The 43,981-nt window shown below is 70.2% G+C and carries 41 protein-coding genes and 7 pseudogenes (1 of these 48 running past the window's edge); 26 read left to right on the forward strand and 22 right to left on the reverse strand.

Features of this window, described 5'->3' with window-relative positions:
• From ACP4J3_RS28575 to ACP4J3_RS28585, 3 genes are all read left to right on the forward strand, one after another.
• Positions 1–498 carry the 3' end of an alkaline phosphatase family protein gene (locus ACP4J3_RS28575; protein WP_426538932.1) on the forward strand. Its footprint begins 891 nt before the window's first position, so the window shows 498 of its 1,389 coding nt (coding positions 892–1,389); the start codon falls outside the window, past its left edge; the stop codon is at positions 496–498.
• 85 nt (positions 499–583) lie between these two features.
• Positions 584–1,771 carry a cytochrome P450 gene (locus tag ACP4J3_RS28580; protein WP_426538933.1) on the forward strand — a complete coding sequence of 396 codons (1,188 nt, stop codon included), beginning with the start codon at positions 584–586 and terminating at the stop codon, positions 1,769–1,771.
• 38 nt (positions 1,772–1,809) lie between these two features.
• Complete coding sequence (locus ACP4J3_RS28585; protein ID WP_426538934.1) at positions 1,810–2,319, forward strand: O-acetyl-ADP-ribose deacetylase; 510 nt, start codon at positions 1,810–1,812, stop codon at positions 2,317–2,319.
• A 24-nt stretch (positions 2,320–2,343) separates the two neighbouring features.
• Here ACP4J3_RS28585 and ACP4J3_RS28590 read toward each other — a convergent pair.
• Positions 2,344–4,232 (reverse strand): annotated as a pseudogene (locus ACP4J3_RS28590) (protein-arginine deiminase domain-containing protein).
• A gap of 273 nt (positions 4,233–4,505) precedes the next feature.
• On the opposite strand from ACP4J3_RS28590, the gene glyA reads away from it, so the two are divergent.
• Positions 4,506–5,813 carry a serine hydroxymethyltransferase gene (gene glyA, locus ACP4J3_RS28595; RefSeq protein WP_426538935.1) on the forward strand — a complete coding sequence of 436 codons (1,308 nt, stop codon included), beginning with the start codon at positions 4,506–4,508 and terminating at the stop codon, positions 5,811–5,813.
• Here glyA and ACP4J3_RS28600 read toward each other — a convergent pair.
• Positions 5,783–6,316, reverse strand: a complete 534-nt coding sequence (locus ACP4J3_RS28600; RefSeq protein ID WP_426538936.1) for an aminotransferase class V-fold PLP-dependent enzyme — start codon at positions 6,314–6,316, stop codon at positions 5,783–5,785. The two genes, glyA and ACP4J3_RS28600, sit on opposite strands and share 31 nt — an antisense overlap.
• A gap of 69 nt (positions 6,317–6,385) precedes the next feature.
• Between ACP4J3_RS28600 and ACP4J3_RS28605 the strand changes: the two genes are divergently transcribed.
• Positions 6,386–7,915, forward strand: coding sequence for an FAD-dependent monooxygenase (locus ACP4J3_RS28605; RefSeq protein WP_426538937.1), 1,530 nt, complete (start codon positions 6,386–6,388; stop codon positions 7,913–7,915).
• Between the two features lie 44 nt (positions 7,916–7,959).
• Entirely contained in the window at positions 7,960–8,454 is a 495-nt protein-coding gene (locus tag ACP4J3_RS28610) for a hypothetical protein (RefSeq protein ID WP_426538938.1), read from the forward strand.
• Between the two features lie 27 nt (positions 8,455–8,481).
• Here ACP4J3_RS28610 and ACP4J3_RS28615 read toward each other — a convergent pair whose 3' ends face one another.
• Positions 8,482–8,844: an ArsR/SmtB family transcription factor gene (locus ACP4J3_RS28615; protein ID WP_426538939.1), complete on the reverse strand. Its 363-nt coding sequence runs from the start codon at positions 8,842–8,844 to the stop codon at positions 8,482–8,484.
• Positions 8,845–8,999: 155 nt separating this feature from the next.
• Here ACP4J3_RS28615 and ACP4J3_RS28620 point away from each other — a divergent pair, with 155 nt between their 5' ends.
• Together ACP4J3_RS28620 and ACP4J3_RS28625 are read left to right on the forward strand one after the other, a co-directional pair.
• Positions 9,000–10,490 carry an AlkA N-terminal domain-containing protein gene (locus ACP4J3_RS28620; protein ID WP_426538940.1) on the forward strand — a complete coding sequence of 497 codons (1,491 nt, stop codon included), beginning with the start codon at positions 9,000–9,002 and terminating at the stop codon, positions 10,488–10,490.
• Between the two features lie 20 nt (positions 10,491–10,510).
• Positions 10,511–10,993, forward strand: a complete 483-nt coding sequence (locus tag ACP4J3_RS28625; RefSeq protein ID WP_426538941.1) for a methylated-DNA--[protein]-cysteine S-methyltransferase — start codon at positions 10,511–10,513, stop codon at positions 10,991–10,993.
• Between the two features lie 23 nt (positions 10,994–11,016).
• Here the strand turns inward: ACP4J3_RS28625 and ACP4J3_RS28630 are convergent.
• Positions 11,017–11,388, reverse strand: a pseudogene (locus ACP4J3_RS28630) (VOC family protein).
• On the reverse strand, positions 11,385–12,131 hold the full coding sequence (locus ACP4J3_RS28635; protein ID WP_426538942.1) for an SIR2 family NAD-dependent protein deacylase: 747 nt from the start codon (positions 12,129–12,131) through the stop codon (positions 11,385–11,387). Before ACP4J3_RS28635 ends, ACP4J3_RS28630 begins: the two are co-directional and overlap by 4 nt.
• A 78-nt stretch (positions 12,132–12,209) precedes the next feature.
• Between ACP4J3_RS28635 and ACP4J3_RS28640 the strand changes: the two genes are divergently transcribed.
• Positions 12,210–12,410, forward strand: a complete 201-nt coding sequence (locus tag ACP4J3_RS28640; protein ID WP_426538943.1) for a type II toxin-antitoxin system VapB family antitoxin — start codon at positions 12,210–12,212, stop codon at positions 12,408–12,410.
• A 22-nt stretch (positions 12,411–12,432) separates the two neighbouring features.
• On the opposite strand, the gene ACP4J3_RS28645 is transcribed toward ACP4J3_RS28640, so the two are convergent.
• From ACP4J3_RS28645 to ACP4J3_RS28670, 6 genes and pseudogenes are all read right to left on the reverse strand, one after another.
• The gene (locus ACP4J3_RS28645; RefSeq protein WP_426538944.1) at positions 12,433–12,927 is read right to left on the reverse strand and encodes an NUDIX domain-containing protein; all 495 of its coding nucleotides are present in this window, start codon (positions 12,925–12,927) and stop codon (positions 12,433–12,435) included.
• A gap of 317 nt (positions 12,928–13,244) precedes the next feature.
• Positions 13,245–13,754 (reverse strand): annotated as a pseudogene (locus ACP4J3_RS28650) (ADP-ribosylglycohydrolase family protein); the annotation flags it as partial.
• Positions 13,755–13,824: 70 nt separating this feature from the next.
• A complete protein-coding gene (locus ACP4J3_RS28655) occupies positions 13,825–14,193 on the reverse strand; it encodes a transposase (protein ID WP_426538945.1) in 369 nt (122 codons plus the stop codon).
• A gap of 358 nt (positions 14,194–14,551) precedes the next feature.
• Entirely contained in the window at positions 14,552–14,701 is a 150-nt protein-coding gene (locus ACP4J3_RS28660) for a hypothetical protein (RefSeq protein WP_426538946.1), read from the reverse strand.
• A gap of 60 nt (positions 14,702–14,761) precedes the next feature.
• Positions 14,762–15,490 carry a hypothetical protein gene (locus ACP4J3_RS28665; RefSeq protein WP_426538947.1) on the reverse strand — a complete coding sequence of 243 codons (729 nt, stop codon included), beginning with the start codon at positions 15,488–15,490 and terminating at the stop codon, positions 14,762–14,764.
• Between the two features lie 7 nt (positions 15,491–15,497).
• Complete coding sequence (locus ACP4J3_RS28670; protein ID WP_426538948.1) at positions 15,498–15,926, reverse strand: hypothetical protein; 429 nt, start codon at positions 15,924–15,926, stop codon at positions 15,498–15,500.
• Positions 15,927–16,214: 288 nt separating this feature from the next.
• On the opposite strand from ACP4J3_RS28670, the gene ACP4J3_RS28675 reads away from it, so the two are divergent.
• Positions 16,215–18,212: an ATP-binding protein gene (locus ACP4J3_RS28675; RefSeq protein ID WP_426538949.1), complete on the forward strand. Its 1,998-nt coding sequence runs from the start codon at positions 16,215–16,217 to the stop codon at positions 18,210–18,212.
• A gap of 37 nt (positions 18,213–18,249) precedes the next feature.
• Here ACP4J3_RS28675 and ACP4J3_RS28680 read toward each other — a convergent pair whose 3' ends face one another.
• Positions 18,250–19,344 (reverse strand): integrase core domain-containing protein, encoded by a 1,095-nt coding sequence (locus ACP4J3_RS28680; protein WP_426538950.1) that lies wholly within the window; start codon positions 19,342–19,344, stop codon positions 18,250–18,252.
• A gap of 315 nt (positions 19,345–19,659) precedes the next feature.
• On the opposite strand from ACP4J3_RS28680, the pseudogene ACP4J3_RS28685 reads away from it, so the two are divergent.
• Together ACP4J3_RS28685 and ACP4J3_RS28690 are read left to right on the forward strand one after the other, a co-directional pair.
• Positions 19,660–20,163 (forward strand): annotated as a pseudogene (locus ACP4J3_RS28685) (3'-5' exonuclease); the annotation flags it as partial.
• 306 nt (positions 20,164–20,469) lie between these two features.
• Positions 20,470–20,754 (forward strand): annotated as a pseudogene (locus tag ACP4J3_RS28690) (helix-turn-helix domain-containing protein); the annotation flags it as partial.
• A gap of 146 nt (positions 20,755–20,900) precedes the next feature.
• Here the strand turns inward: ACP4J3_RS28690 and ACP4J3_RS28695 are convergent.
• Both ACP4J3_RS28695 and ACP4J3_RS28700 read right to left on the reverse strand, forming a co-directional pair.
• The gene (locus ACP4J3_RS28695) at positions 20,901–21,881 is read right to left on the reverse strand and encodes a zinc-binding dehydrogenase (protein ID WP_426538951.1); all 981 of its coding nucleotides are present in this window, start codon (positions 21,879–21,881) and stop codon (positions 20,901–20,903) included.
• Between the two features lie 233 nt (positions 21,882–22,114).
• Positions 22,115–22,762: a TetR/AcrR family transcriptional regulator gene (locus ACP4J3_RS28700; protein ID WP_426538952.1), complete on the reverse strand. Its 648-nt coding sequence runs from the start codon at positions 22,760–22,762 to the stop codon at positions 22,115–22,117.
• Positions 22,763–23,361: 599 nt separating this feature from the next.
• On the opposite strand from ACP4J3_RS28700, the gene ACP4J3_RS28705 reads away from it, so the two are divergent.
• The 6 genes from ACP4J3_RS28705 to ACP4J3_RS28730 all read left to right on the forward strand — a co-directional run bounded on the left by ACP4J3_RS28705 (position 23,362) and on the right by ACP4J3_RS28730 (position 27,941).
• Positions 23,362–24,075: a hypothetical protein gene (locus ACP4J3_RS28705; protein WP_426538953.1), complete on the forward strand. Its 714-nt coding sequence runs from the start codon at positions 23,362–23,364 to the stop codon at positions 24,073–24,075.
• Positions 24,076–24,192: 117 nt separating this feature from the next.
• Complete coding sequence (locus ACP4J3_RS28710) at positions 24,193–25,119, forward strand: alpha/beta hydrolase (protein WP_426538954.1); 927 nt, start codon at positions 24,193–24,195, stop codon at positions 25,117–25,119.
• A 12-nt stretch (positions 25,120–25,131) separates the two neighbouring features.
• Complete coding sequence (locus ACP4J3_RS28715) at positions 25,132–26,016, forward strand: short-chain dehydrogenase/reductase (protein WP_426538955.1); 885 nt, start codon at positions 25,132–25,134, stop codon at positions 26,014–26,016.
• A gap of 6 nt (positions 26,017–26,022) precedes the next feature.
• Positions 26,023–26,904 (forward strand): SDR family NAD(P)-dependent oxidoreductase, encoded by an 882-nt coding sequence (locus ACP4J3_RS28720; RefSeq protein ID WP_426538956.1) that lies wholly within the window; start codon positions 26,023–26,025, stop codon positions 26,902–26,904.
• 88 nt (positions 26,905–26,992) lie between these two features.
• Positions 26,993–27,586: a TetR/AcrR family transcriptional regulator gene (locus ACP4J3_RS28725; protein ID WP_426538957.1), complete on the forward strand. Its 594-nt coding sequence runs from the start codon at positions 26,993–26,995 to the stop codon at positions 27,584–27,586.
• Positions 27,587–27,614: 28 nt separating this feature from the next.
• Positions 27,615–27,941, forward strand: a complete 327-nt coding sequence (locus tag ACP4J3_RS28730; RefSeq protein ID WP_426538958.1) for an alpha-L-rhamnosidase C-terminal domain-containing protein — start codon at positions 27,615–27,617, stop codon at positions 27,939–27,941.
• On the opposite strand, the gene ACP4J3_RS28735 is transcribed toward ACP4J3_RS28730, so the two are convergent.
• Positions 27,911–29,122, reverse strand: a complete 1,212-nt coding sequence (locus ACP4J3_RS28735; protein ID WP_426538959.1) for an IS110 family transposase — start codon at positions 29,120–29,122, stop codon at positions 27,911–27,913. The genes ACP4J3_RS28730 and ACP4J3_RS28735 overlap by 31 nt on opposite strands.
• Before the next feature lie 810 nt (positions 29,123–29,932).
• Here ACP4J3_RS28735 and ACP4J3_RS28740 point away from each other — a divergent pair.
• Both ACP4J3_RS28740 and ACP4J3_RS28745 read left to right on the forward strand, forming a co-directional pair.
• Positions 29,933–31,531, forward strand: a complete 1,599-nt coding sequence (locus ACP4J3_RS28740; protein WP_426538960.1) for an MFS transporter — start codon at positions 29,933–29,935, stop codon at positions 31,529–31,531.
• Positions 31,532–31,719: 188 nt separating this feature from the next.
• Entirely contained in the window at positions 31,720–32,355 is a 636-nt protein-coding gene (locus ACP4J3_RS28745) for a TetR/AcrR family transcriptional regulator (protein WP_426538961.1), read from the forward strand.
• A 198-nt stretch (positions 32,356–32,553) separates the two neighbouring features.
• Here the strand turns inward: ACP4J3_RS28745 and ACP4J3_RS28750 are convergent.
• The 5 genes and pseudogenes from ACP4J3_RS28750 to ACP4J3_RS28770 form a co-directional block, all read right to left on the reverse strand.
• A pseudogene (locus ACP4J3_RS28750) lies at positions 32,554–32,641 on the reverse strand (histidinol phosphatase); the annotation flags it as partial.
• 133 nt (positions 32,642–32,774) lie between these two features.
• Positions 32,775–32,948, reverse strand: a pseudogene (locus ACP4J3_RS28755) (TetR/AcrR family transcriptional regulator); the annotation flags it as partial.
• 445 nt (positions 32,949–33,393) lie between these two features.
• Positions 33,394–33,960: a VOC family protein gene (locus ACP4J3_RS28760; protein ID WP_426538962.1), complete on the reverse strand. Its 567-nt coding sequence runs from the start codon at positions 33,958–33,960 to the stop codon at positions 33,394–33,396.
• Between the two features lie 223 nt (positions 33,961–34,183).
• Positions 34,184–34,876, reverse strand: a complete 693-nt coding sequence (locus tag ACP4J3_RS28765; protein ID WP_426538963.1) for an alpha/beta fold hydrolase — start codon at positions 34,874–34,876, stop codon at positions 34,184–34,186.
• Between the two features lie 21 nt (positions 34,877–34,897).
• The gene (locus ACP4J3_RS28770; protein ID WP_426538964.1) at positions 34,898–35,923 is read right to left on the reverse strand and encodes an AraC family transcriptional regulator; all 1,026 of its coding nucleotides are present in this window, start codon (positions 35,921–35,923) and stop codon (positions 34,898–34,900) included.
• A gap of 188 nt (positions 35,924–36,111) precedes the next feature.
• On the opposite strand from ACP4J3_RS28770, the gene ACP4J3_RS28775 reads away from it, so the two are divergent.
• Both ACP4J3_RS28775 and ACP4J3_RS28780 read left to right on the forward strand, forming a co-directional pair.
• The gene (locus ACP4J3_RS28775) at positions 36,112–36,954 is read left to right on the forward strand and encodes an alpha/beta fold hydrolase (protein ID WP_426538965.1); all 843 of its coding nucleotides are present in this window, start codon (positions 36,112–36,114) and stop codon (positions 36,952–36,954) included.
• Complete coding sequence (locus ACP4J3_RS28780) at positions 36,951–38,114, forward strand: LLM class flavin-dependent oxidoreductase (RefSeq protein WP_426538966.1); 1,164 nt, start codon at positions 36,951–36,953, stop codon at positions 38,112–38,114. The genes ACP4J3_RS28775 and ACP4J3_RS28780 overlap by 4 nt, the downstream gene beginning before the upstream one ends.
• 32 nt (positions 38,115–38,146) lie before the next feature.
• On the opposite strand, the gene ACP4J3_RS28785 is transcribed toward ACP4J3_RS28780, so the two are convergent.
• Together ACP4J3_RS28785 and ACP4J3_RS28790 are read right to left on the reverse strand one after the other, a co-directional pair.
• Positions 38,147–38,956, reverse strand: a complete 810-nt coding sequence (locus ACP4J3_RS28785) for an IclR family transcriptional regulator domain-containing protein (RefSeq protein ID WP_426538967.1) — start codon at positions 38,954–38,956, stop codon at positions 38,147–38,149.
• Between the two features lie 173 nt (positions 38,957–39,129).
• The gene (locus ACP4J3_RS28790) at positions 39,130–39,729 is read right to left on the reverse strand and encodes an NADPH-dependent FMN reductase (RefSeq protein ID WP_426538968.1); all 600 of its coding nucleotides are present in this window, start codon (positions 39,727–39,729) and stop codon (positions 39,130–39,132) included.
• Between the two features lie 308 nt (positions 39,730–40,037).
• Here ACP4J3_RS28790 and ACP4J3_RS28795 point away from each other — a divergent pair, with 308 nt between their 5' ends.
• The 4 genes from ACP4J3_RS28795 to ACP4J3_RS28810 all read left to right on the forward strand — a co-directional run bounded on the left by ACP4J3_RS28795 (position 40,038) and on the right by ACP4J3_RS28810 (position 43,921).
• Entirely contained in the window at positions 40,038–41,201 is a 1,164-nt protein-coding gene (locus ACP4J3_RS28795; RefSeq protein ID WP_426538969.1) for a CaiB/BaiF CoA transferase family protein, read from the forward strand.
• The gene (locus tag ACP4J3_RS28800; RefSeq protein WP_426538970.1) at positions 41,198–42,001 is read left to right on the forward strand and encodes a citryl-CoA lyase; all 804 of its coding nucleotides are present in this window, start codon (positions 41,198–41,200) and stop codon (positions 41,999–42,001) included. Before ACP4J3_RS28795 ends, ACP4J3_RS28800 begins: the two co-directional genes overlap by 4 nt.
• 366 nt (positions 42,002–42,367) lie before the next feature.
• Positions 42,368–42,685, forward strand: a complete 318-nt coding sequence (locus ACP4J3_RS28805; protein ID WP_426538971.1) for a Tn3 family transposase — start codon at positions 42,368–42,370, stop codon at positions 42,683–42,685.
• Positions 42,686–43,396: 711 nt separating this feature from the next.
• Positions 43,397–43,921, forward strand: a complete 525-nt coding sequence (locus ACP4J3_RS28810; RefSeq protein ID WP_426538972.1) for an AAA family ATPase — start codon at positions 43,397–43,399, stop codon at positions 43,919–43,921.
• Positions 43,922–43,981: the final 60 nt, after the last annotated feature.

Here is a 43,981-nt window from a genome sequence, read left to right on the forward strand (position 1 = left end):
GAGGCGGTCGCGAAGACCGTCGCCGAACTCGACGGCGTGGAGCGCGTGCTGGACGCCGACGGCAAGGCGGCCCACAGCCTGGACCACGAGCGCTCCGGCGAACTCGTCGCATTCGCCGACCCCGACGCCTGGTTCACGTACTACTACTGGCTCGACGACGACCGCGCCCCCGACTTCGCCCGCCAGGTCGAGATCCACCGCAAGCCCGGCTACGACCCCGCCGAGCTGCTCTACGACCAGACGGTCCCCGCGGTGAAGCTGCGCGCCGTCGGCCAGGTCGCCCGCAAGAAGCTCGGCTTCCGCTACCGCCTCAAGACGGTGCCCCTGGACCCGTCCGGCGTCCGCGGCAGCCACGGCCGCCTGCCCGCCGACCCCGCCGACGGCCCCGTACTCCTGTGCTCGGAGCCGGAGAGGGCCAGGCCGGCGTATGCCGCCACCGAGGTCAAGTCCCTGCTCCTGGGCCTCGCGGGCCTGCGCACCGAAGGAACGCAGAAATAAGGGAGCAGAAACAAGGAACGCAGAAACAAGGAACGCAGAAATAGGGAACGCAGAAATAGGGAACGCAGAAACAAGGACCGTGGAAATGACGACACACCCGCCCCTCCCCACCATCCGCCCCCTGCTCGACCCGGCCCCCGAATACGCCAAGTGGCGGTCCGAGGAGCCCGTGCGCCGGGTGACGATCTGGGGCGACAACAGCCCCTGGCTGATCACCGGCTACGAAGACGCCCGCACGGTCCTCGCCGACCCCCGCTTCAGCGCCGACGCCAACCACCCGGCCTTCCCGCACACCCGCCCCGGCGCGCCCCCGCAGGCCCCCGGCCTCTTCCACCAGATGGACCCGCCGGACCACACCCGGCTGCGCCGCATGCTGATCCCCGACTTCACCTTCCGGCGCATCGAGCAGATGGAGGGGGCGATCCAGCGGATCTGCGACGACCTGCTGGACACGATGACGGCGGACGGCACCTCGGAAGCGGACCTGGTGGTGTCCTACGCCCTGCCGCTGCCCACCCTGGCCATCTGCGAACTGCTCGGCGTCCCCTACGAGGACCACGGCTTCTTCCGCGAGAAGTCCAACGCCCTCACCAGCGTGGCAGGCGACCCGGCGGAGGCCATGTCCGCCCGCATGGCGCTGTACGGCTATCTGCGCGCCCTCATCGAGCGGCGCGCACAGGACCCCGCCGACGACCTGATCTCCCGGCTGGCCACGGAACGCGTGGCGACCGGCGAGGCCACCCTCGACGAGGCCACGGGCATGGTGTCCCTGCTCCTGCTGGCCGGCCACGAGACGACGGCGAACATGTTCCCGCTCGCCGTGATCGCCCTGCTGCACAACCTGTCCCAACTGGACGCCCTGCGGGCCGACGACTCCCTGTGGCCCGGGGCGGTGGAGGAACTCCTGCGCCACCTGACCGTCATCCACTCCGGGATACGGCGCGTCGCCACCGAGGACGTCGAGGTGGCCGGCGTGCGCATCCGCGCCGGCGGGGGCGTGGTCGTGGCGCTCCAGGCCGCCAACCGGGACCCGTCGACGTACTCCGACCCCGACGCGCTCGACGTCCACCGCGACGCCTCCGGCCACCTGGCCTTCGGCCACGGCCTGCACCAGTGCCTCGGCCAGTCGCTGGCCCGCGCCGAACTCCGCCTGGGCCTGTCCACCCTGTTCCGCAGGCTCCCGACCTTGCGCATGACGGCCCCGCCCGACTCACTCGCCCTGTCGACCAGCACGGTCCACGGGGTGCGCTCGCTGCCGGTCGCCTGGAATTGAACCTGCGGTGGTGGCACCGCCCTGCTATAGAGGCAGTCATGACCACCATCAGGCTCGTCCAGGGCGACATCACACGGGAGTCCGCCGACGCGATCGTCAACGCCGCGAACTCCTCCCTCCTCGGTGGGGGAGGAGTCGACGGCGCCATCCACCGCCGCGGCGGCCCCGCGATCCTCGCCGCATGCCGCGACCTGCGCGCCTCCCGGTACGGCGAAGGACTGCCGACGGGACAGGCGGTCGCCACTACGGCCGGGGAACTGGACGCGCGATGGGTGATCCACACGGTGGGCCCCGTCTGGTCCACCTCCGAGGACCGCTCGGACCTGCTGGCCTCGTGCTACCGGGAGTCCCTCCGCGTAGCCGACGAGCTGGGCGCCCGCACGGTCGCGTTCCCCGCGATCTCCACCGGCGTCTACCAGTGGCCGATGGACGACGCGGCACGCATCGCGGTGGAGACGGTGCGGAACACGCCGACCTCTGTCGAGGAGGTGCGGTTCGTGCTGTTCGACGACCGGGCGTACGAGGCGTTCGCCCGGGAGGCCGGCTGAGAACCAAGGCGGCGTCCCGGGGCTCTACGGCTGGCGCCTCCACCAGGCGGCGGAAGTGTCGCGCAGGGTGTTGGTGCCGCAGTGGATCTCGCCCATGCCGACGTGGTACGTGTACCAGTCGTCGACGTACGACACCTTCATGCCGGCGCGCCTGTACGCGGCGGTGACGGCCTCGGTGAAGATGTCCTTGCCGCCGATGACGGGACCCCACTGGCGCGGGGCGAGGTAGCGGTCGCGGGAGAGCAGGACGCCGTTGACCGCGCCCGGGACGTATGCGCTGGTCATGACCGTTTCGGGAGCGGGCGCTGCGGCGCGGTCGAGGAACCTCTGTTGGCCGTGTTTCTCGGCGGCCTCCGTGGCGGCGCTGCCGCCGAGACGGCTCAGCAGCGGCATACGGGTCCGCTCGTCGCCGGTCTCCGTGCCCCGGGTGTACAGGGCGGGCACCCGACGATCTCCCCGTCGGTGATGCCCGTCTCCCGCTTCAGGATCTCCAGGTTGGCCGCGATCTTCCTGGCCGCCATCTCGTTGTCGGCCACCAGATGGCGGGAGGCGAGGGCCTGGTCGATGGTCTCCTTGGGAGCCGGCGCCTCGTCGATGCCCGGCACGGAGAACATCTTGGCCGCGCCGTGGCCGCCCTGCCGCGCGTCGCGCAGGAGCCGCAGTCCGGCCTCGGGGTCGGCGAGGCCGATCCGCCAGCCGCGCGGGGTGTCGGCCGGCAGGAACTGCACGAACTCGTCGACGTGCCCCACGTGCAGCCACGAGGTGTCCAGCAGCAGCGGGTCCTGCAGGCCCTGGGACTTCAGCAGCGTGCGTATCTCCTTCGAGGGGCGTACTCCGCTGCCGTCCTTGCGTTCGCCCATGATGATCCGGCCGGCCGGGAACGACTTGCCGCCCTGTGCGTGCGGAGGGATGGTCTCCAGGTTGCCGAAGGAGTTGAGGGTCTCCCAGCCCTGCATGTCGCGGCCCTTGGCCTGGACGACGCCGATGTCCGGCCCGCGCAGCTTCTCATACAGCGCGCGGCCCGCCTCCCGGTCCTGGGCGGAGCGCAGCATGACGCGCATCGTCCGCTGCCTGCCGTCCGGGCCGGTCATGTTGAGGTAGGCGGGCTCGACGAAGTCCTGGGCCCAGATGTCGCCGTACTTCTCGAAGGTCACCAGCGGCTTGGTGATGCCGGCCTGCCGGGCCTCCTTCTCCAGGTCCTTGACGAACTTCCGCTGGCGCCTGGACCAGGGGTCGTCGCCGTCGTGCTTGGTGACCATCAACTGCTGGGTGTTCTGCAGGGCGTGGTGGGTGAGCAGCGGGGCCGCGCGCAGGGTGACGGTGTCGGAGGCGGTGCCGGCGGACGAGGTCACCTTCAGCCGGATCGCCACGCGGCCGTCCCACTTCGCGCTGTCCCGGATCACGTCCTTGCCCTCGACGCCGAACTCGACTCCGGCGCGCAGCTCGGCCCGCGTAAGGCGGGTCTGCGAAGTGACCCGTTTCCAGAGGCCGTTCCGCTTGACGAAGACCCTGCTCTGCGCGGCGCCCTTGGTGACCTTGACACTGCCCTCGGCATCGGACGGCAGGCTCCTCATCGGCACCGAGCGCACCCGGGCCAGGTCGGCTGCGTCGGCCCTGCCGTTGACCTTCTCGTCGGAGGCGTCGTTGCAGGCGGCCAGTTCGGCGTCGGAGAGCGGGCGGCCGCCCGGGCCGGTGGTCGGGCACCGCTTGCTGTCGTCGTCGATGTTGGGCAGGAAGACCGCCCCTCGTGCCACGGACCAGGTGTCCTCCCCGGCCGTGTCGGTGCCACCGGCGAGGTCGACCCGCCCGTCACGGTCGACGTCCGCCCTCAGATCGACACGCGGCGGCTGAGCCGCGTACACGGGGGCCGGGAGCGCCAGTGCCGCTCCCGTCGTGGTGAGGGCGAGTAACACCCGTCCAGCGTTTCTCGTACGCACATCGCTTCCCTTCGTTCCGTACGGTTGCCCCCGCTGAGGAGGATGAGGGGAAAAGGGCGCTGTGCGTTGGCTGTGAGAGGCGAAGTCGTCCTTGCTGATGCGGGGTTGATGAGCAGACCGTCTCCTCGCGCACCGGGTGCGTCCGTCGCCGAGGGATGCCCCCTTGACCTCTCCCGCGAGCTCCCCTAATCTCCTGGGAGGATCTAATATATTAGTTGCGCATTAGTTGGCCCCCAGGATGGTGCACAGATGGCAACCAGCCCGTCGACCAGCACACTCGCCTCGTCTCTCCTCTCCCACCCGCTGGGCGAGCTCGACCCGGAGGTCGCCGCCGCCGTAGCGGCCGAGCTGCATCGCCAGCAGTCCACCCTCGAGATGATCGCCTCCGAGAACTTCGCCCCGGCCGCCGTCATGGAGGCCCAGGGCTCGGTCCTCACCAACAAGTACGCCGAGGGCTACCCGGGCCGCCGCTACTACGGCGGCTGCGAACACGTCGACGTCGTCGAGCAGTTGGCGATCGCCCGGGTGAAGGAACTCTTCGGCGCCGAGGCCGCGAACGTGCAGCCCCACTCGGGCGCGCAGGCCAACGCGGCGGCGATGTTCGCACTGCTCGACCCCGGCGACACGATCCTCGGCCTCGACCTCGCGCACGGCGGTCATCTGACCCACGGCATGCGGATCAACTACTCCGGCAAGCTGTACAACGTCGTGCCGTACCACGTGCGCGAGTCCGACATGCGCATCGACATGGACGAGGTCGAGCAGCTCGCCCTCGCGTACCGGCCGAAGATGATCGTCGCCGGCTGGTCGGCCTACCCCCGGCGGCTGGACTTCGCCGCGTTCCGCCGGATCGCCGACGCGGTGGGCGCGTATCTGCTGGTGGACATGGCGCACTTCGCCGGGCTGGTGGCCGCGGGCCTGCACCCGAGCCCGGTGCCGTACGCCGATGTCGTCACGACCACCACTCACAAGACTCTCGGCGGCCCGCGCGGCGGCGTGATCCTCAGCCGCGCCGAACTCGCCAAGAAGATCAATTCCGCCGTCTTCCCAGGTCAGCAGGGCGGCCCGTTGGAGCATGTCATCGCGGCGAAGGCGGTGGCCTTCAAGGTGGCGGCGGGGGAGGAGTTCAAGGAGCGCCAGCGGCGCACGCTGTACGGCGCCCGCATCCTCGCCGGGCGGCTGCTGGCCGACGACGTCGCCGAGGCGGGCATCACCGTCCTGACCGGCGGCACCGAGGTCCACCTGGTCCTGGTCGACCTGCGCAACTCCGCGCTCGACGGACAGCAGGCCGAGGACCGGCTGCACCGCATCGGCATCACCGTCAACCGCAACGCGGTGCCCTTCGACCCGCGTCCGCCGATGGTGTCCTCCGGCCTGCGGATCGGCACCCCGGCACTGGCCACCCGCGGCTTCGGCGACCCGGAGTTCCGGGAGGTCGCCGACATCATCGCCGAGGCCCTCAAGGGCGAGCGGCCCGACGACGAACTGCGCGCCCGGGTCGCGAAGCTGGCCTCCGCCCTCCCTCTCTATCCCCACCTGAACGGAGACGCGGCGTAACCGCCACACCGCAGCCGGAGCACCGAGCAGGTCGACGACGTACCGACGTACTGCCTGTTCCCGCGCGGTCCGGAGGCGCCCCGATGGATCCTCCGGCCGGGCGTGTGCTCACCGTCGACTGCCCCGAGGGGCCCGGCGTCGTCCACGCCTGGAACCTGTCGACTCCTTCGACGGCTCACGGCAGCGGCGCCTCCGGCATCGCCCGATGCCTCCGTCGTCAGTCCCTCCGCCGTGTTGCAGATCGCGAGGGAGGCCCGGGCCGCCGACTCCAACCCGTAGTGGGACGGGGCCGGTTGGGCGCAGTGGTGGCCGGCGCGGACCGCGATTTTCCGTCGCGGTCCAGCCAGTCGGCGACGGTGGCCGGGTGGTGTCCGGCGAGGGTGAAGGTGAGCACGGCGGACAGGGCCCGGCGCCGCATACGCCGTCAGCCCGTCCTCGTAAGCTGCGACGGCCTCGCGGTCGAGGGACGTCAGGCCGATCACGGCGGCCGGCAGTCCGACCATCACCCCTGGAACCGACTTGGTTCGGACCGCTCAATCAGTCCCGGGTGGACCCCTGTCTACCGTGGGCTCATGACGTCACCGCTGGATGTGCTGGTCGTGGGCGCCGGGCCCACGGGGCTCGCGCTCGCCGCCCGACTGAGCGCCCACGGAACCCCGTTCCGTATCGTCGACCGTTCCCTCGACCGGGTACGCGAGTCCCGGGCGCTCGGCATCCAACCCCGCACCCTGGAGGCGCTCGCGGGGTTCGGTGTGACCGAGGAGCTGGTGGCCCGGGGCAATCCCGCGATGGGGCTGCGCCTGCACCTGAGCGGGCGTACCGTCTCGGTGCCGCTGTTCGACATCGGGGCGACCGACACGCCGTACCCCTTCCTGCTGTTCCTGTCGCAGGCCGAGACGGAGGGCGTGCTCGGGGAGCATCTGGTGGAGCGGGGCGTGACGGTCGAGCGCGGTGTCGAGGTCGTCCGGCTGGAGCGGCGGGGATCGCACGCCGTGTGCCGGCTGCGCGGCCGGGACGGCGGGGAGGAGACCGTGACGGCCCGATACGTCGTCGGGTGCGACGGCGCCCACAGCACCGTGCGCGCGCAGGCGGGCATCGGCTTCGAGGGCTACGCCTATCCGCAGACGTACCTGCTCGCCGACCTGGAGGTCGACGGACTGGAGCCGGGTGCCGTGCACTCGTACATGTCGGGGCGCGGGATGCTGTTCTTCTTCCCGCTCGGCTCGCCCGCCCCCTGGCGCATGCTCGCCATGCGGCCGTCCGACGCCCCCGACGGCAAGGTGACGTTGCCGCTGCTGCAGCGGATCGCCAAGCGGTACGGCGCGGAAGGGGTGGTCCTGCGCGATCCCGTCTGGATGACCGACTTCCGCCTCCACAACCGCGGCGCGACCCGCTACCGCTCCGGGCCCTTCTTCCTCGCCGGCGACGCGGCCCACATCCACAGCCCGGCCGGGGCGCAGGGCATGAACACCGGCATCCAGGACGCCCTCAACCTGGGCTGGAAGCTGGCCCTCGTGTGCCGGGGCGCCGCGCCGGAGGAACTGCTCGAGACGTACGGAGCCGAGCGCGCCCCGGTCGGCCGTGACGTACGGCGCTTCACCGACCGCGCGTTCGTCATCGGCACCAGCCCTCACCCCGTCCTGCGGTTCGCCCGCTCCCGGCTCGTCCCGCATCTCGCCCCACTGGCACGACACGCGACCGCGCCCCGCCGCAGGGTCTTCCGCACCGTCTCCGAACTGGGCATCCACTACCGCCGCAGCCCCGCCTCGACGTCCGGCACCCGGCCGCCCCGCCGCGGCCCACGGGCCGGCGACCGGCTGCCCGACCTGCCCCGCGGACTCCAGGCACGGACCGCCGGACCCGGTTGGCAGCTGCTCCTTACCGGGCCGCCGCACCTCTGGCCGGACGAGCGACTCGCCCCGGTCCTCACCGGCCGCACCGACCTGATCACCGTGCACCGGCTCGGCGACCGGGGCCCCTGGCCGGGCGTCGCCCAGGGACTCGTACGGCCCGACGGTCACCTCGGCTACGTCGCACGCGGCGTGGACCTGGAGGGCCTGCGGGCCTACGTCGCCCACTGGCTGCCGACCGGGCCGGCCTGACGCGCACGGTGAACGCCTGCCGCCCTTGATTCGTACCCCCCTTCGTGCAGCTACACAGAGGAAGCAGCAGCAGAGGAAGGACCGGCCGCCGCCTCAGGACGGCCGGCAGCCTGGTTCTCCTGCTCACCGTCACCGCGTGCGGCGGCGGTGACGACAGCGGTGATGACAAGAGAACCTCCGCGAAGGACAGTCCGACGAACGTCTCCGCCACCGTGGCCGGCGTCGTGGCACCGGCGAAGGTCGAGGTGATCGCCGGTCTGACCGGCTGCGAGGTCCAGATCCGGACCGAGGCGGACCAACTGCGCGAGGGCCTGTGCCACACGGCGAAGGGCGACTACCGCATCACCACGTTCCCCGCGGAGAAGTACAAGCTGACCTGGTTGGACGCGGCCGCCGTCTACGGCGGCAAGTACCTCGTCGGCACCCGTTGGGTGGTCAGCGGAAAACCGGCGGTACTGGAGCGCCTCCGGCCCCGACTGGGCGGAACCATCCAGCAGTTGAGGGGCGTGGGGCCGGCTCCGGGCCCGAGCGCGTCGTGACGCCGTCGGACCGGGGAGCGGGAGGGCTCACTCGGCCGCGTCGCTGATGCCCAGCCGTAGATGCTCCACGTGGTACACGGCCTGGTCGAGCAGCTCGGCGACATGGTGGTCGTGCAGCGCGTACACCACCGACCGCCCGCGCCGCTCGCCCACGACCAGGCCGAGGTTGCGCAGCAGCCGCAGTTGGTGCGAGCAGGCGGACTGCTCCATGCCCACCTCGGCCGCCAGCTCCGTGGCCGGCAGCGGCCCCTCGCGCAGCCGCGCCAGGATCAGCAGGCGGGAGGGCGTGGACAGGGCCTGGAGGGTGGTGGCCACCTTGGCCACGTTGGCCGCGTCGAGGCGTACGCGCTCGGGGGCGTCCTGTGCGGCGGTGACGGCTCCATGACCCATGAGGGCCATCTTACCCATTGCACATACATGCATGAATGAGTATTCATGCATTGCTCTTCTGGTCCTCGCCAGGCGATCCGGCGGCTTCCAGGACACGCGAGGTTGATGTCGGATTCTCGCCAGCCCCGGCCCTGTCCCGTCGTCATGCTGGACGCATGCAGAAGGGGATGCACACCGACACGGAGCGCTGCGTGCGCGCCGTCCAGTCCAAGGACGCCCGCTTCGACGGCTGGTTCTTCACGGCGGTCGTCACGACCGGGATCTACTGCCGGCCGAGTTGCCCGGTGGTCGCGCCCAAGCCGGAGAACATGCGGTTCCACCCGAGCGCCGCCGCCTGCCAGCAGGCCGGCTTCCGCGCCTGCAAGCGCTGCCGCCCGGACACCAGCCCCGGCTCTCCGGAGTGGAACCAGCGCGCCGACCTCGTGGCCCGCGCGATGCGCCTGATCGCCGACGGCGTCGTCGACCGCGAGGGCGTACCCGGCCTCGCCACCCGGCTCGGCTACAGCACCCGGCAGATCGAACGCCAGCTCCTCGCCGAACTCGGCGCCGGCCCGCTCGCCCTGGCCCGCGCCCAGCGCGCCCAGGCGGCCCGCCTCCTCATCGAGACGACGCAACTGCCCATGGCGGACATCGCCTTCGCGGCCGGTTTCGCGTCCATCCGCACCTTCAACGACACCGTCCGCGAGGTCTTCGCCCTCTCCCCGACGGACCTGCGCGGCCGCGCCCCCCGCAGCAATCCGGGGACCTCGGCGAACACCGGGGGCGCCCTCACGCTCCGCCTGCCGTTCCGCGCCCCGCTCAACCCCGACAACCTCTTCGGCCACCTCGCGGCGACCGCCGTACCCGGCGTCGAGGAGTGGCGGGACGGCGCCTACCGGCGCACGCTCAGGCTGCCGCACGCCCACGGCATCGTGTCCCTGACCCCCCGGCCCGACCACATCGCCTGCCGCCTCACCCTCGGCGACCTGCGCGATCTGACCGTCGCGATCAGCCGGTGCCGCCGGATGCTCGACCTGGACGCCGATCCGGTCGCCATCGACGACCAGTTGCGCGCGGATCCCCTGCTGGCGCCCCTGGTCGACAAGGCGCCCGGACGCCGGGTCCCGCGCACGGTCGACGAGGCGGAGTTCGCCGTACGGGCCGTGCTCGGCCAGCAGGTCTCCACGGCCGCCGCCCGCACCCACGCGGCCCGCCTGGTCACCGCCCACGGCGAGCGGATCGACGACCCCGAGGGCGGTCTCACGCACCTCTTCCCGTCCCCCGAGGCGTTGGCGACCGCGGACCCGGAGTCCCTGGCGATGCCGCGCTCCCGCCGGACGACCTTCACCACCTTGGTCCGCCGACTCGCCGACGGCGAGGTGCGCCTGGGTCCCGACAGCGACTGGCCCGAGACCCGAGCCCGTCTCCTGTCCCTCCCCGGCTTCGGCCCCTGGACGGTCGATGTCATCGCCATGCGCGCCCTCGGCGACCCCGACGCCTTCCTCCCCACCGACCTCGGCATCCGCCGCGCCGCCCAGGAACTGGGCCTGCCGTCCACCCCGGCAGCCCTCACGGCCCGCGCTGCGGCCTGGCGCCCCTGGCGGGCGTACGCCGTCCAGTACCTGTGGGCGACGGACAGCCACCCGATCAACTTCCTCCCCGTGTAATCCCCGTGTAAGGAAAACCAGTGAAGCAGCACACCGTCATCGACAGCCCGTACGGCCCGCTCACGCTCGTCGCCGAGGACGGCGTCCTGTGCGGCCTCTACATGACCGGCCAACGCCACCGCCCACCCGAGGAGACCTTCGGAGAGCGGGACGAGACGCCCTTCGGTGAGACGATCGACCAACTGGAGGCCTATTTCAGGGGCGAGTTGAAGGAGTTCACCCTGGAACTGCGCCTGAACGGCACCGACTTCCAGCGCCGGGTCTGGAACCAGCTCTGCACGATCCCCTACGGCGAGACCCGCTCCTACGGCCAACTCGCCGACGCCCTCGGCAACTCCGGCGCCTCCCGCGCGGTCGGCCTCGCCAACGGCAAGAACCCGATCGGCATCATCGTCCCCTGCCACCGCGTCGTCGGGACCAACGGCAGCCTCACCGGCTACGGCGGCGGCCTGGACCGCAAGAAGCGCCTGCTGGACTTCGAGAGCGGATCGGCGCTGTTCTGAACCCGGCCCGCCCCGGTCCCGGTTCAGCCGCCCACCCGCTCCCCGGCACCGCGCTCCACACAGAACTCGTTGCCCTCCGGATCGGCGAGGACCGCCCAGCCCGTGCCGTCCGGATTGCGGCGGTCGTCGACCAGGGCGGCACCGAGCCCGAGAACCCGCTCGACCTCCTCGTCCCGGGTCCGATCCTGCGGCTCCAGGTCCAGATGCACCCGGTTCTTGACGGACTTGGGCTCGGGGACGGTGACGAACAGCAGCCCGGCCCCTTCGATCAGCGCTTACTCGTCCCCCGGCGGGCCGCCCTCGTGCACGGGCAGGCCCAGCACCCGGGACCAGAACCCGGCGAGGCGGTGGGCGTCGGTGGAGTCGATCGTCACATGGCGGATCCGAGGGGTCATGATCGCATCCTCGGCCACTCGCCGAGCCCGCGCAGCAGCTCCGGCAGCGCCGTGCCGATCGGCTCCCGGATCACCTCGTCGGCGAGTTCGTCGTACGGCGTCGGCTCGGCGTTGACGATGACGAGCCGGGCGCCGTGGTCGGACGCCACGCCCGCGAGCCCGGCGGCGGGCTGCACCTGAAGGCTGGTGCCGACGGCGATGAACACCTGGCACGCCTTGGTGATCGCGACCGCCTCACCGAGCACCGCCGGATCGAGCCGCTCGCCGAACATCACCGTCGCCGACTTCAGGATCCCGCCGCAGTCCAGACACGGCGGATCGGCCTCGCCGGCCTCGACCCGGGCCAGCGCGTCCTCCATCGGCCCGCGCGCATCGCACTTGGTGCACAGCACGCTCCGAACGCTGCCGTGCAGTTCGAGTACCTTGCGGGCGGGCATCCCGGCGAGCTGGTGCAGCCCGTCCACGTTCTGCGTGATCACCCGCACCGGCACGCCCGACATCGCCAGCTCGGCCACCGCCCGGTGCGCGGCGTTGGGCTCGGCCCCGAGCGTCCGGTTCCGGCGCCGCAGCTGCCACGAGCGGCGCCGGATCTCCGGGTCGCCCATGTAGTACTCGTACGTCACGAGCTTCTCGGCCTCCGGATCCCGGCGCCACAGCCCGTTCGGGCCGCGGTAGTCGGGGATCCCGGAGTCCGTGCTGATACCGGCACCGCTGAGGATCGCGACGAGGGGCGGCTTGGTCATGCTGCCGAGGGTAGGACGGGCGAGGTGAGAGCGGCGAATGGATATTCGACCGAGCGGGTGTGGTGCTAACGTCCCGGCATGGCCAAGGTCACCGTGTCACTGGATGCCGAACTCGTCGTGGAAGCCATGGTCCTCGCGGGCGTGGGCAACCCCCAGGACGCCGTCGAACTCGTCGTCCGCGACTACATCGAGCGCGGCCACCGCACAGAGGCCCGGGTCGCCGAACGCGACGAGGCGCTGCGCGCGGTGGACGTGAAGCCGAGGGACGTCGAGGGCTGAGCGCGCCCCGCCCGCCTCCTGGTCAGCCCACCCGGTGACCGTTCTCCAATTCTGCCGTCGCGCCGCCGTCGGCGAGCACGTCCAGCGCGGCCAGGCAGCGGCGGCCCAGCGCGCCCGGCAGATGCGCGGTGAGCTCCTCGCGCGCCACCAGCCGCCAGGACAGCAGCTCCTCCTCCTGCAACCGGATCGCCTTGAGGTCGTCCTCGCCGAGGACCCCGCCGTCGTACAGATACGCCACCAGCGGCGGCCGCCCCGCCCCGTGCACCCAGTCCACCGCGAGCAGCCGGCCGAGCGCCCGGTCCAGGCCGATCTCCTCGGACGTCTCCCGGCGCGCGCCCTGGCGGGGCGTCTCGCCGTCGTCGGACTCGATCGTGCCGCCCGGAAGCGCCCAGCCCTCACGGTAGTTGGGCTCCACGAGCAGCACCCGGCCCTCGGCGTCCCGGAAGAGAGCGGCGGCACCGGCGAGGACGCGGGGGAGACCCGCGATGTACGTGGCGAAGTCTTGCGTCGTGGTCATTGGGGAAGGGTAACCAGCCCACGCGACCACACCCCGGCCGCCCGCCCCGCCCACGGAAGCACCGGCCCGGCTCCAGAAGCCCACGCCCCGCGCGGAGAAGCGCCCCGGGCGCCCGCCCGCGGAAGCGCCTCCGGCGCCCCCTCACGTACCGCCACTGCCGCGCGCACCGCCGCCTGAACCTTCCGCCTCCGCCCACGCGCGCACCGTCTGGACCTCCGCTTTCGCCTCCGCGCGCACCGTCTGGACGTCCGCCTCCTCCTCCGCCCGCCGTGCGCACCGCTTAGGCCTCCTCCTCCGCCCCCGTCACGATCCGCCGCCTAGCCATCCCCCTCCACCCCCGCGAGCCGCACCGTCCGCTCCGCCAGCTCGCTGATCCGCACCCCGTCGAACCCGAACACCGCACTGCGGACCGTGTCCTCCAGCGGCGCGGTCCACTGGTCCGGGATCGCCTCCGCGCCGGTCAGCACCCCCGCCACCGACCCGGCCGTCGCCCCGTTGGAGTCGGTGTCCAGGCCGCCGCGCACGGTGAGGGTGATGGTCCGGGTGAAGTCGCCGTCGCCGTACAGCAGCCCGGCGGTGAGCACGGCCGCGTTCGGAATGGTGTGGATCCAGCCGAGCCCGGCGGTCTCCTCGGCGACCGTGGTGAGCGTGTCCTCCCAGGTCATCCGGGTGTCGTGGAGCGAGACGACCCGGCGCACGGTACGGGCGAGGCGGCTGCTCGCCGGAATCACCGCGAGCGCCCGGTCGACCGCCTCCCGGATCGTGGCCGCCGTGAACGCCGCCGCGATCAGCGCCGCCGCCCACATCGCGCCGTACACGCTAAAACCCCGTTCTTGTGGCTACTCCGGGGGGTTAAGAAGTGACCCAAGGGGACCGATGACACCCCCTGTGTCAACCTCACACTGCTTGAGCCAGGTTGGGTTGGGCCGAGAAGCCTCTCGCCGCATCGTGCCGTGCGGGGTCGTAGGGCTCGTGGTTGAGCCAGCAGCGGTAGATCACGCGGATCCATGCGCGGGCCAGGACCCGGGTGGCGTGCGGGTGGTCCATGCCGCGGGCTCGGGCTCGCTGGGAGACGTCTGCTGCCCAGGGGCTCTCGTGGCGGCTGTTGTCCGCGAAGTTCGTGACGGCCTGGCGGAGGCGCTTGTTGCAGGCCCAACTGTAGGAGGCTACGCGCATGCGGCCGGACGCCTTGGTGACCTGGGCGACGCCCGTGAACGCGGCAACGGCGTCCGGCGTGTCGTAGGCGTCGCGGAGTTCCCCCCCCACTCGGCCGGCATCTGGGCGGCGTTGACACGTCCGGCTCGGGGCAGCGAGGCGAAGATCCGGCCGTCGGGGTGCTGTCCCAGGTTTGTCGACCGAGCGGTCGAGGTCCTTCTTGACGCTGCCCAGGGTCGCAGCACGGTCACCAGGGCCATGACGGCGTCCCGTCCGGCCTCGGTGTGGTGTTCGGCCGTGACGCCGGGCGGTGCCGCGCGCAGGCGCCTGACCAGCTCTTCGGCGGTGCGTCGGCCCGAGTAGCCGGGGTCCGGTCGCTGGCGAGCGAGAAGCCGGGCCTTCGGCATGTGCTGGATGGACTGGCCCCTGTCGGTCTGGTGCTGGAACACCGGCCTGGTGGGGGCCGCTTCTAGGCGGCGATCGGCTTCGGCTGGGTCTGCTTGCGCGGGAGCAGGGCTTGTAGGCGGTCCCGCTGCTTGGGGGTGAGTGGGGGAGCCTGGTCGGCCAGTTTCTGGGCGTAGCGCCGAATGTCGGCGATCTCCGCAGCGGTCAACGCCATCAGTGATCTCCTCATCAAGGTATACATCCTCGAGGACGGCCATAGTGCTGGATCGCGGTGTCACTGGGCCGGGCAGTTCGCGGCATACATTCCGGTTGGATCGGCCGGCAGGGGAGTGAGGCGGCTCCAGGGGCTCCGGCGGCGCCGGCCCGTCGTCCGGTTCCCCCGGGGACCGAAGCGCTCTGGGGTCAGGGCGTCGGCATCCGTGCGCTGTGCGGCTGCGGTCTGGGGTGTCGGTTCGCGGCCGCTGTGGGGTGAGCGCGGTGCCTGCTCGGCACCGGCTGCCGCCTTGCGAGCCCGGCCTGCCGGGGCTGTCGGTCCTGCGTGGTGTGCGGTTATCGAAGCGGCGACGGCGCCCCCGGTTTGGATGGCGAGTGCGGGGATCGGACGGAGGGCGACAGCGGCCGCGGCTGCAGTCTGTGAGTTGCTGGGGCGCTCGGCGGGTGTCGCAGGGTCGAGACGGGAAACGGTCCTTGATGAACGCTGTGTGTCGTCCCTGGGCGGAGGGCCGGAGGTCTCCTCGGCCATCCACACCTGCTCGCCCCGGCCCAGGTCGTGGCTGTCGGCGAAGACGGCGACCTGCCACAAGGCGGCGGCCAGGGTGCGGGCCATGGGCGCAACTAGCGGGTCGGCGCGCGCGACGGTCTTGCGCAGCGTGGTGGCAATCCGCTCCCACAGCAGTGCCTGGCCGGCTTCCGCGGCGGTGGGGGTGTAGGCGTCGATGCGGTCGCGGACACCAGTGCGCCAGGCGGACACACCTGGTTCCGGGACGAACTGCCGTTCCAGCACGGGTGGTTCACCCCCGCCCGGCCGGCGGGGCGGCGCGGTGGGCGCCGTGGTCCACCCGGACCAGACGGCCGCGCTTTTCCGGCCGGGACATGCTGGAGTACGCGCCGGCCAGCGGCGCATCATGGGCCTGGTGGACCTGCTCCGGGCTCCAGGTGCGGGCCGGGTCCTGGGCCAGCAGCAGCGCGATCCGCTCGGTCATCGCCGGCCGCGTCCGGCCCGGGTCCACGGCCGGACCGTCGCCAGCGGCTGCCTCCGCGACCGGGCCGGCGGACAGGGAGCGCCGGCGCTCGACCGGGGCCGGGACGGCCTGTCCGGCCGGCAGCCGCTCGCGCACCGCGGCGAGGCGTTCTTGAAGGTCTTTTTCCTGGTGGCGCAAGTCGTCGAGGACCTGGCCGGCGCCGGTGAGCAGGTGGTGGACATCATCGGGTGTGGTCACGAGCGGGAACCTGGCCTCTCAGCGAGGTGGTCATGCCCGGGCGGCCGGCAAACCCCCGGATCGGGCGAAGTCCGTCCACGGATCCGGAAGATGATCACTCATAGCGTGGAATCCTCCGCCGCGCGGCCCCTCAGCGTCCCTGGTCACCGCAATACATCGGAACCCCACCGTGGGTCGCCTTCATCCACGTATGCCGGTGCGCGCCGATAGGCTGGCGAGCGACCATCATCGAGAGGGGGAGTCATGGCGCTGACAACGTCCTTGGCGGGTCGCGTTCGGAATACCAGCTTGCCCAAGAGCCACGCACTCCTGCCCCTCCTCGAGGCGATCGTGAACGGCATTCAGGCGATCGATGCACGGAGCGAGGGGACGGACGCGCCCGGCCGGATCGACGTGAGGGTTCACCGCGACTCCCAGGCGGAGCTCGACTTCGGCCCCGCGGGACCAGGCCGCACGCCCATGAAGCCGATCGTCGGCTTTACCGTCGCCGACGACGGCGTGGGGTTCACGGAGCAGAACATGTCTTCGTTCGAGACCTTGGACAGTGACTTCAAGTCCGATCTCGGATGCCGGGGCATCGGCCGGCTCCTGTGGCTCAAAGCCTTCGACCGGGTGTCGGTCCGCAGCGCATACGAGGACGACGACGGGCAGCTCCGAGGACGCCAGTTCAGGTTCTCGGTCGAGCGTGAGGTCGAGCAGGACGGAGAGGCCGACGGGTTCGCCCGCCCGGGAGCGGTCGTCAGCCTCGACGGCTTCAAGAAGTCGTTCCAGCAGCACGCACCGAAGGGCGTCGACGCTATCGCGCGCGAGGTGTTCGAGCACTGCATCTGGTACTTTCTCCGGCCCGGCGGTGCACCCGTAGTGACGATTGCGGACGACGACGAGACGGTGTCGCTGGCCGACCTGATGAACGAGTTCGTCGACTCGGCGATGACGTCGTCGACGATCGAGGTCAAGGGCCAGAAATTCGACATGCTGAACCTCCGCCTGAAGGCCACCGCGCGGAACTCCGTCCCCCGCCTCCACTGGTGCGCGGCGAGCCGCGTTGTCATTGAGGAGAACCTGAGCGGGAAGGTGCCCGGGCTCCACGGCAAGCTCGTGGACGAGGCCTCCGGCGAGTTCGTCTACGCGTGCTACCTGGCCTCGGACTTCCTCGACGAGCGCGTCCGCGCCGACCGGACGGCCTTCGAAATCAGCGACCGCATCGCCGGGCAGCCGCTCGTCGACGACCTCTCGCTCGATGACATCCGCGACGCCGTCCTCGAAGAGGTTGCGAAGATCCTGAAGGACCCGCTCGAGTCGGCCCGCGAGCAGGGGAAGCAGCGCGTGCACGACTTCGTGACCAAGCGCGCGCCGCGGTACCGGCCCGTGCTCGCCAAGATCGAGGAGCGCGGCATCACGGTCGACCCGTCGGTCAAGGACCAGGACCTCGAGCTCCAACTCCACCGGCACCTGCAGAAGATCGAGTCCGACGCGTTCGTGCAGGGGCAGGAGATCTTCGCGGAGGCCGAGGCGGAGCCGGCCGAGGACTACGCGGAGCGGCTCGCCGCCTACCTCGCCACTGTCAGCGAGATCAACCAGTCGGATCTGGCCGCGTACGTCTCGCGCCGCCGCACGGTGCTGGATCTGCTCGGGCGTCTGATCCGCGCCGACAAGGACGGGAAGTACAGCCGGGAGGACGCGATCCACTCGCTGATCGTCCCGATGCGGACGGAGTCCAACGAGCTCGCCTCCGACGGGTCGAACCTGTGGATCATCGACGAGAGGCTCGCCTTCCACGACTACCTCGCTTCCGACAAGACGCTGAAGAGCATGCCGGTCACGGGGTCCGAGTCAACGAAGGAGCCCGACATCCTCGCGACCCGGCTCATCGACTCTCCGGTGCTCGCCGCGGAGGGGCAGAAGCTGCCCCTGCCGTCGATCGTCGTGGTCGAGATCAAGCGCCCGATGCGCAAGGACGCCACCGAGGACAAGAACCCCATCCAGCAGTGTCTGGACTACGTCAAGAGGATCCGAGCCGGGGGAGTGCTGACCGCGACCGGGAGGCCGATCCCGCCGACCCACGAGCCACCGGCGTTCTGCTATATCATTGCCGATCTCACGGACAGGATGATCGAGCGGTGCGAGATCTCGAACCTGCGGCCGACCCACGACGGCCTCGGGTACTTCGGCTTCAATGACTCCGCGAAGGCGTACATCGAGGTCATGAGCTTCGACGGGCTGGTCAACTCGGCCACGGAGCGGAACAGGGCGTTCTTCGACAAGCTGGGTTTGCCGTCCGGCTAGATGGACCTGCCCTTGCCGGAAACTTCGTCCGTGCAGGTCAGGACGCATGCTGGTACTCGTGGAGGGTGCCGCCGAGGCGGTCGCGTCGTCGTATGTCGAGGTGGGCGATGGCGTCCGGGTCGCTGATCGGCGGAGGCAGGGGGTGCAGTGGTCGGGTGTTGGCGATGCCTTGGTGGGGCCGGTGCTCGTTATAGAACGTCTCGAACTCGCGCAGGGCGTGGAGCAGATGGTGCTGGTTCCAGACCAGGGTGCGGTCCAGGAGCTCGCGTCGGCAGGTCTGCACCCACCGTTCCATGAACGCGTTCATCCCCGGCATCCGCACCCCGCTGAGTACGACCTCGATCCCCGCATCCTTGGGGACGGTGTCGAACAGGGCGGGGTACTTCCCGTCGCGGTCGCGGATCATGAACCGGGCCCTGCAGCCGGCACCCTCGAGATCCATGACGAGGTTCCTGGCGGCCTGTGCCACCCAGGAGGCGGTTGGCTGCGCCGTCGCGCCCAGGACGCGGATGCGCCGGCCGGCGTGCCCGATCACCGCGAACACGTACAGCCGCGCCTCGGACAGGGTGACTGCTTCGAAGAAGTCACACGCCAGCAGGGTATCGGCCTGGGAGCGCAGAAAGTCCGTCCAGGTGCTGGAACCCCGCTCGGGTACCGGGTCGATCCCCGCCTCCTTCAGGATCTCCCACACCGTGGAGGCGGCCACCTGCACGCCCACAACCAGCAGCTCGCCGTGGATGCGCTGGTAGCCCCAGCCGGGATTCTCCCGCGCCAGACGCAGCACGAGAACGCGGATCGAGCGCACGGTACGCGGCTGACCCGCACGTTTGGGCCGGGAACGGGCCGCATGGCGGCGCGAGACCAGGTAACGGTGCCAGTGCAGCACAGTGTCCGGGCGCACCAGCAGCCGTGCCCGGCGCAGCACACCGCGCGGGAGCCGGTGCAGCAGCGCGGCCAGGAACACCCGGTCACTCGGGGCGAACCGCACCCGATCCCGGCCGAGTTGGCGTTCCAGCATCGTGATCTGACGGCGCAGAGCGAGGATCTCCGCGTCCTTGTCCTGGTTGCTCACCGGCAGCCGCAGCAGGGGGAACACGTTCGCCACATCCAGATAGGCAAGTCCAGGCAGCACGACAGATCATCCTGCCGGGGCACTCACCAGGTGCCCGGAGCACCCGCCCGAGCGTCCGCGCTCGACACCACCCGTACACCAGCCCCCACCAGGACGGATGAGTTTTTCGGCAGGCACAGCGTCGCACTACAGCCACGGCCGGTGGGCCCATGAGTCCGACATGTTCATGCCAAACTGCCGCATCTCGCCGCCGCCGAGGAACACCTCCACCTCGCCCTCGACAGCCTGGCCGCCACCGAGCTCGGCGAGCGCATCGCCGCCCGCGCGTGAGGCGCCCGTGACCACCGCCGAGGAGACCGAGGACCCCGCCCACGCGGAGGGCTTTCGACACTCATCGCACTGGCGCTCGCCGCTGGGGACCTCAAAGACGGCCGTCGCACCTCCCACCCCGAACTGGTTCTCTTCGCTTCCTGGGGTGAGTTGCAGGACTACGCGGAGCACGATCCCGCCGGCCGAGACCTCCAGCCGTTCGTTGAACTCGTCGACACTCATGGTCCCGAAGCTGTCATCGCCGCCGTCGACGCGCTGACCGACGAGAACAAGGCCGAGGTGACGGTCTCCACAGCGCACAAGGCAAAGGGCCGGGAGTGGCCCGAAGTCAGAATCGCCGACGACTTTCCCCCGCCGCCCGACAGCGACCAGCAGGACGCAAGCGGCCGCCCGATCCCAGGAGCGGTGAGCGATTCGGACGCACGCCTCGCCTACGTCGCCGTCACTCGTGCCCAGCATCAACTGGACCTCGGGGGGCTCGCATGGATCAAGAGTCGTCCATCTGCTGTCGACGGCCCGGAGGAGCCGAACCACACAGCTGCTCCGTAACTCGGCCGCGGCACACGCCTACGCGGACCTGGCCAACGCCGACCTCCCGGAGGACGACGGCTCGGTGATCTGGAAGTGATCCAGTAACCGGGGGCCGGACGCACCACCAGGGCTCGGCCCTGTGCCGCCGTCAGCGACCGTGGGGGTCACGGTCGATTCCGCCTCCGTGGGCTCATGCCGGGCAGTGGTTGGTGTTGTAATGCGCCGGCCGGCGTCCGTCTGTGCACAGAACCCGGCGTTTACTGAGCTTGAACTCGGGTTGTCGTAGGTGCTGACAGGGCTTGATCCTCGCGGTACGTCGTTGTCATGAGGTATGCGCAGGGCGGGGGTCTGTCGGATGAACGGCGGCAGTTCCGTGAGGGCATCCGGATGATGGCCGCCGAGCGGTTCGTCCGGGGCGAGCCGAGCTCGGTGATCGCCAAGGAGTTACGGGTCAGTGTCCGGTCGGTCCAGCGGTGGCGGCGCGCTTGGGACAGGGGCGGGCCACAGGCTTTGCAGTCGGTGGGTTCGGCCTCGCCGCCGCGGCTGAGCGAGGCCCAGTTCGCGGTGTTGGAAAGTGAGTTGGCCAAGGGGCCGGTTGCGCACGGCTGGCAGTCGTACCAGGGAGCAGATGGTGGCGCGGTCCGGGTGAACGGCGTTGTGCGGCCCTGCCGTAGGGACGAAGTCCCGCCTCAGGTGTGTGCCTGAGGCGGGATTTCGTCGGCTGTGCGGCTCCTGCGGCGCTCGCTGCGGTGGGTTCAGAGGCGGGCGACGAGGCGCCCGGCGACCTTGCCGGCGCGCAGATCCTCGATGCCCGCTGGGATGTCGTCGAAGGAGATCTCGTTGGTCTGGGGGGCCAGGTCCCCATTCCTCATGAGTTCGTAGAGGGCGGCGATGTCGTCCTTGGTGCCGCCGATCGAGCCGAGGTAGTTGACGTGGCTGGTGACCATCGCCAGGGTGTCGATGCTGGCTTGGGTCCGGGCGAGTCCGACCTGGACGACGGTGCCGTCGAAGCGGACGGCCTTGAGCGCCGCTTCCGTGGTGGTGCCGAAGCCGGCGTAGTCGACGATGAGATCGAAGCCCGCGCCGGCCCACTCGGCGGCATCAGCGACGACGTCCGTGGCACCGAGGGAGCGGGCCCTGTCCCAGGCGCTCTGCTTGGGTTCGGCGACGTGCACCTCGGCCCCGAGCAGGACGCCGACGCGGGCGGCTATCTGGCCCAGGCCGCCGATGCCGATGATGCCGACCTTCATGCCGGCCTTGACGCCGCCGCGGACGACGAGGGCGTGGTAGGAGGTCATGCCCGCGTCGGTGGCCATGGCGCCGTAGACGATGTCGACCTCGTCCGGGATGTGCACCAGGTCGTTCGCGGAGCCCAGGTAGTAGTCGGCGAAGCCGCCGTCGTGCCCGTAGCCCGGGGCGACCTCTTGTGCGGCGGGGCCGTCGGAGCCCGGGGCGGCGGCGCTCGCCGTGGGACAGACACCGACGCGGTCACCGGTCTTCCATCCGGTGACGCCGTCGCCGACGGTTTCGACGGTGCCGGCGATCTCGTGGCCCAGGGTGATCGGCGTCTTGGCCAGGGCGGCGCCGATGAGAGGGTCGTCCAAGCTGCTGACGTCGGAGTGGCACAGACCCGCCGCGCCGACTTTCAGGAGCACCTGACCGGGGTCGGGGCGCGGGATCTCCAGTTCGGCCAACTGCAGGGGTTTGCCGGTCCCGGTGAACTGCCATGCCTTCATGTCGTTCTTCTTTCTGGTTCCATCCTTCGTTGCGCCCGCCGCGGGGGCTTCCCGCATCGGGCAGGTCTTGAGGGGCGCCCTCGTGCGGTTGCCGCGCGGAATGCGCCTCACCGGTCGGCGGTCGCAGAAGGCGGTTCAGTGGCCACAGAAGACGGTTCAGTGGATCATCGAGGCCGACAGGGCTCAGCCGACGGTACGAAGGCGGTGTCTGCCGGCCGGTGCCTGACGGCACATCACGTGGGGCTGTGATCAGTGCCGCCCATCCACACGGGCAGCTGTGCGAGCACGCGGTCGGTGAAGGCTTCCAGGGAGTCGGAGCTCTCCTCGCGCAGCCAAGCGATGATCATATGCAGGACGCCTCCTGCCAGAAAGCGGGCAGTGTCCGCGTGCGCCGACACCTGCGGCACCCCCGAACCTGCCCCGCCCGGCGTGGCGGCCAGCTCTTCGAGATACCTCCGGATGGCGGAGGCCATCTGGGCGGCTGCGGCTTCCTGCATGCGCGAGGACACCTTCCAGTCCAGGGCGGACAGGAAGAAGGCCCGGTAGGTGGCGATGTGCCGGACAAGGTCCCGCACGGTGTCACGGGCGGCTTCGCGCAGCTCGACTCCCCGGTCCCGAGCGTCGGCACCCGCCCGGCTGATCGTGGTGAGCTGCCGGGTCACGACGGCGACCGCGAGATCGTCCAACCCGGAGAACTGGGCGTAGAAGGCGGCCCGGCTGACACCGGCCTCGCGAACCACCGAGTTCACGGTCACATCCTGACCGCTCTGGGCCAGCCGCTGCAGTGCCGCCTCCACTGCGGCCCGGGTCCTCGCCGGCCTCGGGTCTGCCGCCCACTGCCGGGCTCGTGCAGCTGTGCTGACACCTTCGTCGCCGCTCATACCAGCAACGCTACCACATTCCGTACACCTGTCTGGAAAGTTGCCACCTTGAGGTTCCCCGGTCCTCTGCCCAGCGGTGGGAAGGTTTCAGTCCGGCCGTGCTCCGTACCGGTCGGCTGTCCGAATAGCGATCAGCCCACCCTGGTGCTCGTCGGCTGGCGGACCCGGTCATGCGGTGCCGGTTTCGTCCTCGTCCACTTCGGCCGCATGCGGGCCGCAGTGGCCTCGGTCCCCGCTCAGCGGACCGGAAACGGTCGGATCCCGGCGCTGACTCCATGGCCCACCGAGCAGCAGCGCAGACGGTGCCGGCAGGCACTTGACGCAGTGTGTCCATCCGGCATGGCCAGATCGGACTGATGGCCTCGCCGTTGGCGGCGGCGAGGCCATCAGTTCCTACGGCTTGTCCCCGCTACGCAGCCTCGGCGTCGCGCGGAACGGCAGCGGGCGCACCGGGCGGGTGGGGGAGGGGGCTTACGCGGCCGCCCGCATCAGAGGGCTGGCCGAACACGCGGAGGACACCACCCGTCTCTCGCCCGCACCGGACTCCCCGGGCCAGTACTTCGACACCGAGGGCAAACCTCCTCGACCACAACGGAAACGTGGTCCAGCACGCGTCCGAGGCCCGGAAAGAACCGAGTGGTGACGACCTGACCGACCCCGCGGGCGCAGATGTCCAGCGCGCCGACTCCCCGGTCCGGGAACCGGCCCTGGTCGGCGCGGCCACCCACACCGCCGAGGCGGGTCAGCACATCCGCCTGGGCAACAGCCTCGACGACGCGGGCCGCGTCGGCGACGACATCCCGACCAACCAGGCGGGCCGCGACCTCCCCGGCGACCACGCGGGCGCCCACCTCCCTGGGGGGAGCGCGGAGAATGTGCCCGGCGGAGCCGACGCGCACGAACACGGTGTCGGTCCCTCGGCAAGCCACGAAACTCCGCTGAGCCATCATGGCGATGGCCAGGGCAGCGGAGGGTATGGGGACCCTCTCCAAGAAGTGCGCCATGAGGGTCCTGGTGCCGTGCCTCATGACGGTCCAGGAGGCGGCTCCGGCCACGTGCCGACCGGCGGGCCGGGCGACGGAGTCACGGGAGGCGGACACGGCGGGTCCGGCCACAACCACGAGCCGCAGCGGGTGGACTTCAGCGAGGGTGACGAGAGAGCCTCCGTGCCGACCGGTCGCATGCAGCCGAACCAGGAGGCGGCGGTCGCCGAGCAGCTCGCGCGCGCCAAGATGGCGCCTCAGGACATAGAAGTCCCTCGCGGGACTTCGGAAGAGCGAGTACGGCGCCGGAATCGCCAAGTATCGCTGTGACGGGTTCGTTGCCGTCGATTTGCTTTACAGCCCCGCAATGTTGGATTAGCTTCCAACATTGGAAGCAGTTCCAAGTCTCCGCGAGCCCAACGATGCGAGCCGTGTTACGGAGGTCCGATGACCGACCGATTGAATGTGACGTTTCCTTCGGGGCCGGACGAGTGTCACGCCTGGCTGTACCTGCCCGAGGGCGGGGGGCGGCGTCCCGTGGTGGTCATGGCACACGGTCTTGGTGGGGTCCGCGAGATGCGGCTGGACGCCTACGCCGAGCGTTTCGCCGCCGCAGGCTACGCGTGCCTGGTGTTCGACTACCAACACTTCGGGGCCAGCGGCGGTCAGCCGCGACAACTCCTGAGCATCAGACGACAGCTCCAGGACTGGCGGGCCGCCGTGGCGTACGCGCGCTCCCGGCCGGAGACCGATCCCCGGCGCGTGGTCCTGTGGGGCACCTCTTTCGGCGGCGGCCATGTCCTGGCGACAGCCGCCCAGGACCCGGCCGTCGCCGCCGTCATCGCCCAGGGCCTGTTCACCGACGGTGTCGCCTCTGCCCTGGCGATGCGCCCGGACACCTCGGTGAAGGTGATGGCCCGCGCGGTCCGTGACGTGGTCGGCGCCCGCCTTGGGCGCCCTCCCGTCATGGTCGCGACGGCGGGGCGGCCCGGATCCGCCGCGTTGATGACCGCTGCGGACGCCGAGCCCGGCTACCTGGCCCTCGTGCCCAACGACGCGCCCTTCTCTAACCAGGTTGCGGCGCGGTTCGCCCTGGACATCCTCCGCTACCGGCCGGGCCGCCGGACCGCGAAGATCGCATGCCCGGTGCTGTTCTGCGTATGCGAGCACGACAGCGTAGCCCCCGCGCGGCCCACCCTGCGCCATGCCCGCAGGGCCCCGCGCGGCGAGATCCGCCTCTACCCCGACGGCCACTTCGACATCTACCTCGGCGAGCCCTTCGAACGCGTTGTCACGGACCAGCTCGCCTTCCTGGCGCGGCACGTCCCCATCGGCTCCGCACCCGGTGAAGCCCCGGGACCCACGACACCCTGAAAGAGGTACGAGATGCTCACCTACCCGATTGCGGGGAAGACCGTCTTCATCACCGGCGCAGCCGGAGGCATCGGTGCGGCCACTGCCCGCACGCTGCACTCGCGCGGAGCCAACGTGGTCCTCTCCGACCGGGGCATCGACGCCACATCGGCCCTCGCCCGCGACCTCGGCGGCGACAGGACACTGGCGCTGTCGGTGGATGTCACCGACCGCGCCGCACTGGCCGACGCGGTGGACCGTACCGTCGACCGGTTCGGCGGCCTGGATGTCGTCTTCGCCAACGCGGGGATCGCGGCCGATCCGCCGGCGACGATCGCCACCATAGACCCGGCCATGTTCGAGCGCGTCGTCGAAGTGGACCTGCTGGGCGTCTGGCGCACCGTTCGCGCCGCACTGCCGCACGTTATCGCGGCGCGCGGGCACGTCCTGGTCACCGCTTCGGTGTACGCCTACTTCAACGGCATGACCAACGCCCCCTACGCCATGTCGAAGGCCGGCGTCGAGCAGTTCGGCCGCGCCCTGCGCGCCGAACTCGGCATCCACGGCGCCAGCGCCGGGGTGCTCTACCCCGGCTGGGTGCACACGCCCATCGCTGGCGCAGCCTTCGGAAGCAACGACATCACCACCCGCATGCGCGAGATCGCCTTCCCGTCCCTGCTCGGCCAGGGCATCGCCCCCACGCGCGTCGCGGACGCCGTCGTCCGCGGCATCGAGAACCGCTCGGCCCGTGTCATGGTCCCCCGCAGGTGGGTACCGTTTTCGGCCCTGCGCGGCGTCCTCAACCCCGTCACCGATCTCATCGCCGAACGCCACCCCGAACTGCGCCGACTCCTGCGCCGACTCGAGGAATCCGCCGCCCCCGCAGGCAAGTCCCCGCAGACCAGCTCACCGAGGTAGGCCGTCATGACCCGTTACGACCTGGCCGGGCGCACCGTCGTCCTCACTGGCTCCACCGGCGGCCTGGGCGCCGCCCTCGCCCGGGCCCTGCGCGGGCGCGGAGCCAACCTCGCCCTGCTCGACCTCGACGCCGCGGCGGCCCAGGCCCAGGCGGAGAAACTGGGTGGCGACACAGTCGCCCGGGGCTGGGGCGTGGACGTTCGCGACCTCGCCGGACTGCAAACAGCCATGGACGAGGCCGCGGCGCACTTCGGGCGCCTTGATGTCGCCGTCGCCGGCGCGGGCATCGACACCATGGCCCCCCTGGCGACCATTGACCCTGCCGCCTACGAGCGCGTGATCGACATCAACCTCAACGGCGTCTGGCGCACCTTCCGCTCGGCTCTGCCCCACGTCGAGGCCCAACGCGGCTATCTCCTCGCGATCTCCTCCATGGCCGCCTTCGTGCACTCGCCGCTCCAGATCTCCTACACCGCGAGCAAGGCCGGCGTGTGGGCGATGTGCGACAGCCTTCGCCTGGAGGTTCGCCACCTGGGTGTCGGTGTCGGCAGCGCCCACCCCACGTTCTTCCGCACTCCGATGATGGACGACGTGACCGCGGACCCGGCCGGGCACGCCCTCTGGGGCGGCAACTCCAAGGGGTTGTGGAAGATGGTGCCGCTGGAGAAGGTCATCGCCGGTATCGTCCGCGGCATAGAGCGCCGTGCGGACCGCGTCGTCGTCCCCAGGTCCCTCACCCTGACCGCGAACGCTCCCGGTCTGTTCCGGCCGGCACTCGAACGTGTCGGTTTCCGCCCTCAGACAGTCCAGCGCGCCCTCGGCCTCGCCTCGGCGTCGGGCTGGCACGACCCGGCGGTGCATGAGCGCCACCAGGCCGGTTCCCGCTGAATTCCGGGCTGAAGGAAGCGGCCCAGGGGGTCCGGCCGTTCGAGCACCTCGTAGAGTAGCGGGGACCATGACGATGAAGGTCACACGCATGACACGTCGGGCCGCCGCAACCCGTGCGGCCATCGTCGACGCCGCCGAGGAGCTGCTGGCCGCCGGAGGCCCCGAGGCGGTCACCTTGGAAGGCATCGCCGAACGCGCGGATGTCGCCGTGCAGACGGTGTACAACCGCGTGGGCGGTCGCGCGGCCGTTCTCATCGCGGTTGCCGAGCGGGCACTCGAGGACAACCGGACCTACATGGACGACGCCTACGCTGCCCCGGGCACCCCGGTGGAACGCATCAGGGCCGCCTCGGCCGCGTACGTCCGCTTCGCCGCCGAGCGCCCACACCAGTTCCGCCTGCTGGCCGAGCCGCCGGACGAACCCGCGGCCCTGGAACGGGTCGCCGCGCTCGTCGACGAGCAGAACGCCAAACTCGCCGCCGCCCTGGCCGACGGGGTGGCAGACGGCTCGCTCGCCGCCGACCTCGATCCCGTCACCACCGCCACCGCGTTGTGGGCTGCCATGAACGGCGTTCTCGGCCTCTCCTGGCGCGCGGACCGACTCCGCGCTGACGCCTCCCATGTGACGGAACTCGTCGCAGCTGTGGAAAGGGTGGTCTTCCGCGGACTGCTCGCCCGCTGAAGTCCGCCCGGGGCCGTGCCACCGTACGATGGCCGGCCTGGCTCCCGCCGCGCCGGGATACCGCCGCCTGCGGATCGCTCCCCTTCCGGGTGGCGGTATCACCCAGGCTGGAGCACGTCTGCACACGCCGTACGGTATCGCCGAGGTGTCCTGGGTGCTCTCCGGGCGTGAACTCACCGTGGAGGCCGTCGTCCCTCCGAACACCACGGCCGGCGTCGTCCTGCCGGGGGGCAGGGGTGTCATCGAGGTGGGCTCCGGGAGTCACACGTGGACAGTGGCGTTGGGGGGTGCTTCTATCTGTTGGGTCAAGGGCTGTGGGCTGGGTCAGGCTGATTGTTCGTGCCTGGGTTGGTAGCGGGTGCGGTGCTTGAGCATGGCGTGCAGGACGTCGACGCGGCGGCCGGTGAGGCAGATGAGGGCGGCGTTGTGGCGCTTCTTCTCGGCGCGCTTTTTGTCGTAGTAGGCCCGCGATTCTGGGCTGCTCAGCGAGGCGAACGAGGCCAGGAACAGGGCCCGTTTGAGCGTCTTGTTGCCGCCGCGGGGCGGTCCTTCGCCCCGGATGGAGGTTCCGGAACGACGGGTGGTGGGGGTCAGTCCCGCGTAGGAGGCCAGGTGGGCGGCGGTGGGAAAGGCGCTGGCGTCGCCGACCTCGGCCAGGATGCGGGCTCCGGTCCTGACCGCGACCCCGGGCATGGAGGTCAGGACCTTTGCGAGAGGGTGAGCGTCCAGCAGGGTGGCGATCCGCGTCTCCAGGCTCTCGCGGCGCTTGAGGAGAACGGCGAGAGTCTCGGCCAGGCCGGAGATGATCTCTCCTGCCGAGTCCGTGCCGGGGACCTGGACGGTCTGCTCGGCCAGGGCGGCATGGATCTGTCCGGCCAGCTCCCGCGGGGTGCGCATCCGTGGGGCAGCGGCGGTCATGACCTCAATGAGCTCTTCGGTGCCGGCCTGGGCCAAGGCGGCCGGGGAGCCGAAGGTCTGCAGCAGGGCCAGGACGGCCGGGTGCCGCAGGCGGGGCCCGAGGACGCGTTCGAGGGCGGGGTGGATGGAGGTGAGCAGTCCGCGCAGCCGGTTGGAGGTGCGGGTGGCGTCCTGGGCAAGGTCGTCATCGTGGCCCAGGACCATGGTCAGTTCGGCCCGCACGCTCTCCGCCGGGTCGATGGAGTGCAGCAGGTGGGGCATGGTGCGGGCGGCATCGGCGATGACGTAGGCATCGCGGGCGTCGGTCTTGCCCGTGCCGGGGTGCAGATCGGCCAGCCGGCGCATCGACAGGCCAGGCAGGTAGGCGACTTCGCATCCACAGGCGCGGGCGACGGTGACGGCCAGGGTGCCGATGGAGGCCGGCTGGTCGACCACTACCAGGACCTTGCCTTTGCGTTTGAGGCGGGCGAACAGCTCTCGCAGATGGGGCTCGCCGTTGGGCAGCGGCTTGTCGAAGGTGATGCGGCCGTCGGCCAGCAAGGCCGTGCCGTGGTGGGTGGACTTGCCCACGTCCAGGGCACAGAACACATCGATCGAGGTGAAGTCGTTGCTGGTCACCGGGCTTTCCCTCCCCGGAGTCACACCGGTGGCCCACCGGGGCACCGGAAGATCGGCAGCCACATTACGCAGCCCTGCCTGTCGGCGGACACGCTTCCATCAGCGACCATCCGGTGCCGCCGGGACCGGCGACAGCACCCCCCGGATCATCAAGGACAGGGGCAAAGAGCCATACCGGCCCCGGAGGCCACGAGCCCGAACCGGGCTCTACACGGAAGGTAATGGGCACACAGGGTTGAGCAGGCACCGTTGTCCCTGGACATGACGATGGGGCAACCCACGGACCGCGAAGATGCGGTCCGTGTCTTCAAGGACTTGCTCGTCTCGTACTTCCCGGAGGCCGCAGAGTTCATCGAGAGCGGCTCCGGAACTCCGGCCGGGACCAGCGTACGGGCGATCGCCGGAATGCTGCCCGACGGCGAGAAGTTCCTGGCCGACCTGGAAGGGCGGTTCACCACGGCGCCCGCGAAGACCTTGTCATCCTCTACCTGCATGGGGGCGGCTTCCGGGTCGGAGCCGCTCCACCAAAGACCCCCTCCACCTCCATCCGCTGCACAGCGGTTCTCCTGACTGCGCCGGATACCTCTGTACTCCGGCCTGCGGAGCACAGCCGCACTAGGAGCTCCACTCCGACGACTGCCGGGCTCGAGTTCGGGAACTGGCCGTGGACAGCTCGCCGAGCCCCTACCGGCTGTGCACTCACCTGCCACATGTCACTTCGAATTAACTTGGCACTTGAATGCCACATGGCACTTGATGCCATAACCTGAGCTCATCCGATCGAACCGTGAGTTCAGGAGAACCCTCACCGTGAGCAAGTCCACCGTTGCCGAAGCTCCCGTCCAGAAGCCGGCCCCAGCCGCCACGGGCATTCGCCGTCTGCGCGGCCATCCGTGGCTCTCGCTGCTGGCCGTCGCGCTCGGCGTGATGCTCGTCGCGCTGGACGGGACGATCGTCGCCATCGCCAGCCCGGCCATCCAGAAGGACCTGGGCGCCTCGCTGTCCGACATCCAGTGGGTGACCAACGCCTACCTGCTGGCGCTCGCGGTCAGCCTGATCACTGTCGGCAAGCTCGGCGACCGCTTCGGGCACACGAGGATCTTCCTGATCGGCGCGGTCGGCTTCGTCGCCTCGTCCGTCGGCATCGGCCTGACCGACGACATCAAGGTCATGATCGGGCTGCGCGTGGTGCAGGGCGTGTTCGGCGCGATGCTCCAGCCGACCGCGCTCGGCATCATCCGCTCCACGTTCCCGCCCGAGAAGCTGAACTCCGCGATCGGCATCTGGGGCGCGGTGGTCGCCGCGTCCACCGCGGCCGGCCCGATCGTCGGCGGTCTGCTGGTCGAGCACGTCAACTGGGAGTCCTGCTTCTACATCAACGTGCCCGTCGGCATCGTCGCCCTCGCCATGGGTCTGCTGTTCCTCAAGGACACCGAGCGCGACCAGAACTCCAAGTCATTCGACGTCCCCGGGATCGTGCTGCTGTCCGGCACCCTGTTCCTGCTGGTATGGGCCCTGATCAAGGCCCCCGACTACGGCTGGGGCGACACCAGGACCCTGGGCTTCCTCGGCGCCACCCTGGTCGTGGGCCTGCTGTTCGTACTGCGTGAGAGCCGCACGAAGGAGCCACTTCTGCCGCTGCGCCTGTTCCGCTCCCTGCCCCTGTCGGCGGGCACCGTACTGATACTGATGCTGGCCTTCTGCCTGTTCGGCGCCATGTTCTACATGACCTTCTACCTGCAGAACGTGCACGGCATGAGCGCCGTCGACGCCGCCGTGCGGATGCTCCCCCTGACGGGCCTGATGGTTGTCGGCGCACCGCTGGCCGGCGCACTCATCAACCGGTTCGGTCCACGGCCGCCGATAGTCGTCGGCATGCTCGTGACGGCCGGAGCCCTGTTCGGTCTCGGCGGCCTCGACACCGGTTCGGGCGCCAACGACACCCTGGTGTGGTTCGGCATGCTTGGCCTCGGCCTCGCCCCGATCATGGTCGGCGCCACCGAGGTCATCGTCGGCCACGCCGAAGTCGAGCTGGCCGGTGTGGCCGGCGGTCTGCAGTCCACCGCCATGCAGGTCGGCGGTACCCTCGGCACCGCGGTCCTGGGCGCGGTGATGACCGCCAAGCTCAACGACGTCTTCACCGAACGCTGGTCGGCCGCCCACCTGCCCCCGCTCCGCGGCGAGCAGCTCGCCCAGGCCAAGGAGGCGGTCTCCGTCGGCGTCGCCCCGGTCGCCCCCAAGACCCCGGCGCCCGTCGCCGAGGTCATCACGAACATCACGCACCACGCCTTCATGGACGGCATGCATCTCGCGTTCGTCGTCGCCGGCGTCGTCGCCCTCGTGGGCGCCGCGATCGGTCTGCTGACCAAGCAGGGCCGCAAGGTCGAAGGCGCCGCCGTGCACATCTGACGTCCTGCCAGGCGGGTCTAGGGGCCCGCCCGCAGACGCGGGGAGCGCACCGCTCGGTCTGAGCGGCGCCGGGCGAGTCTTCTCCTGGCGCTCCCCGCCCGGCCGGGGCCCTCGTGGGGACGGCGGGCCCCGGCCTCTCCCTCTGCCCTGTGGCAGACTTCCAGCGGAAAGAGCGGAGGCAGGACGATATGACGGCTGAGGCGAAGCCCGGTCTGCGGGAGCGCAAGAAGATGCGCACCCGGTATGCGATCATCTCGACCGCCGTTTCCCTGTTCGTGGAACGCGGTTACGACGAGACCACCGTCGCTGAGATCGCCGAAGCCGCCGAGGTCGCTCCCCGCACCTTCTTCCGCTACTTCGCCACCAAGGACGACGTCGCCCTCGCCCTGATCACCGAGGCCGACGAGGCCATCTTTCCCGCCCTGGAGGCCCGCCCGGCCGACGAGCCGCCGGTCACCGCGTTCGCCAACGCGGTCCGTACCGTCGTGGAGCAGCTGATGCAGGCCGACGACGGCACCGGGGAACTGTGGACGCGCATCCAGCGGCTGCTGGAGAAGTCCCCGCCGCTGCTCGCGGCCCATCTCCAGCGCGGGTTGTCGATCGAGGACCGCCTCGCCCGCAAGCTCGCGGAGCGCGAGGGCGTCGACCCCGATACCGACCTGCGCCCCTTCCTCGCCGTCGGCGCCGTCGGCACGGCACTGCGAGCGGCCCATCGACGGTGGGCCGCCCTCCCTCAGGCGACCTCCGATGACCTTGTTCGGCTGCGCGAGCAGGCCCTAAAAATCTTGAACGAGCCCCTCGACCGTCACTGGGCAGAGGGCTGAGCCCGGAGTCGAGGCGTCAGGCGATGTCTCTGGGGTGACGGGAGCCGGGTCGCGGTCATCAGCCCGGCGAACTGGGGTGAGCGGGCGGTAGCCCATCGCTTCACGGCCAGGCTGGTGATGTTGTCCCCCGTCACGAAGGCCTTGAGTCCTCCTTTGGCAGCGCTACGGCGACTCCCCCGCGCGGCGCGGGCGTCGGCCTCTCGCTCAGTGGTGTCATGTCCGGTTTGGTCTCGACCTTGAGATCCAGAGCTTTGAACCGGGCCGTGGTCGCGGCGTCGGCGGCGTCGCACGAACGACACGAAGCCGTCGACGATTCCGCGCACCCGTTCCGTTGCCGTACCTTCTTCCGGCGCCTTGGCGTGCAGAAGCAGTCGGGGTCCGGCCGCCTGCACCACCGCGACGTAGTAGTCCCGCCTGGTCGGGAAGTAGTGGTAGAGCAGTCCGCGGGAGATCTCCGCCTCGGCGGGCACCTCGTCGATGGACATCTCGTTGATGGGGCGGGTGGTAAGCAGGCGCAGGCCGATGTTGATCAGCTGAGTCCTGCGTTCCTCCGGTTTCAGTCGAACGCGGGTCGGTGCGGACTTCGCAGCCATACCTGTAACCCCAACCTGTTAAGCGATGGGCAACAAGCCTATTGAGTGTCGCTCAACAAATACCGGTGCCCGACTGCCGCACACAGGTGCAGGTCGACGTCAACGGAGCGATGAACTCCGCGCCGAAGGCCAAGCGCCCGGCCGCTGGCGGCGTCCGGCGCCAGCCCTCGGCGGGCCCTACGGTATGCATACTCTGACCATCGCGGCGGAGCTGATCGAGCGCCTCGCCCCCGCCCGGCCCACTGTGCCGGCCTGTCCATGGGCGGCCTCGTCGGCCGGCGGATCGCCGCTATGAGGACCCGGCGAAGGCCCTGATGTTCGGACCCGCCTCGTCGCCTGTCTGGCGGGCGGTACTCGGTGTCGCCGCTGAGTGCCCGGGGGCCGCCCGTACCCACCCGCGCGGGACACAGGGATGGGCGGTGGATACGGGCGGCGGCACCGGGGCTCAGCGGTAGGTGTTGTTGCTGACGTGGTCACCTTCGAGCCACGACTTGAGTTCGGCGTGTGCGGTCCGTCGGCGCTCCTCGTCGGAGGCCTCGATGCCGGGGGCGTCCAGGGTGAACTCGAGGAGGAGGCCGTTCGGGTCGCTGGTGTACAGGGACCGGCAGTAGCCGTGCTCCAGGACGTAGGTCTCCTCGGGCTTCCAGCCGGCGTCCTTGAGCCGCTGGGCGATGGCGTCCTGGACCTCCTCGGTGACCTTGAGCGCGATGTGCTGGAACGGCGAGTGCGGCATCCTCGGGCCGAACTGCTCCTGGTCGGCCGGGTCGACGAACTGGAAGAAGGCCAGCGCGCTGCCGTCCCCGAGACCGTAGAAGGTGTGGCAGTACGTCCGCACGGCCCCGAAGAGCTCGTCGGACTCCTTCCACGTCGCCACCAGCGGCAGGCCGATGATGTCCTCGTAGAACGCCCGGGTCGCTTCCTGGTCCCGTGTGACGTAGGCGTTGTGGTGAAGTCGCGTCGGCAGGGAGCCGACGGCCGGGCTGTTGGCGGCTTCGGGCAGGGACTGGGTCATCGTTGACTCTCCTTCGTCATCTTCCGCTCACCGAGACGGAAACTTCTCCGGACATCTGTCCGTCAGGCGAGCATGGGTCGACGGTCGCGCGCGGCTCTTCCCCGGTCAAGAGCCGGGCAAGGCAGGGGAATCAAGCCCTGCGGGAATCGGATGAATCTCGCGGAGAGCGGATCTGCGTGGAGCCGGACCGCAGCGCACCTGAGATCCCGGCGGGGGCGGGATCTCAGGTCCTGACCGTTCGCGCGGCCAGTGCGGCCTGCTCGGCCAGAAGCGCCGACAGCCGGTCCGGGGCGGAGAAAAAGGGGGAGTGGTCGCAGTCGATCTCGATGCTCTCGGTGGCGTGTGCCGCGCATTCGCGCTGCGCGCCGACCCGGACCGTCCGGTCCTTCGTGCAGACCACGTATACGGACGGCGCGGACATCCATGCGGGCTCGATGATCGGCGTTCGCGGTACGCGGCTCGTCATCGGCCGCCACCGCTGTGCCGCCAACTCGGCCATGTTCGGCGGTGAGCGCGAGTAGAGGACCTCGCGGGCCTCCTGGCGCAGGATGACGGCGCCGTCTTCGCCCGTGTCCCATGCCGCCCGGAACTCCGGATGGTTCCAGCGGGGCGTGTGCGCCGCGGGTGACTCTCCGGCCAGCGGCATCCGTGCGGCCACGAAGACGAATCGGTCCGCTCCCTGCCCTCCGGCGGTCACCGGCAGGCCGCCGTAACTGTGCGCGACCAGCACGACGGGCCGTGCCCGCGCGATCTCGCGCACGGCCTCCCGCACAGCGGCGGTGTCGTCCTCGAAGGAGGTGAACGGAAGGTCGATCGCCCGGCCGGCGACGCCGACGTGATCCAGCCGCTCCAGGACCGGAGCCCAGCACCAGCCATCGTGGTTGGCTCCGTGTACGAAGAGAATCAGGGGGTCCACAGCTCGCTCTCTGTTCAACGTTCAACGGCGCATCGTCGCGGACGGCGACTCTCCAAAGCGCTCTTTGTAGGCGGCCGCGAAGCGGCCCGTGTGAGTGAACCCGTGGCGCAGAGCCACATCGGTGACCTTCACCCCGGTGGAGGGGTCGGCGATCAGCAGTTCCTCGTGGACCTGTTCGAGGCGGTGGCGGCGGACGTACGACATCGGTGACGTGCCCAACTGCCGACGGAACGCCGAATGCAGGGAACGTTCGCTCACCCCGGCGAATTCGGCGAGGTCGGCGACGGTGAAGGCGGCGTCGGGGGACGACTCGATGAGTTCCACGACGCGCCGGACCACACGGGGCGCCGGCAGCGGCTGCGCCGAGAAGATTCGGTCGGTGTAGTTGTGCCGTTGCCCGAGCAGCAGGGCGGTCAGGATGCCGTGTTCGATCTCCTTGGCGAGCACCGGGGGAGGGCCTGCCTTGCCGCACTGTTCGAGTGCCCGCTGGAGCGTCCTGATCGCGGCTGTGATGCCCTCACCACCGCGTTTGAGGTCCATTTCGGTCTCGAAGCGCAGGGGCGCGTGCAGCGGCTCGTTGAGCAGGTTCCGCAGGCAGTGGTCGATGAGGGCCTTGTCGACGGTCAGCATGAGCTGGCGTAGCCCTGGGGACCAGCGCATGCTGACGGTCTCCGGGAAGCAGAAGACCGCCGCCCGGTCCGGGCCGGCGATCGCGGTGGCCTCACCGGTCGAGCCCTCGTCGATGAGCATGGTGCCGCCGAAGACGAAATTCACGCACACGTCGCTGATCGGCGGCGTGCAGGAGATCTCCACCGCGGGGCCGTAGCCAGAGGCCATCAGGCCGATGCCGTTCAGCTTCCGGTATTCGACGCGGGCCTGGAAGGTACTCCCGCGCTCCAGCACCTTCATGCTGTGTACGTTCTTGAGGAGTTCCTGCGTCCGTGCCCGCGCCTCGGACGGGTCCCGCGTGTTGATCAATCGGCCGTAGGGAACGCTGGTGCCCTCCGGTATCAGCCCCTCGTCCATCGACATTGACGGAGCGCGCATGACTACCTCCACCGTCGGACGCCTGTCCGTATGACGTCCAGCTCGCAGAATCCGTGGTTCTGACCGGCATGTCAACCGTGGTGCGGGAAGCGGCCCAAGGCTGCGGCATCCGGCTCGGTGTCTCTGCCGCCGACTCCCTACCTTCGGACGCCAGCACCACAAGAGCCGGAGGTAGTGCAGTGACACAAGTGACGACCACCGAGGCCGGGCGGGACGTGAGCAGTCCGCCGACCGAGGATTTCCTCGAGGTCCCCGAAGGGCGGGTTCATCTGCTGCGGGGCGGTAAGGGGGCGCCGGTCCTCTTTCTGCACGCGGCAGGCGGCGCGGGCCAATGGCACCCATTCCATGAACTGCTGTCGCGCGGTTTCGAAGTTTTCGCTCCCGACCACCCGGGGTTCGGCGGATCGGACGAGTTCCCCGAGCTGGAGGGCGTCGACGATCTGGTCTTCCACTACCTCGACGTCATCGAGCGGCTGGGGCTGGAGCGTCCGCACATCGTGGGCGCATCCTTCGGCGGATGGGTCGCGGCGGAACTCGCGGTCGCCCGCCCGGACCTGATCGGCTCCCTGACCCTGCTTGGCCCGGCCGGGCTGCGGCTGCCGGCACATCCGCTCGCCGATCTGTTCCTCATGACGCCGGACCAGGTGGTCGACGCACTGTTCAAGGACCCCGCCAAGGCGTCGGCCCTGTTCCCCGGCGAGCCGGACGTCGACGACATCCTCGCGGCCTACCGCGACATGACCGCCCTCGCCCGCTTCTCGTGGCATCCGTTCCTGAACAACCCGAAGCTGGAACGCAGGCTGCACCGCATCACCGCGCGCACACTCGTCGCCTGTCCGTCCGAGGACAAGGTCGTCCCCGTTGCCCACGGAGCGCGCTACGCCGAACTCATTCCTCAGGCCCGGTTCGCGCAGGTCGAGGACTGCGGTCACGCGATGTACTTCGAACGTCCGCAGGAGTTCGCCCAGGTTGTCACCGAATTCCTGGCCGAAGCCGATGCCAGGACCCAGCTGAGCGGAGCGAGCCGATGAAGTTCGTCTTCTTCCACCTGATGCCCTACCCGTACCTGCCGGACGACTTCGACGAGAAGTACCCGAGCCCTTCCCTCACCTTCCCGAACAAGTTCTTCGACCGCGAACTCGGCAACCGGCTCTACCACCGTTACCTGGACGAGCTGGAGCATGCCGAGAAGCTCGGTTTCGACGGGATCGCCGTCAACGAGCACCACCAGAGCGCGTACGGTCTGATGCCCTCGCCGAACCTCATGGCTGCGGCCCTTGCCCGGCGTACGGAGCGGGCGCAGATCATGGTGCTCGGCAACGCGATCGGCGTGCGCGGCAATCCGCTGCGGGTGGCGGAGGAGATCGCCATGCTCGACCACCTCAGCAATGGGCGGGTGGTCTCCGGATTCGTCCGCGGCATCGGCTGGGAGTACTTCGCGCAGAGCGTCAACCCGACCCGGTCACGGGACCGGTTCAACGAGGCCCACGACCTGATCATCAAGGCGTGGACGTCCGACGAGCCGTTCCAGTGGGTCAGCCCCAACTACGAGTACCGCTACGTCAATCTGTGGCCGAGGCCGGTGCAGGAGCCGCATCCGCCCATCTACATCCCCGGCGCCGGCAGTACGGAGACGATGAAGTTCGTCGCCGAGCACGGCTACACCTATATGTCGGTCTACGCCCCGACGCCGCTGGTCCGCCGCTGGTTCGACGGACACCGGCAGGCGGCGGAGGAACTGGGCATGGAACACGACCCGGTGAAGTCCGCCTTCTCGGTGCCGATCTATGTGGCGGAGACCGATGAGAAGGCCCACCGTGAGGGACGACGGCACATCGAGTGGCTGTTCCACCGCGGGCTCAAGCAGAGCTTCCCGCAGGTCTATCCGCCGGGTTACATGTCGCCGGGCTCGATGCGCGGTCTGCTGATGTCCGGAATGAAGCCGTACACCGAGACGTCGTACGAGGAACTGCTGGCGGGCGGATACGCCGTCGTGGGCAGTCCCGAGACCGTCGCGGCCCGGCTGAGCGACCTGCAGGCGCAGCTCGGCTTCGGCCAGCTCATCGGGCTGTTCTCGATCGGAGACATCACCGCCGAGGAGATGACCAGGAGCATGGAGCTGTTCGCGTCCGGGGTGATGCCCGCCCTGCGTCCGCTGGGCGTCGCGGGCAAGGTGCCGGCATCCTCCTGACCTGTACAGCCCACGCTCGCCCCCCGGCCGGGTCAGCCGGCCCGGGGGGCGAGCGTGGCGAGGGGACGGTTCTCCCATGCGGCCCAGTCGGCGCTGATGTCGCCGGCGGTGCGCAGCAGCAGGGGAAGATGGTGGTCGACCAAGCGGTCGACCGACGTCTCGGCGGCATGCGCGTTCACGTTCACCGCCGCGACTGTACGGCCCTGCCCGTTGCGGATGGGCGCCGCGATGGACCTGATGCCGAGAGCGAGTTCCTCGTCGGTCACCGCCCACCCCTTGGCCCGTACGTCGCGGAGCATTTCGTCGAGTTCGTCGCGCTGGGGGTGGTGCCGGGGCGTGATGCCCGACCTGCTGGGCTGAGCGAGGACGCGGTCGAGTGCGGGACCGTCCAGGGCGGCAAGCAGCACTTTGCCGAGAGACGTCTGCACGGCGGGGAAGCGGGTACCGACGGTCACCGACAGCGTCACCAGCTTGGGCATGGCGACCCGGGATACGTAGACGATGTCGGATCCGTCGAGCTGCGCGATCGAGCACGACTCCCGGGTGCGGTCGACCAGGGCACGCAGGTGAGGTTCCGCCAGCTCCCAGATGTTCTGCGAGCCGATGTAGGTCATCCCGAGTTCGAGCACGCGGGGCGTCAAGGAGAACCCGGCTTCGTTACTGCGTACGTATCCCAGCTTCTGGAGCGTGATCAGAATCCGGCGTGCTGTGGGCCGGGCGAGCTGTGCCTCGGCGGCGACCTCGCTCAGCGTCATGTACGGCCTGCCCGGCTGGAAGCAGCGCAGAACGTCGAGCCCCCTCGCGAGGGCCTCGATGAAATCCGGACCGGCATCCCGGCGCATCTGTCGTCCCTCCACGCCTGCGAAATGGGCGGACGGGCCGAATGACCGCCCACCGGATGGTTGTCCGCCACTGTACCGCCGCCCGCTCCGCAGATGGCAGGTCCCACCTCGGCGCATGGCGTGACCGTGGGACGGCGCGCAACGCTGCCCCACGGTCACGCCATGCGCCGACCTCACGCCTGCGCCGGAGTCAGCACCCTCTCGTCTCCCAGCCGAGCGGCGGCGAACTCGACGACCTGACGGCCGACGGTCTCCAGCTGGAACCGGGCCGACTCGTCCGTGCAGGCGCCGGTGACCGGGTCGAAAAGCCCCGGCATCGAGGCATTCAGCGCGGCTCCCATCGGGGTAGGCCACCCTCGCAGCGCGTGGGCGCAGGTGCGCAGGGTCTGCAGGGTCGCCACACTCGCTTGCCAGCCGTGAGCGACGGCGATGCAGCCGACCGGGAGCCCGGCAAGGTAGGAGCGCTCGTCGTCTCGCAGGTCCTCGACATAGTCAAGGGCGTTCTTCACCATCCCCGACACCGTGCCGTGGTAGCCCGGGGACGAGATCAGCAGTGCGTCCGCGTCACGCAGCGCCGCCACCAACGCGGTGGCCCGCTCCGTCCTCGCCGACTTCTCCGGATCGTAGAGGGGAAGGACGAGCTCCTCCGCGGTGATCAGCTCGACGGTCGCGCCGGCGTCCGCCGCAGCCGCGGCGGCGACCCGCAGGGCGCGCTCCGAGCTGGAGTTCTGCCGCGTCGTCCCGCCGATCCCCAGGACTCGTGTCGTCTGCACGCCCATGGCGTCCTCCACAGTGCGATCTCGTGCTCGTCATCGAGCGTTCGGTCCGTTGTCCGTAGAGGCGACGGTAGGAGGGGGAGGTCGGCGGCACGAGCCGCTTCCGGCACGGTCGGGCCGTTTCCGGCAACAGGACCACCTCTCCTGCCGCACAACGGACCCGCGTCCGCACAACGGTTACTTCAGCCCCCGCGCGACGGACGGCATACCTTCCATGCGGAGGTGGCGGTTGACACTGGCTGTATCAGGAACCCAAACTGTCGGACAGCCGTCCGTATGGCGGACATATTGAAGGGTGTCGCCCGATGACCGACACAGTTGGAGCCCTCGACGGGCTGCTGATCGCCGACTTCTCCCGCATCCTCGCCGGGCCGTACGCCACCATGCTGCTCGGGGACATGGGCGCCGAGGTGATCAAGGTGGAATCGCCCGCCGGTGACGACACGCGCACCTGGGTGCCGCCGGTCCGGGACGAGGTCTCGACCTATTACCTCGGCATCAACCGCAGCAAGCGGTCCATCGCCCTGGACCTCAAGAACCCCGAGGACCTGCGCCTGGCCAGGGAACTGGTCTCGCGCGCCGACGTCATGATCGAGAACTTCAAGCCCGGCGGCCTGACGCGCTTCGGCCTGGACTACGACACGGTCAGCGCCGACAATCCGGGACTGGTCTACGCCTCGATCAGCGGGTTCGGCACCGCGGGTGGGGCGTCCCTGCCCGGCTACGACCTGCTGGTCCAGGCGGCATCGGGCCTGATGAGCCTGACCGGAGACGCGGACGGCCCGCCGTATCGGGCGGGGATCTCGGTGTTCGACGTCATGACGGGGATGCACGCCGCCATCGGCATCCTGGCCGCCCTGAACCACCGCAACGCGACCGGGGCAGGGCAGCACGTGGAGGTCAATCTCCTGTCCTCAGCGCTGTCCGGACTGGTGAACCACACCTCCGCCTACGTGGCCGGCGGGGTCGTCCCGCACCGGATGGGCAACGCACACCCCAGTCTGTTCCCCTACGAGCCGCTGCCCACGGCGGACAAGGACCTCGTCGTCATCGCAGGCAACGACGGCCAGTTCCGCAGACTCTGCGCCGAACTCGGCCTGGACGAGCTGCCCGAGGACCCCCGCTTCGCCGGCAACGAGGCCCGCACCCGCAACCGCGAACAGCTGGGCCCGCTCCTGGTCGCCAAGCTCAAGGAGCGCCCGGCGGACGAGTGGTTCAAGAAACTGTCCGCGGCCGGGATCCCGTGCGGACCGATCAACCACGTGGACGGCGGTGTCGCCCTCGCCAAGGAGCTCGGGCTCGACCCGGTGGTCACCGTCGGCTCAGGACCGCATGCGACACCGATGATCCGCAACCCGATCACCTTCAGTGCCACCGCGCCACGGCACATCCTTCCTCCCCCCGACCTCGACCAGCACGGCGACGAGCTGCGGGCCTGGCTCGCGGCGGACAAGGACGCAGACCAGTGACTGCCGGACAGCCCCAGTACCCGACCGGACTCGGCACATCGGATGCCACCACCATCAGACTGCTCGGCCATGACCTGGCGAACGACCTGATGGGCCAGGTCGGCTTCGGCGAGCTCGCCTTCTGGCTCGCCGCCCAGCGCCGCCCCAGCGCGGGCGAGGTACGGCTCTTCGAGACGGTATTGGTCGCGCTGGCCGACCACGGCTTCACCCCCACCGCCATCGCCGCCCGTCTGACCCTGCTGTCCGCACCGGAGTCCATCCAGGGAGCCATGGCCGCCGGCCTGCTCGGCGGCGGCTCCCGCTTCCTCGGCGTCACCGAGGACACCGGCCGCTTCCTCGACGAGGTGATCACCGCCGCGGGAGACCCGCTCCCGGCCACCACCGAGGAGTGGGACGCCCTGGCCGGCAAGGCACTGGCGGAACGCAAGGCGACCAAACGGTTCGTGCCCGGCCTCGGCCACCCCGTGCACAAGGAACGCGACCCGCGGACACCGGTGATCATCCGCATCGCACGCGAGGAAGGGGTTTACGGCCCCCACCTCGCCCTGTTCGAGGCCCTCGGCCGCATGGCACCCGAGATCCTCGGCCGGACCCTGCCCCTCAACGGCGCCGGCGTGTGCGGTGCCGCACTCGCCGACCTCCGCCTCCCCACAGAGTTGCTGCGCGGGTTCGCTCTCCTGGCCCGCGCGGCCGGACTCCTCGGCCACCTCGCCGAGGAACTCCGCCGCCCCATCGCCGCCGACATCTACCACTCGGTCGACCGCAACGCCCGCTACGTCGCCGGTGACGCCGTCGGATGAACAACCGCAAGGACAGGAGGGGCTGCCTCGGCGGATGGGGCAAGCCCCCTCCTGCGGTGCCCGTCGGTGACGCCGACGGGCGCCTTCCACAGAGGACGGGGACTACGGCCAGGACCACCTGCGGGCCGGTTGCCTGGCTGCGGCATCACTCCTCGCACCGCCCATGTGGACCGGCTCCAGCCAACCACGTGGACAACGCCCGCCGGTACACGCGCGCACGCGGCATCGCGCCGGCGCTTCAGCGCGCCCTGGTGCCCCCGAGCCAGATCTCCCACGCCGCGGTGGAGAGGGCCGCCCGCTATCGTCGGGCGGCGACGCCGAGGTGGGCGGCGACTGGTTCGACGTGAAGAGGAACTGGTCCGGGCGGTGCGCACGGCGTTCGTCTGTGACTACCTCGCCGACGTCGAGCTGTGCCAGGAGATCCACGAGGGCTTGCAGGTGGTGGAGAACTGGAACTCGGCGAACAGGGACCTCTTCTACGGCAAGGACGGAGACCTGGCCGGGCAGGACAAGGAGTCCCAGGAAATCAGCATGCTCGCGCTGCACCTGCTCCAGTCCGCCCTGGTCCACGTCAACACGCTGCTGGTGCAGCAGGTCCTCGCCGATTCTAAGTGGGCCGACACGCTCACCGACGCGGACCGGCGGGCGCTGTCGCCGCTGTTCTGGACGCACGTGAACCCCTAGGCCGGTTCGAGCTCGACATGAACAGCCGCCTCAACCTCGGCCTGGACCTTACTGCCGCGGGAGCAACCCTGCCCGGACCGCGCAGCCCGCAGCGCGGTCAGGCCGCGGCCCCGGCGTGACCCTGTGCTTCCGGCCGAGCCTTCCTGTGACGTCAGCCATGCCGGCAGCATCTCTCAATCGGCAGCGGCGGCCGCCATGGCGCGAGCCCGCGTCTCAACGCGCGGCGCCGTGGTGCTCCGCTCTCTCCACGCTGCTGCGGCGTCCGGCACCGACGGGCTCCTGGTGCCCGTATGCGTACTGAGGTGGTGGCGGCGCGGGGTGCTCATGCCCAGGGTTCTGTCGTCTCTCGGGCAGTGCTCCTCATGTCGGCTCTACAGGCGGGTGGCGGCGGGCCGGGAGAAGGTCCTGGTCCTCCGCCCGCCCCTCATCGTGGCGGGACGCGGGGCGCTTGCCATGCCGTCGGAATCGACCCCCTCCAGTCAGGCCAAGCGGAGGCAGCGTTCGTTGATCTGCCACAGCCGTGCGAGAGCGCCCACCGCGGACCGCTCAGTGCGGGAGGCTCTGGCGCTCGGAAGGATGAGGCTCGGCTCGCTCCGGTCGTCCGAGGGTGTCCATCCCAGGGCTGCTGTGCCAGAAAACTCACGTTCGGGGCACTCCATCCTCTTGCTAGCCTCGGGCATATTTGTACGACAAATGTGTGAGGGGCGACTCGTGGCCACTGTCATCCCTGCTGCGGGTAATCTGCCCACGGCCCTGACCAGCTTCGTCGGCAGGCGCCGCGAGGTGGGCGAGATCCGCCGCCTGGTGGGCGTCGGCCGGCTGGTGACACTCACCGGAGCGGGCGGCGTGGGAAAGACGCGGGTGGCGCTGGCAGCGGCCGCGGCCTCCAGGAAGGCGTTCCCGGACGGAGTGTGGCTCGTCGACCTGGCCGCGGTGCGCGACCCGTCGGCGGTGGCCGCCGCGACCGCGGGTGCGCTGCGGGTTCCGGACCGCGGCGCCAGGCCCGCCCTCGACCAGCTCACGGACCATCTGGCCCGGCACCGGGCACTGATCGTGCTGGACAACTGCGAGCACCTGATCGACGCGTCCGCCGCCCTGGCGATGGCGCTGCTGTCGGCCTGTCCGGAGCTGCGCATCCTGGCGACGAGCCGCCAGACGCTGGGGGTCACGGGCGAGCACGTCTTCGTCGTCCCTCCGCTGTCGATACCGGACGAGGCGGCAATGCCACGAAGTTAAGGCCCTGTTGGCGGTGTCAAGGCATCAGGGAGAGTGATCTTGTAGGTGCTCGGCGCGGTG

The sequence above is a fragment of the Streptomyces sp. UG1 genome (assembly GCF_049974585.1).
Taxonomy (GTDB): Bacteria; Actinomycetota; Actinomycetes; order Streptomycetales; family Streptomycetaceae; genus Streptomyces.

What these genes read in the sequence shown, in the direction of transcription:
- ACP4J3_RS28615 (WP_426538939.1), bottom strand. Translation starts at nt 8,844, where the DNA reads ATGGGTCATGGAGCCGTCACCGCCGCACAGGACGCCCCCGAGCGCGTA.
- ACP4J3_RS28710 (WP_426538954.1), top strand. Translation starts at nt 24,193, where the DNA reads ATGACCGACCGATTGAATGTGACGTTTCCTTCGGGGCCGGACGAGTGT.
- ACP4J3_RS28725 (WP_426538957.1), top strand. Translation starts at nt 26,993, where the DNA reads ATGACACGTCGGGCCGCCGCAACCCGTGCGGCCATCGTCGACGCCGCC.
- ACP4J3_RS28745 (WP_426538961.1), top strand. Translation starts at nt 31,720, where the DNA reads ATGACGGCTGAGGCGAAGCCCGGTCTGCGGGAGCGCAAGAAGATGCGC.
- ACP4J3_RS28635 (WP_426538942.1), bottom strand. Translation starts at nt 12,131, where the DNA reads ATGACCAAGCCGCCCCTCGTCGCGATCCTCAGCGGTGCCGGTATCAGC.
- ACP4J3_RS28695 (WP_426538951.1), bottom strand. Translation starts at nt 21,881, where the DNA reads ATGAAGGCATGGCAGTTCACCGGGACCGGCAAACCCCTGCAGTTGGCC.
- ACP4J3_RS28700 (WP_426538952.1), bottom strand. Translation starts at nt 22,762, where the DNA reads ATGAGCGGCGACGAAGGTGTCAGCACAGCTGCACGAGCCCGGCAGTGG.
- ACP4J3_RS28795 (WP_426538969.1), top strand. Translation starts at nt 40,038, where the DNA reads ATGACCGACACAGTTGGAGCCCTCGACGGGCTGCTGATCGCCGACTTC.
- ACP4J3_RS28785 (WP_426538967.1), bottom strand. Translation starts at nt 38,956, where the DNA reads ATGCGCCGGGATGCCGGTCCGGATTTCATCGAGGCCCTCGCGAGGGGG.
- ACP4J3_RS28770 (WP_426538964.1), bottom strand. Translation starts at nt 35,923, where the DNA reads ATGCGCGCTCCGTCAATGTCGATGGACGAGGGGCTGATACCGGAGGGC.
- ACP4J3_RS28730 (WP_426538958.1), top strand. Translation starts at nt 27,615, where the DNA reads ATGGCCGGCCTGGCTCCCGCCGCGCCGGGATACCGCCGCCTGCGGATC.
- ACP4J3_RS28640 (WP_426538943.1), top strand. Translation starts at nt 12,210, where the DNA reads ATGGCCAAGGTCACCGTGTCACTGGATGCCGAACTCGTCGTGGAAGCC.
- ACP4J3_RS28660 (WP_426538946.1), bottom strand. Translation starts at nt 14,701, where the DNA reads ATGGCGTTGACCGCTGCGGAGATCGCCGACATTCGGCGCTACGCCCAG.
- ACP4J3_RS28780 (WP_426538966.1), top strand. Translation starts at nt 36,951, where the DNA reads ATGAAGTTCGTCTTCTTCCACCTGATGCCCTACCCGTACCTGCCGGAC.
- ACP4J3_RS28760 (WP_426538962.1), bottom strand. Translation starts at nt 33,960, where the DNA reads ATGACCCAGTCCCTGCCCGAAGCCGCCAACAGCCCGGCCGTCGGCTCC.
- ACP4J3_RS28720 (WP_426538956.1), top strand. Translation starts at nt 26,023, where the DNA reads ATGACCCGTTACGACCTGGCCGGGCGCACCGTCGTCCTCACTGGCTCC.
- ACP4J3_RS28600 (WP_426538936.1), bottom strand. Translation starts at nt 6,316, where the DNA reads ATGGTCGGACTGCCGGCCGCCGTGATCGGCCTGACGTCCCTCGACCGC.
- ACP4J3_RS28645 (WP_426538944.1), bottom strand. Translation starts at nt 12,927, where the DNA reads ATGACCACGACGCAAGACTTCGCCACGTACATCGCGGGTCTCCCCCGC.
- ACP4J3_RS28580 (WP_426538933.1), top strand. Translation starts at nt 584, where the DNA reads ATGACGACACACCCGCCCCTCCCCACCATCCGCCCCCTGCTCGACCCG.
- ACP4J3_RS28585 (WP_426538934.1), top strand. Translation starts at nt 1,810, where the DNA reads ATGACCACCATCAGGCTCGTCCAGGGCGACATCACACGGGAGTCCGCC.
- ACP4J3_RS28620 (WP_426538940.1), top strand. Translation starts at nt 9,000, where the DNA reads ATGCAGAAGGGGATGCACACCGACACGGAGCGCTGCGTGCGCGCCGTC.
- ACP4J3_RS28715 (WP_426538955.1), top strand. Translation starts at nt 25,132, where the DNA reads ATGCTCACCTACCCGATTGCGGGGAAGACCGTCTTCATCACCGGCGCA.
- glyA (WP_426538935.1), top strand. Translation starts at nt 4,506, where the DNA reads ATGGCAACCAGCCCGTCGACCAGCACACTCGCCTCGTCTCTCCTCTCC.
- ACP4J3_RS28605 (WP_426538937.1), top strand. Translation starts at nt 6,386, where the DNA reads ATGACGTCACCGCTGGATGTGCTGGTCGTGGGCGCCGGGCCCACGGGG.